We start from the raw sequence: 57,248 nt of genomic DNA, 5'->3' as shown, positions 1-57,248 counted from the left end.
GCAATCTCCAGGGACAGGGATTGCGCCAAGGGCTCGTTCAACGACAGCAGCAACTCGCCAAAGTCCGCAATGTGTGCCGGCAATTGGCGCTGCCAGAGCGCCAGGTTGATCTCATCGTCCAGCACCTGGGCCAGCACGGCCGGGGCATCGCCCTGCACATGGCGGCGAACGGTCGTCGGCTCGGTCTGGAGCACCAGCACCCCAGCCGATCGAACCGCCGGCAACGGCAGGATGGGTGTATTCAGGGTCAACATCAGGCCGCCACCCCCTCGTCGTGCCAAGGGCCAAAGGGGTCCGCCAGAAGGCTCCAGGCTTCGGCACCCAGGGCCATTTCCGCGTCAGTCAGCAGGCAGGCATCCAGCTCGGCGCTGAGCTGCGAGAAGTCGATGTTCTGGCCGATAAACACCAGTTCCTGGCGGCAGTCGCCCGTGGCCGGAAGCCAGTTCTGCATGATCGCTGCGGTACTTTCCGAATCCTGGGGCCAGTGCGGCTTGGGCACAAACCGCCACCAGCGCCCGGCAAAACCATGGCGCATCAAGCCGCCAGCCTGGGACCAACTGCCCGCGTCCTGGTGTTTGCTGGCCAGCCAGAAAAAGCCTTTGGAACGCAGGAGTTTGCCGTTGATCCACGGGCGATCGATAAAGTCGAAAAAGCGCTGCGGATGAAACGGCCGCCGCGCCCGATAGGCAGTGGAGGCGATGCCATATTCTTCGGTTTCCGGCACATGCTCGCCGCGCAGTTCCTGGAGCCAGCCCGGCGCCTGGGCCGCCCGCTCAAAATCGAAACGCCCGGTGTTGAGGATCCGCTCCAGTGGCACCTGGCCCATGACCATGGGAATGATCTGCGCCTGGGCGTTGAGGCGCTCGAGGATCGCCATCAACTCCCGGCGTTCGTCGCTGCTGATCAGGTCGATCTTGCTGATCAGAATCACATCGGCGAACTCGACCTGCTCAATCAGCAGATCGGTGATCGAGCGCTCATCCTCCTCGCCCAGGGTTTCGCCCCGGGAGGCCAGGCTTTCAGCGGCCTGGTAGTCGAGCAGGAAGTTCATGCCGTCGACCACGGTGACCATGGTGTCGAGGCGCGCCACATCGGCCAGGCTCTGGCCTTGCTCGTCACGAAAGGTGAAGGTTTCCGCCACCGGCAGCGGCTCGGAAATCCCCGTGGATTCGATCAGCAAATAGTCGAAACGCCCGTCCCGGGCCAGCTTGCCGACTTCTTCCAGCAGGTCTTCACGCAGGGTGCAGCAAATGCAGCCGTTGCTCATTTCCACCAGCTTCTCTTGCGCGCGATTCAAGCTGACATCACGCTGGACTTCGCTGCCATCGATGTTGATTTCGCTCATATCGTTGACGATCACTGCCACCCGCAGGTTGTCGCGGTTACGCAGAACGTAGTTGAGCAAGGTGCTTTTACCGGCGCCGAGAAAGCCGGACAGCACGGTAACGGGAAGACGGTCGGTCATCGGGGGTTCCTCATCAGGGAAGGTGGCTGGGTCAAAACGCTCGTTGATGGCGTTCGCGCAGCTCTTGGCGTTCTTTGGCTTCGATACACAGGGTGGCGGTGGGGCGCAGCAACAGGCGCTTGAGACCGATGGCTTCACCGGTGTCGCGGCACCAGCCGTACTCGCCCCGGACCAGGCGTTCGAGGGCCTCGTCGATCTTGTCCAGGAGCTTCTTTTCCCGCTCCAGCAAGCGCAGTTGCCACTGCCGCTGCTCTTCGGCGCTGCCGATGTCAGCCGGGTCGCTCTGGGGTTCATGCTCACGCAAATCCTCGAACTCGCCAGCGATACGCGCTTGCAGTTCAGTGCGCTGGGCCAGCAGCAAATCGCGGAAATAGCCTTGCTGAGCGTCGTTCATGTAGTCCGCTTCGGGTTGGGCGAGCAGCTCTTGTTCAGTCATGGCGGGTCACGGATCAGGTTTTATTTTATGTTATATTATAACAATACAAATAAGCCAATCCTCTCTTGCCGACCGCGACGAAGGGCGCGATGCTGGCGCCCTCTTGCTTCCCGAGAACACCGATGCGCCCTGCCCTGAACTACCTGCTGCCCGGGCTCTTGCTGCTGGTGGCCGGACCCGCCGCCGCGCAAATGCCCAGCCTGACGGCCACCTGCACCCGCAGCGCCAACCTGCTGGCCTGCGTCGACCCGCTGGGCAACGCCTACAGCGTGGCCACCGCCGGCAGCACCACGTACCTGCGGGGTTTCGAGGTGATCGGCAAGCGTTACTGGGCACAAACCAACAGCCGCTACGGGCAACTGACGTTTTTCACTGGCCTGGCCTCCGACGGTGAAGCCTGGGTGGGCTACAGCCAGCGCATCGGCTGGACCACCCGCAACCGCTTCTCCAGCTCCGGCGGCAGCAGCAGCCAATTCACCTGCAGCCGCATCACCGGCTGCTAAGCCCCGTCACCCCACCAGCCCCCCCATGTAGGAGCTGGCTCGCCAGCGAGAGCGCCCTCAAGCCCAGCCCAAAACCCAAAGCCGGCTCCTACGCGAGGCGGTTGTTTTTTGTGTCCTGGAGCCAGGCCAGGTAACTGTCCGCCGGCGGATTTTTCTGGAAGTAGCGCTGCAGACCGGTAAACAGGCCATCCGCGATTGCCTGTTGATGCCGCGCCGTCACCAGCCGCTGGCTGTCGCGAACGTTGGAGATAAACCCGGTTTCCACGAGGATCGACGGCACATCCGGGGACTTGAGCACGGCAAAGCCAGCCTGTTCCACACGCTTCTGATGCAGGCTGGTAATGCCCGACAGGCTGTCCAGCACGCTGCCGCCCAATTGCAGGCTGGAGGCAATGGTGGCGTTCATCGACATGTCGAGAATCACCCCCGCCAGCATCGGGTCCTTGTCCTTGAGGTTGAGCAGGCGGGTGGCGCCCAGCAGGTCGGCGTCGTTTTCCCGCTGGGCCATAAAACGCGCAGTGGCTGAAGTGGCGCCGCCTTCGGACAGGGCAAAGACCGAGGCGCCAGAGGCAGTCAGCCGCGGCGCCGCATCGGCGTGCACGGAAATAAACATATCGGCCCTGTGCTTGCGGGCGATCTCCACCCGTTTACGCAAGGGCACAAAGAAGTCGTCGTTGCGCACCAGCTTCACGTCGAAGCCTTTCTCGCGCTTCAGGCGCTTGGCCAGCAACTGGGCGATGGACAGCACCACGTCTTTCTCCCGCTCGCCACGGGCGCCCACCGCACCCGGGTCCTTGCCACCGTGGCCGGGATCGACCACCACCATGATGTCGCGCTTGGCATGGGCCTGGCCCTTAGGGGCAACCGATGCGATCACCGGCGCAGCCGCCATTGGCGCCGGTGGCGCGGCGCGATGGGACAGGTCCAGCACCAGTCGATGGCCCTGGCCATCCTGGGGCGGCAACAAAAAGCTGTTGAGCTGCAGCGGCTCGCTCAGGTCGAGCACGATGCGCGTGGCGCCCTGGCCAACGTGCCCGGAGCGAATCGCCCGGATCGGCGTATTGGCCAGTTCCAGTTGACTGAAGTCGCCGCGCAGTTGGGCGCCGCTGAAGTCGATGATCAACCGCTCGGGCGCCGTCAGGGTGAAGGTCTTGTAGAGCACCGGGCCGCTCAGGTCGAGGACCAGTCGCAGCTTGTCAGCCGAACGCCAAAGCCGGGCGTCGCGAATCTGCGTGGCACTGACTCCCAGGGGCAACAACAGGGCCGAGCCGGCCAACAGCAGGTTGAGCAATTGACGTCTGTGCATGGCATGTACCGCGAATGGAGGGAGCGTCCGTACTCACAAGGGCTGGGCGAAAAACCTTCAGGAAAAGATTCCATCATGTGGATTGTTATAATATAACATGTCGAATTATTTCCAACGATGGACCTGCTCATGAATGCGCTGACTCTGCCGGATATCGCCGCGCAGGCCTCACGCCAAGCCTTGCCCCTGGATTGGGTGGGCATGTGCGGCATTGCCCTACCTGTGTTGATCGACGGCCAGCGCATCGCCGCCACCGCGGACGCGGGCGTCAGCCTGGACGATGGCGAAGCCCGGGGCATTCATATGTCGCGGCTGTACCTGGCCCTGGAGAGGCTCGAACAGCACGCCTTGACCCCCGCCCTGCTGCGCCAGGTATTGCAGCGTTTCCTCGACAGCCATGAAGGTTTGTCCAACCGTGCTTACTTGCGAATTCACGCGGATCTGCTGCTTAAACGCCCGGCCTTGGTCAGCCCATTGAGCGGTTGGAAAAGCTACCCGGTGAGCATCGAAGCGCGCTTGGAAAACGCAATGTTCCACGTGGAACTAAAAATCGACGTCAGTTATTCCTCCACCTGCCCCTGCTCCGCCGCCCTGTCCCGGCAGTTGATCCAGCAGCAATTCGCCGAAGATTTCGCCAATCAGACGCTGCATCACGACGCGGTTCTGGACTGGCTGGGTTCGACACGCGGCATCGTGGCCACGCCCCACAGCCAACGCAGCAGCGCTCAGTTGCAACTGCGCTTGCATGAACATGTAACCCAACTGCCGCTGATCGCGCTGATCGACGACGCCGAACAAGCCCTCGGTACCGCCGTGCAAACCGCCGTGAAACGCGCCGATGAGCAAGCCTTTGCCCTGGCCAACGGACAGAACCTGATGTTCTGCGAGGACGCCGCCCGCCGTTTGCACCTGGCCCTGAAACGCGCCCCCGGGATCAAGGCCCTGCGCCTGCGAGTGGTCCATGCGGAAAGCCTGCACGCCCACGACGCCGTGGCGCAAAGTGCCTGGAACTGGGACGCGCCATGATTCGTTGCGAAGGAGTGCAGTGGGGGCCGCCGGGCCAGCCACTGACGCCCCCCCTGGACCTGAGCCTGGAACCCGGCAGCCTCAGCGCCATCATTGGGGCCAACGGCTCGGGCAAAAGCAGCCTGCTGAAGGTGTTCGCCGGTTTGCAGAAGCCCCTGCGGGGCAAGGTCCAGCTGGCGGTTCCACGCCGCGAAGGCCTGGCGTACTTGCCACAACAACAGCACCTGGACCGGCAGTTTCCCATCAGCCTGCAAGAGCTGGTGGCCGCCGGGCTCTGGGGCAATAAACAGTCCAGCCAAGTGCGCGCCCAACGCCTGCGCCTCGTGCTGGAAGACTGGTGCCTGAGCGGCCTGGAGCAACGCCCGTTAATGGCGCTCTCAGGCGGTGAGTTGCAACGGGCATTGTTGGCCCGCTTGAGTCTGGCCGATGCCCAAGTGTTGCTGCTGGACGAACCCCACGCAGCCCTCGACGAACTGGGCCAGGGGTTGCTGTGGAAACACATCCACCAGTGGCAAGCCGAAGGCCGTACCCAGTTGGTGGTCTGCCATGACTTGGTCAGCGTGCGCCAACAAATCCCTCACACCCTGCTGTTGAAAAGCACCGGTTGCCTATACGGCGCCAGCCAACAACTGATCGCCCCACAACTGCACATGTGGGTGGCGTGATGCTGCTCGCCACCCAACTCTGGCAACCGTTCCACGAATTTGTCTTTATGCGCCGGGCCTTGCTCGGCGGCTTGGTGCTGGCCTGCAGCATCGCCCCGTTGGGGGTGTTTCTGATTCTGCGACGCATGAGCCTGATCGGCGACGCCGTGGCCCATGGGATCTTGCCGGGTGCGGCACTGGGCTTCTGGTTCGCCGGGCTAAGCCTGCCGGCGCTCACCTTGGGCGGCCTCGGTGCCGGCCTGGGGCTGGCCGGTCTGGCGGCCTGGATTACCCGGCGCACCGGCCTGCGGGAAGACGCCAGCATCGCCGCGCTCTACCCCATTTCCCTGGCCGGCGGCGTGCTGCTTTTAGGCCTGGCCGGCAAACGACTGGACCTGTTGCACTTGCTGTTCGGCTCGGCCCTGGCCGTGGACGGCCCGACTCTCAACGGCATGCTCTGGGTCTCGGGCTTCAGCCTGCTGGCCATGGCGCTGATCTACAAACCGCTGCTGCTGGACACCCTCGACCCGCTGTTCCTGCACAGCGTCAGCCGCCTCGGCCCACTGGCCCACGGCCTGTTTCTGACCCTGGTGGTGCTTAACCTGGTGATCGGCTTCCAGGCCATCGGTGCGCTGATGGTGGTCGGACTGATGATGCTACCGGCTGCTGCCTCACGTTTCTGGAGCCGGCGCCTGCCAGTGTTGATCGCCATCGCTGCGGTGCTCGGCTGCACCTCGGTCTGGCTCGGCCTGCTGCTGTCGTTCCATTACTCGCTGCCCAGCGGCCCGGCCATCGTGCTGGTGGCGGGTGGCCTGTACCTGCTGTCTGTGGTGTTTGGTCCGGTGCACGGTTTGTTGCGCCGCCCACCTTTGTTCACATCCCCATGAGGTGTTTACCGATGCGCGCTTTACTTGTGCTGTTCAGCTTGCTGCTGCCGCTGTCATTGTCGACTGCCCAGGCTGCGGAAAAACTCCAGGTGGTCACCAGCTTCAGCATCCTGGCCGACATCACCCAGCAGATCGGTGGCGAGCATATCCAGATCACCAACCTGGTCGGGGCGGATGAGGACGCTCACACCTACGAGCCTTCGCCCGACGATGCCAAAGCCCTGCTCAAGGCCAAGTTGATCATCAAGAACGGCCTGGGCTTCGAGCCCTGGCTGGACCGCCTGGTGGCCAGCACCGGCACTCAAACGCCGGTGATCACCGCCAGCCGCGGGGTGATTCCGCGCAGCCTGGAAGAGGACGGCGAAACCATCCCCGATCCCCATGCGTGGCACAACCTGGCCAACGTCGAACTCTATGTGAACACCATCACCAAAGCGCTGATTGCCGCCGACCCGGCCGACCAGGCCGACTACCAGCGCAACAGCCAGGCCTACCTGAAACAGCTCTATCGCTTGCTGGCCGAAGCCAAGGCCAAGCTCGGCAGCCTGCCTCCAGGCAACCGCAAGATCGTCACCTCCCACGACGCCTTCGGCTATCTGGGCCAGGCCTACGGCATCGACTTCATGGCGCCCCAAGGGCTGTCCACCGAGCGTGAACCTTCGGCCGCCGAAGTGGCGGCGCTGATCACCCAAATCCGCCAGGCCAAGGTCAAGGCGGTGTTTATGGAAAACATCAAGGATGCGCGCCTGCTCAAGCAAATCGCCGAGGAAAGCGGCGCCCATATCGGCGGCACTCTGTACTCCGATGCCTTGGCGGCCAAGGGCCCGGCCAGCACCTTCACCGGTCTGTTCGAATACAACCTCAACACCCTCTACGACGCCCTGAGCCAACCATGACCCGGCCTTCGCCGCTGTCGATGCTCGACCTTGAAGGTGCCACCCAAGGCAGTCGCTGGCCCCTGCCCGCCGTACTCGATGCCCTGCCGTGGAACAGCGATGGCCTGATTGCCGCCATCGCCCAGCAACACGACAGCGGCGAGGTGCTGATGCTGGCCTGGGTCAATCGCCAGGCCCTGGAAGAGACCCTCGCCAGCGGCCAGGCCTGCTACTGGTCCCGTTCGCGCCAGCGACTGTGGCGCAAGGGCGAAAGCTCCGGCCACCGCCAGCGCCTGATCGAAGCCCGCCTGGACTGCGACGGCGATGCCGTGTTGCTGCGCGTGGACCAGCAAGGCCCGGCGTGCCACACCGGCCGCCCCAACTGTTTCTACAACGCCATCCGGGGTGGCGCGGTGGAAGTCATCAGTGCCCCCATTGAGGAATCCCCAGCATGATCCGCAAGAACCCTTCCGGCGATCTGCCGGTCATCGCCGAATCCGCCTACGTCGACAAGACAGCCATCATCTGCGGCAAGGTGGTGATCGGCGACAACGTCTTCGTCGGCCCCTATGCGGTGATCCGCGCCGACGAGGTGGACGCGTCCGGCAGCATGGAGCCCATCACCATTGGCGCCAATTCCAACATCCAGGACGGCGTGGTGATCCACTCCAAATCCGGCGCGGCCGTGACCATTGGTGAGTTCACCTCCATCGCCCACCGTTCCATCGTCCACGGTCCATGCCAGGTCGGTGACCGGGTGTTTATCGGGTTCAACAGCGTGCTGTTCAATTGCGTGGTGGGCGACGGCAGCGTGGTCCGCCACAACTCGGTGGTGGACGGTCGCGACCTGCCGCCCGGCTTCTATGTGCCCTCCACGACCCGCATCGGGCCCAAGACCGATCTCGCGCAATTCCCGCCGGTGAGTGTCAGTGCTTCGGAATTTTCCGAGGACGTGGCGCGCACCAACGTCGACCTGGTCCGTGGCTACAAGGCCCTGCAGAACGAGTTTTAAGCATGGGCCACCTCCTTATTCGCAATGCCCGCCTGGTCAACGAAGGCCAGGAGTTCGATGCCGACTTGCTGGTCGTCCAAGGGCGCATCGAGAAGATCGCCAGCAGCATCGACGGGCACAACGCTGACGTGGAAATCGACGCCCAAGGCCAGTGGCTGCTGCCGGGCATGATCGACGACCAGGTGCATTTTCGCGAGCCCGGGGCCCCGGAAAAAGGCAGCTTTTATACCGAATCCCGGGCCGCGGTGGCCGGCGGTATCACCAGCTTTATGGACATGCCCAACACCTCGCCGGCCACCCTGACCCTGGCCGCCCTGGAGGACAAGATGCGCCGCGCCGCCATCGCCTCGGTGGCCAATTACGGCTTTCACTTCGGGGTCAGCCAGCACAACCTGGACACCGTCGCCGCCCTGGACCCGCAACGGGTGGCCGGGGTCAAAGTGTTCATGGGCGCCTCCACCGGCAACATGCTGGTGGACGACCCGCAGATCCTCGAGCGCCTGTTCGCCACGGTGCCGACCGTGCTCCTGGCCCATTGCGAACACACCCCCAGCATCCAGGCCAACGAAACCCAATGGCGCGAACTGTTCGGCGACGCCATCCCCGCCGCTGCTCACCCGCGGATCCGTGACGCCGACGCCTGCTACCGCTCCTCGTCCCTGGCCGTGGCCCTGGCGAAAAAACACGGCACCCGCCTGCACGTGTTGCACCTGACCAGTGCCCGGGAACTGGCCTTGTTCGAGGACAAACCCTTGGCCGACAAACGCATCAGCGCCGAGGTCTGCCTGCACCACCTGCTGTTCGACGACCGGGATTACCCGCGCCTGGGCCACCAGATCAAATGCAACCCGGCGATCAAGAGCCAAGACGATCGCGACGCCTTGCGCCAGGCCCTGTTGAGCAACCGCCTGGACGTGATCGGCAGCGATCACGCGCCCCATACCTGGGAGCAGAAACAGCGGCCCTACGCCCAGGCCCCCGCCGGCCTGCCCCTGGTGCAACACGCCCTGCCCGCCTTGCTGGAATTGGTCGCCGACCGCCTGCTGCCCCTGAGCACCCTGGTGGCCAAGACTAGCCACCGAGTCGCCGACCTGTTTGCCATTCCCGACCGTGGCTACCTGCGCGAAGGCTATTGGGCCGACCTGGTGCTGATCCGTCCGGAACCCACCGGCAAGGCCGTGGCCCGCCAGCCGGTGCTCAGCCAATGCGGCTGGACGCCCTTCGCCGAGCGACGCTTTCGCCACAGCGTCAGCACCACCGTGGTCTCCGGGCAGCTCGCCTGGCACAACGAGCGCCTCTACGACGACTGCCAGGGTTTGCCTCTGCGGTTCCTGCGTTGACTCCCCCTGAAGCGAACCCCCAAGGACCACCGAAGATGATCCGCATCACCCTGCCTGATGGCTCGTGCCGTGAGTACGACCAAGCGTTATCTGTGTTCGAAGTGGCCGCCAGCATCGGCCTGGGCCTGGCCAAGGCGGCGATTGCCGGCAGGGTCAACGGCGTGCTGGTGGACTGCAACCATCTGCTGGAACGGGATGCCGAACTGAGCATCGTCACCGGCCGCGACCCCGAAGGCTTGGAGATCCTCCGGCATTCCTGCGCCCACCTGCTGGCGATGGCGGTCAAGCAGCTCTACCCCTCGGCCCAGGTGACCATCGGCCCGGTGATCGAGGACGGCTTCTTCTATGACTTCGCCTACGAGCGCCCTTTCACCCCCGACGACCTGGCGCTGATCGAAACCCGCATGCGCAGCCTGGCTGCCACCAACCACAGCGTGCAGCGCCGCGAGCTGTCGCGAGAGCAAGCCCTGGAACACTTCAGCGCCCGGGGCGAGCACTACAAGGTCGAGCTAATCCGCGACATCCCCGAGGGCCAGGTGCTGTCGCTGTATCGCCAAGGGGATTTCGAAGACCTGTGCCGGGGCCCGCACCTGCGCAGCACCGGTCAGCTCCAGGCCTTCAAATTGACCAAGGTGGCCGGAGCCTATTGGCGCGGCGATGCCAGCCTGGCACCGCTGCAACGGATCTACGGCACCTGCTGGGCCAGCCAGAAAGACCTGGACGCCTACCTCACGCGCCTGGAAGAGGCCGGCAAGCGGGACCACCGCAAACTCGGCCAGCAGTTGGACCTGTTCCACTTCGACGACTGCGCACCGGGTTCGGTGTTCTGGCACGCCAAGGGCTGGAGCCTGTTCCAGCAACTATTGGGCTACATGCGCCAGCGCCAGGAACAGGCCGGTTACCAGGAAGTGAACACCCCGGACGTCATGGACCGCGGGCTCTGGGAAACCTCCGGGCACTGGCAGAACTACCGCGACCACATGTTCACCACCAGCACCGAAGACCAGCGGGTGTTCGCCCTCAAGCCAATGAACTGCCCCGGTGCGGTGGCGATCTTCGCCCGCGGCCTGAAAAGCTACCGCGACCTGCCGCTGCGCATCGCCGAGTTCGGCAAGGTCCACCGCTACGAACCTTCCGGAGCCCTGCACGGTTTGTTGCGGGTACGCCACTTCACCCAGGACGACGCGCACATCTTCTGCACCCCGGCGCAGATGCAGGACGAGTGCGCCCGCACCATCGCCCTGGTGTTCGACATCTATCGTGACTTCGGCTTTACCGAGGTGGCGGTGAAACTCTCCACCCGCCCGGCCAATCGCATCGGCAGCGACGCGGTGTGGGATCAGTTGGAAGGCGCCCTGTCCGGGGCGCTGCAGGGCATGCAGATCGACTACCAACTCAACCCAGGCGAAGGGGCCTTCTACGGGCCCAAGCTGGAGTTCGTGCTGCGCGATGCCATCGGCCGTGACTGGCAGTGCGGCACCTTGCAGGTGGACCTGAACCTACCGCAACGCTTTGACATCAGCTACATCGACGAACAAGGCGAACGCTGCCAGCCGGTGATGCTGCACCGGGCGCTGTTCGGTTCCCTGGAGCGTTTTATCGGCATCCTCATCGAGCATTACAGCGGCGCCCTGCCCTACTGGCTGGCCCCCCATCAGGCGGTGGTGCTGAACATCAGCGAAAACCAGAGCACGTACGCGCAGCAAGTCACCCACGCCCTGCGTCAACGAGGGTTGAGGGTTCAGGCCGACCTGCGCAACGAGAAGATCAGCTACAAGATTCGCGAGCACAGCCTGCAAAAAGTGCCGTACTTGCTGGTGCTGGGGGATAAGGAAAAAGACGGGGGATTTGTCAGCCTGCGCAGCCGCCACGGTGAAGACCTGGGGCAGCTGCCATTGGAGCAGGCGGTGCAGCGAATGGCGGCGGCCAGTCGCTGACGGTGGGAATGGCGATCAGGTGCGCGGCTTGACCGTGCCGCAATCCTGGCCGAGCCATACAGCGCGGGTGTCCATGCTGCCCTTCTGCTGGATGCCCGTGGCATTGAAGGTGCCGCTGACTTTACTGGTGAACTCGCGATCACTGATAAAGGTGGCCACGCCGGTGCCCTGGGCCTTGGGGCAACTGAAGCGGAATTTCCACTGGTTGCCGCTGCGTTCGGTGATCTCTTGCTTGCAGCCCGATTGCGGGTCCTGCAGGGGAATACTGTCGGACTGCACCTGAGCCTGGGTCAGGCAGGAGCGGATGCCCTTGCCGCCGACTGTCACGCCTTGCTTCTCCAGCATCGCCCGCTGCTCCGGGGTCATCTGTTGCTGCAACTGGCCAAGGATCAACGACAAATCGGGCAGGTTCTGGTCGTCGACCTTCATGTTGCTGCTGGTCAATTCCCACAAGCCCGGCTGCAGCATCTGCGCCTGCGCGGCCAGCGGCAGCGACACACCCAGGACCATGGCGCAACCCAGTAGACGAAGCTTCATTGCATAACTCCTAGACAGTAGTGGCCGTTAGACGCCGGAAACCTGCAAGTGTTGCACGGCGAATAAAATAGCGACATTCGCTGTGGAACATGGTCTGTTAGGCATTGAGTCTTCAGGAGCTGCCTTGCCCCATGGATTACTTTGGCCCCCACCTTTTTGGCTATTTGATCGCACTGCTGCATTTCCTCGGGCTGATCGCCGCCCTCCACGCAGTGCTCACCGTCCGGACCGCCCAAGGCGCCATCGCCTGGGCCCTGTCGCTGATGTTCATCCCCTACATCACATTGATTCCCTACCTGGTATTCGGCCGCAGCACGTTCGACGCCTACATCCAGGCGCGGCGTCAGGCCAACCTGGAAATGCACAAAGCCATCAACGAACTCAACTGGCGACCCTGGGTCGAGGAAGCCCTGACCGCTCGCGCCTCCAGCGCCTACGCGTCGTTGCGGGCCATGCCCAAGCTCGGGCGCATGCCGTGCCTGGCCAACAACCAGGTGCGCCTGCTGATCAATGGCGAAGCCACTTTCGAGGCCATCTTCGACGCCATCCGCCGGGCCCGCAGCGCGGTGCTGATCCAGTTTTTCATCATTCACGACGACGACCTCGGTCGGCGCCTGCAAAGCCTGCTGCTGCACAAGGCCGCCGAGGGGGTGACGGTGCATTTGCTGTATGACCGCATCGGCAGCCACTCCCTGCCCCACGAATACCTGCAGCCACTGCGGGATGGCGGAGTCCAGGTGCACGCCTTCGCCACCCGCAGTGGCTGGCTCAATCGCTTCCAGGTGAACTTCCGCAACCACCGCAAGATTGTGGTGGTCGATGGCCTGCTGGGGTTTGTCGGCGGGCATAACGTGGGCGATGAATACCTGGGCAAGAAGCCGCCGCTGGCGCCCTGGCGCGACACCCATGTGCAAGTCAGCGGCCCGGTGGTGGCGTGCTTGCAGGAATCCTTTGCCGAAGACTGGTTCTGGGCGTCGCGGCAACTGCCGCCGCTGATCCTCCCGGACACCTACCCCGACGACGGGGTGCTCTGCCAATTGTTGGCCAGCGGCCCGGCGGACCCGTACGAAACCTGTTCCCTGTTCTTCGTCGAAGCCATCCACGCCGCCAATGAGCGAGTGTGGATCACCAGCCCTTATTTCATCCCCGACGAAGCCGTCTTCGCCGCCCTGCGCCTGGCGGTGCTACGGGGTGTGGACGTGCGCATTCTGCTGCCCTCGCGGCCCGACCACCGCATCGTCTACGCCGCCTCCAGCCTGTATGCCTTTGAGGCGGTGCGCGCCGGGGTCCGAGTGTTCCGTTATCAACCGGGGTTCCTGCACCAGAAGGTGGTGCTGATCGACAACGAAATCAGCGCGATCGGCAGCGCCAACCTGGACAACCGCTCGTTCCGCCTCAACTTCGAAGTGATGCTGCTGACGGTGGATGAAGGCTTCGCCGCCGAGGTCGAGCACATGCTCACGGCAGACTTTGCCCAAGCCCGAGAAGTGGCCCGGGAAGAAAGCCACCAGACCCACCGCCTGCAACAGCTGGGCATGCGGATCGCGCGGCTGATTTCTCCGATTCTTTAAGGCGTGTAGATGTCGTCGCGGGTCCACGGCAACTCATGGCTGCCATCGGCGTGGGCCTTCACCGCAAGGATCTGGTGCAGGTTGATCCAGCCCTTGGCGAAAGCGTAGGCGCAACCGGCCAGGTACAGGCGCCAAATGCGCAAGGCCTGCTCCGGCACTTCCCGGGCGGCGGCTTCGAGGTTGTCTTCCAGGCGCTCGCTCCAATGGTCCAGGGTCCGCGCGTAATGCAGGCGCAGGCTCTCGACGTCGACGATTTCCAGCCCCGCTTCGCTGATCTCGGCAGAGATCATCGCCAGGTGCGGCAGCTCGCCGTTGGGGAACACATAACGCTCGATAAACTCGCCGGCCCCGCGCCCCACCGGGCGACCGTCGGTGTGCTTGGCGGTAATCCCGTGGTTCATCACCAGGCCGCCTTCGCGCACGGCGCCGAACAGGGTCTTGCAGTACTCCGCCAGGTTGGCGTGGCCCACGTGTTCGAACATGCCGACACTCACCACTTTGTCGAAGCGACCGTCCTGGGGCAGGTCACGGTAATCCAGCAGTTGCAGCTCGACCTGGCCCTCCAGGCCTTCGGCTGCCACCCGCTCCCGCGCCAGGGCCAGTTGCTCCTTGCTCAGGGTGATGCCAAACACCTTGGCGCCGAACTCACGGGCGGCGTAGCGCGCCAGCCCGCCCCAGCCACAGCCCACGTCCAGCAGATAGTCCCCGGGTTGCAGCCGCAGCTTGCGGCACAGATGGCGAAACTTGGCCTGCTGGGCCTGTTCCAGGCTTTCGCTGCCGGTCTCGAAATAGGCGCAGGAATAGGCCATGTCGCTGTCGAGCCAGAGCTGATAGAAGGCGTTGGAGAGGTCGTAATGGTAGGAAATGGCCGCGGCATCAGTGGCCTTGTCATGCACCGAGCGCGACGGCAGGTTGTCGTCATCGGCGCCCAGCAAGGCCTGGCTCCATTCATCGCAGACGCGGATCACATCGCTGATGGAACCCTCGAGTTCCAGCTTGCCCTCGACAAACGCGCCTCCCAGGGCATTCAGGCTCGGATGGCTCAGTTGCGCGACCAGCTGTGGGTCCTTGACCACGATGGTGACGCTAGGCTCAGGCCCAAGGTTGAACTCATGGCCATCCCAGAGCCGCAAGCGCAGCGGTAGATGCAGATTCTGTAAGGCCGGTGGAAGTTGCGCGAGCATGGAAAATCCCCCTTGTTTCAGACGTCTGAAAAAGAGGGTAGACCATCGCTGAAAATTAGCAGGCTATCGATTTGATAGCCCGCTTCTATAAGCCGCTACGCCGTAACCGGCTACCGTCAGCTCACCGTTTCAGCGCTGTGCCGCAGGTAACGGCGCGCCCTCTTGATAGAGGACTGCGGGTGCCGCTCACTAGTTCAGCAGCGCTGCCCAGCGCCATCGGAACGCCCGGGCAGCTGTGCTGGCTTGCCCGGTTCAGAGCTTGGCCAGGGGTTCTTGAAAGCGCAGCAACCGCCCGGCGTTGCCCAGCACCAGCAGGGTGCTGAGGTTGTGCAGCAACGCAGCAATCATCGCCCCTGCCGCCCCCAGCCAGCCAAACGCGGCAAAGGCTACGATGGCCAGGGTCCAGCCCAAGCCAATCACCACATTGACCTGCAAGGTGTGCCGGCACTCGCGGCTCAAGCGCACGCACGTACCCAGGCGCCGCAAATCACTGCCGATCAGCACCACGTCCGCCGAGGCCAGGGCGATGTCTGCCCCGCCCGCCCCCATGGCCACGCCCACCACCCCGGCCTTGAGTGCCAGGGAATCGTTGATGCCATCCCCCACCACCATCGGCCGGAAGCCTTTGCCGATTTCCCCCAGCACGCGGTTGAGTTTGTCTTCCGGCAAGGCCTGGGCCTCAACGTCACTGATGCCCACGTCCTGCGCCAGTTGCTGGGCCACGCTGTGGCGGTCCCCGGTCAACAACAACTGTCGGCCCAGGCCCAACTCACGCAACTCGCTCAAGGCCAGGCGCGCCTCAGGCTTGACGCTGTCGGCCAGGAGCAGCCAACCGAGAAACTCGCCCTTCAGGGCCAGCCCGGCAATCGGCCCGTCATGGGCCGGTACTGCCGTGGTGACGATGCCCAGTTGGCTGAACAACTCCGGGCGACCCAGCGCCGCTTCGCCCTGCTCAGTCTGGGCCACCACACCGAGGCCCTGGCGTTCACGAATCTCCTCCAGTGGCAGGTAGGCGTCGGGCGCCACCAGGCCAGCCAGGGCCCGACTCACCGGGTGGCTGCTGGCTGAACCCAGGCTCGCCGCCAGGCCCAGCAAACGACTGTGATCCTCCAGGTGGGTGTTGAGCGCCTGCAAGCGCAAGGTGCCAAAGGTCAGGGTGCCGGTCTTGTCCACCACCAGGGAGGTCAGGTCCGCCAGCTCCTCGAGGAAGGCCGAGCTGCGGATCAGGATGCCGTGCCGGGCCGCCACGGCGATTCCGGCGATGGCCGTGGCCGGCGCCGACAGCACCAAGGCACACGGGCACGCTGCCACCAACACCGCGAGCATGGCCTGGGCGTCATGGGTGATGAACCAGGTCACCGCCGCCAGCAGCAACACCAGCACCAGGTAGCTGCCGGCGTAACGCTCCAGCAGCCGGGTGATCGGTGGCTTGGAGCGCTCGGCGTTCTGCATCAGGGCGATGACTTTGCCCAGGGTCGATTCATGGCCGGTGCGGGTCACCTGCAAACGCAGCAAACCGTCGAGGTTGATCGCCCCGCCAAACACCAGGGTCCCGACCACGGCCTCCAACGGGACCGACTCACCGGTGATGGGTGCCGTGTCCAGGCTGGCCTGCCCGGACAGCACCCGACCATCGGCGGGCACCCGATCCCCGGCGCGCACCTCCACCTGATCCCCGGCCTTGAGGCTGGCGTTGTCCACTTCCAGGATGCTGCCATCGGCCTGCACCAAGCGCGCGTGGCTGCGGGTCAAACGGCCCAGGGCGTCGATTGCCTCTTGGGAGCCGATCACGCTGCGCTCTTCCAGCACATGGCCAAAGATCATGATGATCGGCAGCAAGGCGGCGGTCAGCAGGTCACCGGTAGCCCAGGCACCGAGCATGGCCAGGGCGATCAACTGATCGGTAATGCCATGCAAGCTGGGGTAACGCAGGCTGTACCAAGCCGAACGCATGACTGGCACGGCCACCAATAGGGAGGCGACCCCCAGCAACAATTGGCTGACACCCATTTGGTCGGCAGCCCACCAGCGCCAGGCCAACCCCAAACCGAGCAGGCCCAAGGCAAGCATGGCCAGGGTCAATTGCCGCGCGGCACTGCGTTGTTCGGCCGACGTCAGCATGCTCGCCGGAGCGGCGTGAGAGTGGGCGGTCATGGTTGGGCTCCCTGGATAATCAGGCGGGAATCGTCTTGGGGATTGACCGTGGTCACCGACCCGGCTTGGCCAAGAATTTTCGGCAGGCGTTCGCGGTACAGGCGCAGGAGCATGTCCGGGTCGCTGCCGCTCTGCTGCGCCTCGGCCAGACCTTGCACCGTGGCAGTCTGCGCCTGGGCGCCGGCCAGCCGCTCACTGGCCTGGGCATGGGCCACCTGCAGGCTGCGATCCGCCTGTTCAGTGGCGCTTTGGCTGAGCTTTTCGGCATCGGTGCGGGCGTTGGCCACGGCCTTGTCAGCCTGCTGGCTGGCAGTGAGCACCGCGTTAAAGGCACTCACTGCTGGGTCCGGCAAACTGGACTGCACGTCCACCCGAGTGGCTTCGATGCCCAGGCTTTGGCCGCTGGCCGTCAACTGCGCCAGGCGCTGATTGATGCCCTGCAACAAGTCACCGCGCAGGCGCTCGCGGCGTTCGGCAGCCAAGTGATCGGCGCCCACCAGCTCCGGCCTGGCCACCAGAATGGTGTCCAGGTCCCGCGCGGCGGCCAGTGCCACCGCACTGCGGGTGACCAGGCGATCCAGGGCCGGCAGCACGTGCTCGCCTTGCAACACAAAGGCATACGGCTCGCTGACTTTGTAAAAGACCCGCACATCCAGTTGCACCACCCCGGCATCACCGGTGAGCAAATAACCGGAGCCGGCCAGGGCATCGCTCAACGGTGTGGCAAAACTCGCTACCCGATCCCCCTGCAAGGCGGCATCGGAACGCAACAAGCCTTCGACCCGGCGCTCGATCACCCGGTCGGCGGCCGGCAGCAACACCACCTGCTCAAAGGGCCGCGGCCAGGCCAGCAACAGCCCGGCATTCTGCACCCGATCCAGGGCGCCGAAATGCAGAACCACCGCGCGATTTTGCGGGTCGATCTGCCTCACGTTGGAGAAAGCCCAGGCCAGTGCCGCGAGCACCGTCACCCCATACAGGGCGATAAATGCCAAACGCCCAGCCTGAATCCACGGGCTGCCCAGTTCGGATGTTCCACGTGGAACCTTATTCATGGCTGCGGCCCGGCGGCTTTATTGCCCAGGCTTGGCGGGCCGTCCACCAACACCCGGAACGGCGCCGCATCGGTGCGCAGAATCAGCTTGGTTCCAGGGGTGACCACCGTGCCCAAGGTGTCCAGGGAGCGCAGCAAGTTGTACAGCTGGGGCGAGCTGGCGTAGGCGCGACCATAAATCTGCGCCGCTTCAACCCGGGACTGGGCTTCAATCTGCGCCGCCTGCACCGTGGCATCGGCTTGCAGAATTCGCGCGTCACGCTCGGCTGCCGAGCGGATTTGCGCCGCTTCGCGTTTGCCTACGGCCGTGCGCTCGGTGGCAATGGTTTCACGTTCGGCGCGCATCCGGTCCACGGTGGCGCTGAGGGTGACCGAGGGCAAGGTCAGCCGCTCAATGCCCACTTGCAGCACCCGAACGCCATAGGTGCTCAATAACTGTTGGTCGATCTGTTTGCGCAGCTGAGCTTCGAAATCGGCGATCTGCACCTTGCCGGCATCCGTGTTCACCAGGCTCGCCAGGTCGAAACTGCTGGCGGTGGTTTCCAGGGCCGAGCCGACAAAGGTACGAATCTGCCGTGCTGCTTCGTCGGGTTGGTTCTGCACCGCACGCATAAAGCGCTGCACATTGTCCGGGTCGCCCTGCACCTGCCAGGCCACATAGGCCTGGACGATAATCCGTAAACCGTCGCGGGTGCCGACATCCTGCAAGCCGCTGGAGGTGGTGCGCAGGCGCAGGTCCACCGGGATCGCCGCTTCGAACGGTGCTGGCCAGCGCCAGTTCAAACCCGGTTCCAGCAGCACCCGCGCCGGGTTGCCGAAGCGGGTAATCACCGTGGCTTCACCGGAACGCACCTGCACCAGGCTCGCCGCCGCCACGGCAAACATCACCAGCAACAAGGCCCAGCCCATGCGCCGCCAGGGAAACGGCCCCGCCTCGCCTGGGTGACCGTGGTGGTGATGCCCATGATGGTGGCCGTGATGATGAGCGTGGCCATGGTCATGCCCTTCGTGGTTCGACGCGTGATCGTGTGGCTGATCGTCATGCTGATCGTGAGTAGAGGAAGATGGGCTCAATGGACGGCTCCTGGCGCGGCCTTGCCGGGTACCGAAGGGTCGGCCGGCACAGTGAAAGTACGCAGATCGAGGGTCGGCGCGCTGGCCCCGCCCAATCGATGATCAAGAATCAGCAGCTTGGCGTGGCTCAGACCCAGGCTCAGTTGGCTCAGGTACTGCTCCAGAACAAAGGCCTGCCCCGCCGCCGCGTAGGCTTTTTGCTCGGCGGCAAAACGCAGGTCGGCCGCCTTCGCCGTGGCCCGGGCTTCATGGGCATCGGCGTCGGCCTGGTCGCGGGCAACGCTGGCCTGCAACTGCGCCTGGTTGGTCTGCTCACTGGCAGCGCCACGCTCGCGGGAAATCAGGGCCTGGGCACCTATCTGCGCGGCCTGCACCCCGTGGTAGGCATTGGCCGCGCCGGCTGGCGGGTGAATGGCCTCGACCACGGTGGCGAGGATTTCCACCCCGCTGTCGAGCCGCTGCAAATCGGCCTGCACCGCCCGACCAATGTCCTCGGCCAGGGAAGTACGGTCTTCGCCGAGCAAGCCATCCAGGGTCCGGGAGGCAAAGTCATGCACCAGGATCCGGCTGGCGGTGCTGCGGATCAGCGCTGGAACATCGGCGCTGTTGTAGGTGGCGGCCAGGGCCGCCTGATCGCTGAGGCCGATGCGGTAGACAAAACGCACGTCCATATTGACGATCTGCAGGCTCTGCTTATCGCTACTGCCGCTGGCAATCACTTGGGATTTGTCATTCACGTGGCTCGCGTCCCACAGTCGGTTGGCCGTGGTCGGCGCCGGGCCTTCCGCCGCCGATGTCGGCACCGGCGCGGGGGTATCGCCAACGCTGCTGGCGAGTTCATGCACCACGCCGTTTTCAACCGCCAACACCCGGCCCAACGGCCACGGCAACCCGACATGCAAACCGGGGCCAAACACCGCCACGGGTTTGCCAAAGCGCTCATAAATACCGCGACTTTGCAGGGATATTTCATGAACCCCGGTTAACAGCCAACCCACCGACACCACCACCAGCAGCACCGGCAACAACGCCCGGCGCATGTAGGTGAACGCCCAGATCTGTCGCAGGTCGATGCCGAAACGGTTGTGCAGTTCGTGCTGCAAGACTTGCAGCGGCCGAGGCGGCCAACGCAGCAGATCGGCCAGCATGCTGTGGGCCAAGAGGCGCGGTTCCTGCAACTCGCGACGCGGGCTGAACAGTGACAACAACGCCCGCAGCAACAACTCCAGGGCCACCAGGGCCGGCAACAGGCCCAGTAACACGGCCAGTCGTACCGGCCACAAAGCCGCATCGCTGCTGAACAACAGGCTCACGGCACCGAGAACCAGGCTGATGATCGCCACCCGTGCCAAGGCGGCCAGGGCGGCCGCTTCCGGCCACTGCTCCGGCGCTTGCTGGGCCAAGTGGCGCTCGAACACCAACAAGGCAAACGCCAGCAACAAGCCCAGGACTGCTGCGACGCTGGCATTGAGGCCGAGGGCCGCAGCCGGCAACGCCAGGTTCCAGATGGCCCGGATGCTGAACAGGATCAACAGTGCCCAGCCGCTCAGCCACAAGGTGGGCGCGCCGATCTGTGCCAACCCGTGCGCCCCGCGCTCGCCGATCCAGGCCAACAGCCGCTCATACGCCCCGTGAATAACCTCAGGCTCGGACGGCGGCGTCAGGGTGAGGTCCGCCGGCGCCAGCGCGTGCTGACGCCAGGTGCTGACGGTCGCCGCCGATTGCAACCCGGCCACCAGCACCAGCAAGGCCGCCGCCTGATTCACCAACAACGCCGGCCAGATCGACTGGGGCGCGAACAGATCGACAAAAAACGCCGCCACCAGCCCCAGGCCGGCCATTGCCGCCAGGACCACGCCCCAACGCTGAGAACGCCGCCGGTGAAGCCCCGCCTGCTGAAACCGTGGCAGGGCTTCAAGCCCCTCCCCTTCAGCCTCTAAATCGACTCGCATAGCACCCCAGCGTCTGTCGTCCTGCAGAAAACACAGCCTGTGGATAACCCCTCAGGCGGCTGCCAATCGAAACAATTCGTTACGATATAACGATAGTGGTGAAATTTTTGTCAGCGCGCCATGTCTTTTGCTGCGCGAGGTGCGTCGAACCATCACGAGACAGCACTGGATTGTTGCCGAAAGTTCTGATGTCCGGCCTTCGGCATTTATGCCAATAATCCGCACCTGCTACCCCATGCGTGACAAGGAAAGGTCCCACCATGCTCTCGATCTACCAGCTCAAACCGCGCTTTCAGAATTTGCTGCGGCCCCTGGTGCAGCGTTTGTACGACAACGGCACCACGGCCAACCAGGTCACGGTGCTGGCGGCCGTGGTGTCCGTGCTGCTGGGGGTGCTGATTGCCGCCCTCGCCCAGCACACCTGGCTCTTCGTCCTGATTCCCCTGTGGATGATCCTGCGCATGGCGCTGAACGCCATCGACGGCATGCTGGCCCGTGAATTCGGCCAGCAATCCCGCCTCGGCGCCTACCTCAACGAACTCTGCGACATCGTCGCCGACAGCGCCCTGATCCTGCCCTTTGCCCTGTTGCCCGGCGTCAGCCTGGTGCTGGTGCTGCTGGTCACCCTGCTGGCCCTGTTCAGTGAATACGCCGGTGTGCTCGGGCCCATGGTCGGGGCCTCGCGACGCTACGACGGGCCCATGGGCAAAAGTGATCGAGCCTTTATCTTCGGCGTGCTGGCCACCGGCATTGCCCTGGGCTGGCTCGCGGCCGTGTGGATCAACGGCGTGCTGGCACTGGTTGCCGCGCTGCTGATCTACACCCTGGTCAACCGGGTCCGCCAGGGCCTGAAAGAAGTGCAGAACAACGCCCCTACAGCATAAGGAAATGGTAATGCGCGAAGCCCAACATCAGTCCTTCACTACCCATGACGGCGTCGAACTGTTCTATCGCCACTGGCCTGCGGCCGCAGCCGTGCCCGGCGAACCTCGCCAGGCCGTGCTGCTGTTCCACCGCGGCCATGAGCATTCGGGGCGTATCGCCCACCTGGTGGACGAGTTGGACCTGCCCCACTGCGACTTCTTTGCCTGGGACTCCCGGGGCCACGGCCAATCCCCCGGCGCCCGTGGCGATAGCCCGAGCTTCGCCACCAGCGTGCGTGACGTGCAGACCTTCTGCGATCACATCGGCACGGCCCATCAGATCGCCGAAGACAACCTGGCCGTGGTGGCCCAGAGCGTGGGCGCGGTGATCGTCTCCACTTGGGTCCACGACTACGCGCCACGCATCCGCTCCCTGGTGCTGGCCTCGCCGGCCTTCAAGGTGAAGCTCTACGTGCCTTTCGCCCGTCCGGGCCTGGCGCTGATGCGCAAGCTGCGCGGCAACTTCTTCGTCAACAGCTACGTCAAGGCGCGCTTTCTCAGCCATGACCCGGAGCGCGTGGCGTCCTACGACAGCGACCCGCTGATCACCAAGGCCATTTCGGTCAACGTGCTGCTGGGCCTGTATGAAGCCGCCGACCGCGTGGTGGCCGATGCCCAGGCGATCCAGGTGCCGACCCAGTTGCTGATTTCCGGCTCGGACTTCGTGGTGGAGCGCAAACCCCAGGAACAGTTCTTCGAACGCCTGGGCACCCTGCACAAGGAAAAACACATCCTCCCGGGCTTCTTCCACGACACCCTGGGCGAGAAGAATCGCGCCCCGGCCGTGGCCAGTGCCCGACGCTTTATCCTGCAGAACTTCGAGCGCCCGCAAAAGCGCCCTTCCCTGCTGCACGCCGACGTCCTGGGGGCCACCTGCGCCGAGTCCGAATCCCTGGCCGCGCCACTGCCCCACAACTCCCCGCGTGACCTGTACTGGCGCATGACCCGCGCCAGCATGCGCCTGGGCAGCCAGTTGTCGGACGGGGTCAAGCTGGGCTTCGACACCGGTTTCGACTCCGGCAGCACCCTGGACTACGTCTACCGCAACCGCCCCAGCGGGCGCAGCGCCGTGGGCCGGATGATCGACCAGAACTACCTGAACTCCATCGGCTGGAAAGGCATCCGCCAGCGCAAGCTGCACGTCGAGGAGCTTCTGCGCCTGGCCATGCAACAGCTGCGCGAGCAGCAGAGCGAAGTGCGCATCGTCGACATCGCCGCCGGCCACGGCCGCTACATCCTCGAAGCCTTGCAAGGGGTCAGCCCGCTGCCGGAATCGATCCTGTTGCGCGACTACAGCGACATCAACGTGCGTGACGGCAGCGCACTGATCCAGGAAAAAGGCCTGGGCGACATCGCCCGCTTCGTCAAAGGCAACGCGTTCGACCGCGAAGACCTGGCCGCCCTGGACCCGAAACCCACCCTGGCGGTGGTCTCCGGCCTGTATGAGCTGTTCGCTGACAACAGCATGGTCGGTGGCTCACTGGCGGGCCTGGCCGAGGCGGTGGAACCCGGCGGTTACCTGGTCTACACCGGCCAGCCATGGCACCCGCAGCTGGAACTGATCGCCCGCGCCCTGACCAGCCACCGCGAAGGCCAGGCCTGGGTCATGCGCCGCCGCAGCCAGGTGGAGATGGACCAGTTGGTGGAGGCCGCAGGCTTCCGCAAAGTGACCATGCGCGTGGATGAGTGGGGGATCTTCAGCGTGTCCCTGGCGCAACGGGTGCAATGATGACCGGCAGGGTGTTGCCCACGCGCGAACCCGGCCTGTTGAAACCGGCGGTGCTCTGGCTGTTGCTGCTGGCACCGCTGTTTTTCAGCACCTACGGTTTTGCCACCTGGTTCACCAGCCAGCGCGACGACGTTGGCACCCTGGTGTTCGACTGGGAGCGGCACATGCCGTTCTGGGCCTGGACCATCGTGCCGTACTGGTCCATCGACCTGCTCTACGGGCTGTCGCTGCTGCTGCCCAACACCCGGGACGAGCTCAAGCGCCACGCCTTGCGCCTGCTCACGGCGCAGCTGATTACCGTCAGTTGTTTCCTGCTCTGGCCCCTGACCTTCACCTTCGAACGGCCGCCCCTGGAGGGCGTGTTCGGCTGGATGTTCGCGGTGCTGGCCGGCTTCGACAAACCCTTCAACCAGGCACCGTCCCTGCACATTGCCCTGCTGGTGGTGCTCTGGACCTGCTACGCGCGGCACACCCAGGGCCTGTGGCGGGTGCTGGTGCATGGCTGGTTCGCGTTGATCGGGGTGTCGGTGCTGACCACTTATCAACACCACTTCGTCGATGTGCCCACCGGCGCACTGGCCGGCTGGCTGTGCGTCTGGCTCTGGCCTCTGGACCGGCCAAGCCCGCTGTTCAGCGCACGGCTGGCCCAGGACCCGCAACGCCGACGCCTGGCCCTGCGCTACGCCCTGGGCGCGGCGCTGCTGGCCGCCCCGAGCTTCCTGGGCGGCACCTGGCTGTGGCTGATCTGGCCTGCCGTGGCCCTGCTGCTGGTGAGCCTGAACTACGCCCTGCTGGGCGCCACGGGCTTTCAAAAACGCCAGGACGGACGCCTGACCCCGGCCGCGCGCTGGCTGCTGGCGCCCTACCTGGCGGCGGCGTGGATCAACTCACGCTTGTGGACAAAAAAACATCCACAGCCGGATCAAGTTGTGGATAACGTCTGGCTCGGTCGCCTGCCCACGGCCAACGAGCTGAAACATAGCCCGTTCCGTGCCGTGGTCGACCTCTGCGCCGAGCTGTCCCTGGACAGCCAGGGCGTGGCGTATCGCTCAGTGCCGGTGTTGGACCTGACCGCCCCCAGCCGCGAACAGTGCCAGGCCGCCGCCGATGCCATCGAGGCGCTGCGCGGCAACGGCCCGCTGCTGGTGTGTTGCGCCCTGGGCTACTCGCGCAGCGCCACGGCCCTGGCCGCCTGGTTGTTATCCACAGGCCGCGCGGCCACGGTGGATGACGCCGTGGCGCAGATTCGGCGAGTACGCCCGCAAATCGTCCTGCACCCGGCCCACCGGCAGGCCCTGGCAGGCTTATCCACAACCCGTGAGGCAGCCCATGCCCACTGACCTGCAACTGTTCAGCGTGGCCGCCCTGCTGCGGCGGGGTCAGGCCCTGGACCAGTTATCCACTGGCCTGACCCTGCTCGGCGCGCTGCTGGGCCTGGGCCAGTACCTACTGGGCAGCGTCAGCCTCTGGGGGCTGCTGCTCAGCGTGACGCTGCTGGTGCTTGGCCTGCTGGAAAAATACTTCGCCCTGCGGGTGGCCTTCGACGCCGAACTGTTCCAGGCGACAGCCGACTCAACGGCGCCTGTGGCAGAACGCGCCACGGCACTGGACCAGGCCCTGGCCGCCCTCGGCCTGCAGCCGGCGGCACGCGGCGGCCGCCCCTGGGAACCCCGGATTCAAGGTGCCCTGGCGTTGTTACGCCGCCAGGCACTGCTGCTCGCTGCACAACTCCTACTGACACTGGGCTTGATCCTGGCCAGCCCCTGGCTGACCTTCGCTGGATAAGGAATTCTCATGTTCGAACCCCTGGTCGCCAACCTGATCACCTCCGCCGCCCGCTCCATCACCGGGGCTCGCAGCCTGTGGCTTGGCTGTGAACCACAACGGCGGCAACGCATCTACTTCGCCAACCACAGCAGCCACGGCGACTTCGTGCTGCTCTGGGCCTCGCTACCGCCGGCACTGCGCAAGCTGACCCGGCCCGTGGCCGGCGCCGATTACTGGCAGAAGAGCCCGCTGCGGCGCTACATCATCAACCGCGTGTTCAACGGCGTGCTGATCGACCGCGAGCGCAAGGAGCCTGTGGATAACCCCCTGCAGCCCATGCTCGACGCCCTGGAGAACGGCGACTCGCTGATTATCTTCCCCGAGGGCACGCGCAACCTGGAAGACGGCCTGTTGCCGTTCAAGAGCGGCATTTACCACTTGGCGAAAAGTTACCCACAGGCGGAACTGGTGCCGGTGTGGATCGCCAACCTCAACCGCGTCATGCCCAAGGGCCGTTTCCTGCCCCTGCCCCTGCTCTGCACCACCAGCTTCGGCGCCCCGCTGAACCTGGAAGAGGGTGAAAGCAAAGAGCAGTTCCTCGAACGCAGCCGCGACGCGCTGCTGGCCCTGGCCCCGGAGCATTCCTGACATGGATAAGCAAACCCTGATGTTGTTCGGCGGAATCGGCGCGATCCTGGTGCTGGCCTCGCTGATCGGATTCATCCTCAAGCTGAAAACCCGTGGCACGCCCAATAGCGTGATTGAGAACCTCAACGCGCGGATCAACGCCTGGTGGGTGATGGTGCTGGTGATCGGCATCGCTTTCTGGCTCGGCACCGGTGCGGTGATCCTGCTGTTCTACGCGGTGTCGTTCTATGCCCTGCGGGAATTCCTCACCCTGACGCCGACCCGGCGCAGCGACTACCCGGCGCTGGTGGCCGCGTTCTACCTGGCCCTGCCCCTGCAATACCTGCTGATCTACTCGGACTGGTACGGGCTGTTCTCGATCTTCATTCCGGTCTATGTGTTCCTGCTGCTGCCGATCCTCGCGTCCCTGGGCGGCGACAGCACGCACTTCCTGGAGCGGGCGTCCAAAGTCCAGTGGGGCTTGATGATCGCGGTGTTCTGCGTGTCATTCGTACCGGCCCTGCTGACCCTGGACATCGCCGGCTACGAAGGCCGCAACCTGCTGCTGATCGCCTACCTGGTGATCGTCGTGCAGCTCTCCGACGTGCTGCAGTACGTCTGTGGAAAACTCTTCGGCAAGCGCAAGATCGCGCCCAACCTGTCGCCGTCGAAAACCGTCGAAGGCTTCGTCGGCGGGATCTTCCTGGCGTCGCTGATCGGTGGCGCGCTGTGGTGGATCACGCCGTTCGCCATCTGGCAGTCGTTCCTGATCGCCCTGCTGATCAACCTGCTGGGCTTCGCCGGCGGCATCGTCATGTCGGCCATCAAGCGCGACCGCGGGGTCAAGGATTGGGGGCACATGATCGAAGGCCACGGCGGCATGCTCGACCGCCTGGATTCGGTGTGTTTCGCCGCGCCGATCTTCTTCCACCTGGTGCGCTACTGGTGGACCTGACGCCCAGCCGCTAGCCCTTGCCGGCCAGCCGAGGCCTGCTCCCCGCAGGCGCCGGCTGGGCGGCGATCCCTCCGCAACCACCGCTCCTTCCCCACACACCAGGCTTGACCGGTGTGGCTTGCGCAGAACATATTACGCCCGTAATATTTTCCACCACCTACCTTTACAGCCCGATTCCTGCGCAGGAGATCCGCCATGAGCAACTACGACGTCGTGATTCTGGGGGGCGGCCCCGGGGGTTATAACGCCGCCATCCGTGCCGGTCAGCTAGGCCTCAAGGCCGCCTGCGTCGAAGGCCGTGCGACCCTCGGCGGCACCTGCCTGAACGTTGGCTGCATGCCGTCCAAGGCCCTGCTGCATGCCTCAGAGCTTTACGCGGCCGCCATGGGTGCGGAGTTCGCCAACCTGGGGATCGAGGTCAAGCCGCAGCTCAACCTGGCGCAGATGATGAAGCAGAAGGACGACAGCGTGGCCGGCCTGACCAAGGGCATCGAGTTTCTGTTCCGCAAGAACAAGGTCGACTGGATCAAGGGCTGGGGCCATATCGACGGGCCCGGCCGGGTCACCGTGACCGACAGCCAGGGCAGCAAGACCGAGCTGCACGCCAAGGACATCATCATCGCCACCGGCTCGGAACCGACGCCGCTGCCCGGGGTGGAGATCGACAACCAACGAATTCTCGACTCCACCGGCGCCTTGTCCCTGACGGAAGTGCCCAAGCACCTGGTGGTGATTGGCGCCGGGGTCATCGGCCTGGAACTGGGCTCGGTCTGGCGCCGCCTGGGGGCGCAAGTGACGGTGATTGAATACCTGGAGCGCATTTGCCCGGGCACCGATGCCGAAGCCGGCAAAACCTTGCAGCGTTCCCTGGCCAAACAGGGCATCCAGTTCAAGCTCGGCACCAAGGTCACCCGCGCCTTGTCTTCAGGCCAGGGCGTGCAACTGCAGGTGGAGCCGGCGGCCGGTGGCGAAGCCGAGCAGATAGAGGCGGATTACGTGTTGGTGGCCATTGGTCGGCGCCCCTACACCCAGGGCCTGGGGCTGGAAAATGTCGGTTTGAACACCGATCAGCGCGGCATGCTCGGCAACCGCCGGCATCGCACCGAGGCGCAAGGGGTCTGGGTGATCGGCGACGTCACGTCAGGCCCGATGCTCGCCCACAAAGCCGAAGACGAAGCCATGGCTTGCATCGAGCAGATCGTCGGCAAGGCTGGCGAGGTCAACTACAACCTGATCCCCAACGTCATCTACACCCAACCGGAGCTGGCCAGCGTCGGACAGACCGAAGAGCAGCTCAAGGCCGCCGGTCGCGCCTACAAAGTCGGCAAGTTTCCCTTCACCGCCAACAGCCGGGCCAAGATCAACCACGAGACCGAGGGCTTCGCCAAGGTCCTGGCCGATGCCCACAGCGACGAGATCCTCGGCGTGCACCTGGTGGGCCCGAGCGTCAGCGAGATGATTGGCGAATACTGCGTGGCCATGGAGTTTTCCGCCTCGGCCCAGGACATTGCCCTGACCTGCCATCCCCACCCGACGCGTTCCGAAGCTCTGCGCCAGGCGGCGATGAATGTGGAGGGCCTGGCCACCCAGATGTAAGGCCTAGGGCGCGACCCCGCGACCGCTGCGGCGACGCCACCACAAGGCGCCGCCGCCAGCCAGCAGCACCAGGGCGCCCCCGGCCAGCAGCGGGCCCTTGATCGGCGCCAGGGTCTGGCGCAGGTCACCAACGAACTGGGTCAGGTAACGCTTGTTGGCACCGGAGAAGTCTGGGTCTTCACACTCGTTGCCGAAGTTCTCAGCCCACTGCACAAAGGGCCCGTTCTCGACATAGCGCTGATAGGCCGCCGACTCGACGTCACTGCCCCGGGTCCAACGCGCCGCCTTGCACAGCACTGCAGCGAAGGCCTGGCTGGTGTGTGGCAGCAGGTCCGCCGCCTGGTTGGCCAGGGCGCCGGCCAGATAACGGTAGTGGTAACGCACGTCGGGCTCGGCCCGGGTCGCTTGCTGGCGCTGCACTTCATCGGCACCGATCCAGGGCCCGGCCACCGGCTCGCTGATCTCCAGGCTGTAACTGCCCGAAAGGCTGTGGTAATCCGGGCCCATCTCGTAGCCGAGGATTTCCATGCCTGAACGCCGCGCCAACAGGCCCGCCTGGTAATAACCTTCGGCCCGACGGCTCGGTAGCCAGGCAGACTCGGCCTGCTCCCGGTATTCGCCGTAAGCCTTGGCCGCAGCCTGCAACTCGGGGCTGGCGAAATACCCCGGGGCTTCGGCGTAACGCCCTTCGCGCAGCAAGCGACGCCCCAACAACTCACGCAATTGCGCCGCCACCGGCAAGGTCGAGTAATAGTCGTCGGCCTTGGGCGGCGTGTACGGCGGGGCCGGCACCTGCTCATCAACGAACTGCTTGAGCTCGTCCAGGCTCAGCACCCGCTCGGCCACCATGGCTGCGTCCTGCCAGTAAATGCCTTCGCTGCGGTACAGCAGTTGGAAGGCTTGCAGGTAGTCGCCACGGTCCAGGGCCAGCAGGGCGTTTTCGCCATCGACCCGGCAACCGGGCTTGAGGGTTTCGTAATAGCCTTCGCCATCCGTGCGCTCGCCCCACTGTTCATCCCGGGGGAAGGCCTTGGACGCCTTGGCATAGGCCTCGGCAGCCGCCGGCTTGTCGCCTGCACGGACCGCCAGCTTGGCCCGCAGCCACCAGGCCAGGCCGCTGTCGCCGGCCTTTTCCAGCAGGCGCTGGGTGTTGGCGTAGTCGCCCATCTGATAATTCAGCGCCGCCAGGCGATCGGCATTGTCCAGGCTGGCCTGGGGGCTGTTGCTGAGCAGGCTGATGATTTTCTTGTTCGAGTCGGTGGTTTCACCGGAGCTGTTGTCCAGGTAACCGATCATCACCGCCGCCAACAACCGAGGCACCGCGCTGTGGCTCAGCAGGCCTTGCAACTGCTCATCGGGCAGGCTCGCCAACTCGGCCGCCAACTCCCGCAGAGAGCTGGTGCCGGTGTCGGAACCCAGGCGGCTCTGGCTGGCGTACAGCTCGATCGCCCGCTGCCAGTCGCCGTCCATTTTCACCAGCCGCGCTTCCTCGCCAAGGCTGGCAATGCCCAGGGCCAGCGGGTCGCTGAAGCCCTCGATGCTCAATTGCCGGGCTTGCTGGAAAGCTTGCCGGGCCTGGAGCAGGCTGGCCTGGCGGGCCGTGTCGTCGAGCTCGCTGGCGTCCAAGCCCAGGGCGTACAACGAGCGTCCCAGGGAGTAGGCCGCCCAGGTGCTGCGCTGGGCGCGCTGGGCCGCCGGCAATGCCAGCACCTGGCGGAAATACTCCGCCGCCAGGGTGTAATCGCCAGCGTTGAAAGCCACGGCGCCAGCCGTATAGAGATTGATTTCCCGAGGCAACGTGGCGCCCCGGCGCTCGGCCTCATGGGCGTCTCTGAGTTCGCGCAGTTGGACCAACAAACCGACCTGCTCCGGGCTCAGGCCTGCGTTCTCGGCCTTGGTCTTCTGGTAGCTCTGGCTGACCAAGGCGTCGGTCAAGGGCTGCAGGCCGTCGATCGCCGGACCAAGGCGACTGGCTTCAAGGATGAAGCTGCCTTCCGGCAATTGCGCCAGGCTGTAGGCCCGGTCGCTGAGCAAGCGCATGGGGAAATACGGCCCGCACGCCAGGGCCGAGGTCAACGGCAGGCACAGGCTCAGGCACAGCAGATGCCGGGGTTTAGGGGCGAACATGGGAAGCTCCTTGATCAATTTTTGTACAGCGCGCCCAACCCACAGCCCGCTCACCGCCCGCGGCCAGGCGAGCGGGTTGCTGGCGGCTGAACAACAGCTGTGGGCCCTGCTGGCGCACCGTGTAACCGGCCACGGCATCGAAGCCGTCGCATTGGGCAACGGCCAGGGTCAGGTGTTCCGGCAAAGGGCTGTCGAGGTTGCCCTGGTTGCGCAGGCGGATATCGAAGAGCCCGTCCTGCTCGACCAGCGACAGGCCGAGCTGGCTGTCCAGGGCCTCGCCCCGGGCCACGGCCTTGAGGGTGGTCAGGCTCCAGGCCCGGCGATCGCCCTTGAGCGGCAGGCGAAACCAGATCAGCCCCGCCAAGTGTGGTGGCGGATCCTTGCGTAATTCCAGGGCCAGGGTTGCCAGTTGCCGGGGATCAGCCATGAGCTCCTGACGTTCACCGGCCTGCTCGATGGCCACTTCGCTTTCCACCAGGGGCGCGCCTTCGGTGTTCGACAGCAAGGCCACGCCGTAGGCCGGCAAGGCCAGGTAGAAGGGTTTATCGGTGACCTTGCTCCAGGCCTGGGCCCACTGCCGGGCCTGGCCGGGTTCGAACAGCCCCAGGCGTGGGTCGCTCACCGCATGCACCTGCAGCACGCTGCTGTCCACCGTGGCCAGCAGCGCCGGCAGCTCACGGCTACCAAGCCAGGACGGCAAGGCGGTGATGCTCAGGGCCAGGGTGCTCGGCAGGCGGTTGCGCAACTGGGCCAGAAAGGCCTGGTAACCCGGCAGCCGGGCAACCCCCGCGTCATGGTCGATTTCCAGCCCGGCCAGGGTCAGGCCTTGGGCTTGCCAGTCGGCCAGCAGTAGCTGGATCTGCGTGTTGATCTGGTCCTGGTCCAGGGCCGGCAGTTGGCCGTCGAGGCGCACCACGGCGATCAGCGGGCGGCCGTCGGCCTTGAGCAACTGGGCATCGATCCGTGCCCGGCTCCACCCCGCCTTGGGAAAGGCCTGCAAGGCCAGGACGCGCAACGTGGAAAAGTCCTCGCGGCTGTGCGCCAGCGCCTCGCGATGGGCGTCTTTCCACTGGCGCTGCCAGACATACACCTGCTGATCCAGGGGCGGCGCGGCCCGCTGCTCACAGCCATTGAGCAGCAGCACGCCCAGCAGCAGCGCGGCGAAACGAATACCGGCTGAGGCTAATCGCGAGTGCGGCCCTTGGAGGCAAAAAACCCCTCGGCTCACGGCGTGCACCACGTGGTCACATCCCGCGGATTGAACCCCGGGCAACGGGCGTCTTTGCCGATCAGCCGGTAGGGGGTTTCAGGGGTGTAGGAGAAATAGAAATAGTGCTGCCGGTCTTCACCGTACAGCCAGTAATTACTGGAGCCCTGGTTGATCACTGTGGGCTCGAAGGTCCAGATCGACGACTCCGGCGGAATGAAATTGGAGCGCTCGACCAACAGTTGCCAGGCGTTGGACAGCACCGGGGTCAGGCCCCCCAACAGCACGACGCCCAAGGTCGGGACAAGCATCCATGCACGCAACCATCGAGTGTTCATCAGGCCCCATTCACCGGACTTGCGGTTTTATTCTGAAAAAAAACCGCGCTCGTGCGTCTATAGCCCAAGCCGCGGTTTTCTGGAGGACAAATGGTACCGGATAAAGCGATCGCCCAAGCAACATTGGATCTGTACCTCGACGTCTTGCAGCGAGTCGACCAGCACCTGGCAGACACCCTGCCGCACCTCGACGACGGGCAGGCCAGGGCCTACACGCTGGCGACAGGCAAGGTGATGGGCGAGATCATCGAGGCTTTTCTCAACCCGCTCATCCGGCAGCACCCCGAACTCAAGCCCGAGCAACTGGATTGACATGGAGAACGCCGTTCAGCGCACGCCGGAACGACTCAATTGATAATGCTTATCAATCAAAGTAAAGTCGCGAACCGCTGCCCATTGGCTCCATTTTCAGAGCGTTCATTCATTTCATGGCCGAGCCAGGTACCAAGCTGGAAATCTACCTCGCCAACCGCAAGGCGTTGGTGGACTACGCCGCGCCGATCGTAGGCGGGCGCGCACAAGCCGAGGACGTGGTCCAGGATGCCTGGTTGCGTTTCGACGGCCGCGACGCCAGCCCGATCCAGCAGCCGGTGGCGTACCTGTATCGGATCGTGCGCAACCTGGCCGTGGACCTGACCCGGCGCCTGCACACCGACAAATACCAGGCGGATGGCGCCGAGTTGCTGGCCACCCTGCCCGCCGACACCCCATCCCCCGAACACCAGCTGTACCATCAGGATGAACTGCGACAATTGGAATCGGCCATGGCCCAGTTGCCTGAACGCACACGGATCGCCTTCGAGATGCACCGCCTGGGTGGCTGCACCCTGCAGCAGGTGGCCAATCACCTGGGCATTTCCATCGGCCTGGTCCATCAACTGGTGCGCACCGCCCTCACCCATTGCGCCGAACAACTGGGCGAAGACGATGACTGATGCGACACTGGCGCCCCCCGACACCACGGACCGCACTGTGCCAATGAAGGCTCCCCTCGCCCAGGACCCCGTCTGGAATACCGCCCTGGACTGGCTTGAACGGGTGCAACAACGCCCGCAGGACAACGCCCTGCTGGCCGCCTGCCAAGCCTGGCAGGCCGAATCCCCGGCCCACGCCAAAGCCTGGCGCAAGGCCGAACGCATCTGGCGCCTCAGTGGCGAACTGCCGCCGCAGTTCAGCGAACAGTGGTCGGCCGACAGGCTGCCGACCCCACAACCCATGGTGCTCAGCCCGCCGGCCAAGCCCCGGGCCAACCGCCGCCGACGCACTTGGGTCGGTGCCGCCCTGGCCGCGAGCCTGGTGCTGGCGGTGTTGCCCACCACCACCCAATGGCGCGCGGACTACAGCAGCCAAGTCGGTGAAATTCGCCAGGTCCAGCTCAGCGACGGCAGCCTGGTGACCCTCGGCAGCGACAGCGCCCTGGCCGATCACTTCGATGGCGGCGCCCGCAATGTCGAGCTGCTGCGTGGCGAAGCGTATTTCGAGGTGCGCCCGGACCCGGCCCGGCCCTTTACCGTCAAGGCCGGCAGCGCAGCAGTGCGGGTCACCGGCACCGCCTTCGATGTGCGCCTCGACGACCACCGCACCCAGGTGGCGGTGACCCATGGTTCGGTCAAGCTCAGCGACCAGCGCTTGCATGCCCCGGAACTGGACACTGCGCTGCGCGCCGGCGACCAGGTGCGCCTGGACTACACGGCCGCCACCTTGCAACGCAGCCGCCTGCAAGCCAGCCAGGTGGCCAGTTGGCGCCAGCAGCAACTGATCGCCAACGACCTGAGCATCGGCGAGTTGGTGGAACAGCTGCGGCGCTATCACCGTGGCCTGATCCTGCTACCGGACAGCTTCCTGGCCGGGGAAACCGTCACCGGCGTCTACGACCTGCGCGACCCCCAGGCCGCGTTGCGCGCCATCGTCCAGGCCCACGGCGGCCAGCTCAAGGTGACCAGCGCCTACCTGTGGATTGTTTCGCGCCCCTAAGCCTCTAGGGCCTCACGCCAAACCACCCTGAACGGCGAGGGCCAAGCCTCGCCGTGACACCTCTCGAACCGCTCTACCGGGCCATCTGAGCGGCGTCTTCCCCGCCCAAACGCCCCTTCCCTCTGCGAACTCCGAGCCGGGCAAAAAATTATTTTGCCTATTTTCTGAAAATTTCCTGAAGCACTGCGTCATTTGCCTACGACGCATTTGAGATGCGTTCTCATTATGTTTTGCGTGCGCATTTTTGCAGTGCTCTGGGGAGTAGTTTCGGATGACCATTGCCAAGCCGGCGTCTTTGAATTCGCCGTCTGATTCCACCTTGTTCAGCCGTATCAGCCTGCAACTGGGGGCCGTCGGCCTGGCCAGCGTGCTGTTGAGTACCTCGCTGCAAGCGGCCGAGACCAGCGCTGTGGTCCCGGTCAGCCAGCGCCTGGAGCAACGCTTCACGTTCGATATCCCGGCCCAGTCCCTGGCTGGCGCGCTGATCGCTTTCGGTCAACAGGCCGGGATCCAGATCAGCACCGACAGCGCCCTGCTGCGCAACCGTGAGTCCCTTGGCGCCCACGGCCAGCTGTCAGCCCAGAGCGCGCTGATCGACCTGCTGCACGGCAGCGGCGTGCGCTGGCGCCTGAACCCGGCGGCCGACACCCTGACCCTGGAAGAAATCCCCGAGACCGAGGCCAGCCGCCAAAGCACCAGCGAGGTCATGGTCACGGAAAACATCGTGGTCCTCGGCACTCCACCCGAGGCCAGCTACATGGGCCAGACGGTGATCGACCGCAAGGCCATCGAAGCCTTCCCCGGGGCCAACGGTGACATCACCACGCTGCTGCAGATGCACCCCAGCGTGAAGTTCAGCGCCGATCAGAAAAGCTCCAACACCGCCGGGGAAATCGACCCGGCGGACATCAGCATCAACGGCGCCAAGTACTACCAGAACAACTTCATGATCGACGGGATCAGCATCAACAACGACCTGGACCCCGGCAGCCATACCTGGAACGACTACAACAGCCAGGAAGGCCTGCCCAGTCGTTCCCACGGCATTGCCCTGGACGCGGACCAGCTGGAGTCGGTGAAGGTCTACGACAGCAACGTGCCGGCCGAATTCGGGGGGTTCAACGGTGGCGTGGTAGACGCCATCACCCGCCGCCCCACCGAAGACCTGCACGGCAAGGTGTCCATGAGCATGACCCGCTCGGCCTGGACCAACTTCCATATCGCCGATGATCAACGCACCGCCTTCGAGCAATCGACCAACTCGCAGAACCAGCCAAACTTCGAGAAGTTCACCTACAAGGCCACGGTCGAAGGCCATCTCACCGAAAATTTCGGCTTGATGGCCAACTTCTCGCGCAAGACCTCGCTGATCCCGTTGAACGCCTATGACAATGGGTTCAACAGTGCGGCCGACTCAGAAAAGCGCGATCAAAAAAGGCAGATCGACAACTTCGTGCTCAAGGCGTTCTGGAACCCCAACGAGCGCCTGGAAACCCGCATAAGCCTGATGCACGCGCCCCAGGAAGGTCAGTATTACCGCGACAACGCACGCGACTCCGGCATGCAGATCCATCAAGGCGGCTACCAGGGTTCGTTCCAGGCCATCTGGCTCGGCGACCAGGCCACCTATACCCACAAGCTGGCGTATACCAACCTGGAAAGCTCGCGTGCGTCCGACGCCAACGTTTACAAGACGTGGCGCTGGTCTCAGGACAAGAACTGGGGCAACCCGACCCGTAACGGCGCACTCAGTGCGGCCGCCACCAGTAACGAAGGGGGCATGGGCGACCTGAACCAGACTCAGGTCGGAGGCACCTACAGCCTCAAGGCCGACTGGCTGCCAGTCACCACCTTTGGCATCACCCACAAGCTGCAGACCGGGCTGGAGCTGTCCCAGCAGACCGCTACCTACGAACGTCCCGAAGATGCCTGGACCGCCACCACCGTAGTGAGCACCAACTACACCGGCACCCAGACCTGTAACACCGTCGGTGGCGGCCTGGACTCGGAGTACTGCTCGATCAGTACTAACGCCGTGGGGACGCCGGTTCGCCAGTACCTGCGCATGCTCAACTACTACCGCGAGGGAAGCATTGAGCTGACGGAGCGCAAGTACGCCCTGTTCGCCCAGGACGAGATCCAGCTGGGCAAGCTGACCCTGCGCCCGGGCCTGCGTTTTGACGGCGACGACTACATGGACAAAAAGACCCTGGCGCCGCGCTTCTCTGCCGAGTACGACGTGTTTGCCGACCGCTCCACGGTGCTGACCGGCGGCCTCAACCGTTACTACGGGCGCAACCTGTTCATCTATCGCCTGGCCGATGGCCGAGAGTCCCTGCGCTGGCGCCGTAGCCGCGCGGTTTCGGGCGCCACCAACATTCCCGTGTTCGGTGATTGGGTGAACTACGGCGTCGACGAAAACTCGTTCCGCCAATTGGACATCCCCTACGACGACGAAGTGATGCTGGGCATCAGCCAGCGCTTTCTCGACACCACCTTCGACCTCAAGTACATCCACCGCGAAGGCCGCGACCAGGTGGTGCGCTCCCGGGCACGCAACCTCGACCTGGCCGATGGCGACGGCAGCGGCACCGTCGCCAACTACTACACCTACTCCAACCTGGGCCGCAGCGAGAGCGACAACATCACCCTGACCATCAGCCCCGACTGGCGCCTGACCGGTCTGGGGACCACGACCTCGATGCAGGCAGCCTTCGACTGGAACCGCACCCGCAGCACCCATTCCGACTACCAGGACACCCTGTCGGCCACGGAAGTGGATGACACCGATGTGCTTTACGACGGCAAGGTCACCGCCTACAGCGACCTGCCATCCGGCGACTTCAACCGCCCCTGGACCGCCCGCCTGACCACCATCACCGAGGTCCCAGCGCTGCACCTGACCTGGAGCAACTTCTTCCGCTACCGCGGCGCCTACAAGCAGATCGTCAACACCGGCGACACCACCATCCTGCCCACCAACGGTTACCTCACCGAATACGACGTCTACGAAGCCGCCACGGTGAAAGCCGCGCCGACCTGGGACACCCGGCTCTACTGGGAACTGCCCACCGCCGACGAACAGGCCATGTTCGTCGCCGTGGACGTGACCAACGTCATGGACAAGGTCTCGCCCATCGTCAGCTACAGCGGCAGCACCAGTTATGAAATCGGCCGCCAGTACTGGCTGGAGGTCGGCTACCGCTTCTGACCCGACGCCTTTGCAGAGCTGACAACCATAAGTCAGCCCCAACCCTTTGTGTGATTAGCCCGAGACCCTTATGTCCAAGAACCTCTTCACCGGCCTGCTCGGCCTGCTGTTGCTGACGGCGTGCGCCTCGCACACGCCGCGCACTTCCTTCCAGTGGGACGACCGCCTGCAACGCGGCACCCTGGCCAACGGCTTCGAATACTGGTTGCTGGCCGATCCGGCGGCCAAGGGCCGGGTAGACATGCGCCTGCTGGTGCAGGCCGGTTCAGTGGATGAGAGCCCGGAGCAGATTGGCAACGCCCACTTGCTGGAACACATGGCCTTCTATCAACGCGGCCAGTTGCCCGGCACGGTGCGCCAGACCTTGCTCGGTGCCGGTTGGAAACAGGGGATGAATTTCAACGCGGTGACCAGCAACGACCGCACCCAGTACTTGCTCAGCCCCGCCGCCGGCAAGCAGCAACTGGAGCTGAGCCTGCAAGTGCTGGCGACCATCGCCGGCCCGGCGGATTTCAACGCCGCCGACCTGGCCCGGGAACGGCCCATCGTGCTCGAAGAGTGGCGCGGCGGCCTGGGTGTGGCGCAACGCATGAACGAGCAGCGCCGTGACGCCCAGCGCGCCGGCTCGCGTTACGTCGGCCACCCGCCCATCGGCAGCCAGCAAGGCATCGAGAACGCCCAACTGGAGAGTCTCAAGCGCTTCCATCAGGACTGGTACCAGGCCAGCAACATGCGCCTGATCATCGTCGGCGACATCGACCCCAAAGCCCTGGCCCAGCGCATCGAACACTGGTTCGGCTCGCTTCCGGCCACCCGCTCGCCAGCCCGGGACTACCTTGACCTGCCCCTCGATCGGCAATTGAAGATCATCCAGTTGCAAGACAGCCAGAGCGGCGGCAGCAACGTGGCGCTGATGTTCCGCTTCCAGGAGCCGGACGCCCGCGGCCAGGACGCGGCCGCCGCCCGGGAGCGCCTGATCGCACGCCTGACCCTGGGCCTGGTCCAGCAACAGCTGGGCCGCCAGGCTCGCCAGGAGCACTCTGCGGTGCGCAGCCTGACGGTGCAGAAACACCAGATCGGCCAGCAGTCCACGGTCCTCGCCATTGGCGCCGGGGTCGGCGCCAGCGGCCACGAGCAAGGCCTGCAACGGCTGCTGGAAGAGATCGCCCGCCTGCGCCAGCACGGTTTCAACCCCCAGCACTTGCAGGAACAGAAGGACAGCCTGCGCGGCATCGCCCAGCGCATGCTGGACAAGGGCGATGACCGCGACTTTGCCGACTGGGTACGGCGCCTGAACGACGCCTCCCTGCAGCAGCACCAAGTGCTGCGCCCGAGCACCATCGCCCGCAACACCCTGGAGTTGCTGGACAGCATCCAGGTGGAAGACCTCAACCAACACTTTATCCGCTGGACCGACCAGCAGGACCGCGTCCTGCAATACCAGGCACCGGGCCTGACGCCGGTGCAATTGCCGAGCCGGGAACACGTCGAGGCGTCCATCCAGCACTGGCAGCAACAGGACCTGGCGGTGGCCCTGCCGATCATCAAGCAAAACGCCGACCTGCCCACCTTGAGCCCTGCACCCAACAGCGGCCAGGTCGTCGCCACCCAGCGCTTCGACGCCGAGCAGGTGGAGCACTGGCAACTGAGCAACGGCGACCGCCTGGTCTGGCTCAAGCGCCCGGGCGCCGACGGCAAGGCCCAGTTGCGCATCGACTCGGGGGCCGGCTACCTGGCCCAGGGCCTGATCCCCTGGCAGGCCCAGGCCGCCGCCCAACTGGTGGGCCAAAGCACCCCGCCGGGCTGGAGCGAAGCCCAACTGACCCGCTGGCGCAGCACCCACGGCGTGCAATTGAGCCTGGACAGCCAGGCCCAGCGCCTGACCTTCAGCGGCCAGAGCGCCGTGGAGCAACTGCCGCAACTGCTGGGCCTGTACCGCAGTTGGCAGAGCCAGGCCAGCATCAGCCAGGAAGCCGTGGAAGAGAGCCTCAACAGCCTGGCCGATAGCCTGGCGCGGCAGACCGACAGCATCAGCAGCCGCCAGGGCCAGGCCTTGAGCGAGCTGCGTTTTGCCCCGCAGCCGAGCATCACCCCAACGCCGGAGCAACTGACCCAGGTCAGCAGCGAAGACCTGCTCGAACAGTGGCAACGCATAAGCCGCAGCCCAGTGACCTACTACGTGATGGCGGACCTGGATGCCGAGCGCCTGCGGGCTTGGGTCAGCCAGGAACTGGCAGGCATCCCGCGCGGGCCGGCACTCTCGGCGCCTCTGACCCAGGCCCTGCCCGGCCCCCGCCAGCAAACCCTGGCCATCGCCCTGGAACCCCGGGCCAGCCTGACCAGCTTCAGCTTCAGCCAGCACCCCTGGAGCCCGGCCGATGCCGCCGGGGTCTCACTGCTCGGCAAGCTGCTGGCGGAAGACCTCAAGGCCCAACTGCGCAGTGAAGCCAGTGGCGTCTACAAGCTGAGCTTCGAGACGGAACTGAGCCAGGACCAGCAGCGCATCGAAAGCCGCCTGGCATTCACCACCGACCCACGGCGCCAGGATGAACTCTGGCAGTTGGCGCGCAAGGTCTTCGCCGAACTGCCCCAGCGCCTGGATGAGCAACGTATCGCGCCCCTGCGCAAAGCCTTCGAGAGCCAGGAAAAACTGCGCCGCGACGACCCGCAGACCCAGCTGCATCGCCTGATCCTCAGTGAGCGTGCCTACGCCGACCCGCGTTACCTGAGCCAGCAACAGCACCTGCCCCAGGCCCTGCAACTGCCGGCCCTCAAAGCCCTGGCCAAGGTCGTGTGGAACCCCGCCAACCTGCGCCAGCAACGCCTGCTGCCGGCCCCTGAGGCGCAACCATGAACACCCTGCGCACCTTTATCCAGCTGGCCTCGCCGTTCTGGCGCAGTCGTCGGCAGTGGGTGGCCTGGCTGCTGCTGGCCAGCGTGCTGGGCATGGGCTTGCTGATTGTGCAGATCAACGTCTGGATCAACAGCTGGAGCAAGACCTTCTACGACACCCTCGGTGAGTTCAACACCGACGCCCTGTATCGCCTGATGGGACAGTACGTGATGTACCTCGCGCTGTTCGTGCTGATCGCGGTGTACAAGGACTGGCTGCACAAGGCCCTGGTGCTGCGCTGGCGCCAGAGCATGACCGAGCAGATGATCGGCCGCTGGCTCGACGACCACGCCTTCTACCGCATGGGCCACAGTGGCGAGCCGGACAACCCCGACCAGCGCATCGCCGAGGACATCAGGCTGCTGGTGGTCAGCAGCCTCAACCTGCTGGTGTCCTTTATCAGCAACTTCGCCCAGGCCGGGGCCTTTCTCGGCATCCTCTGGCAGCTCTCGGGCACCCAGACCTTCAGCCTCTGGGGCTACAGCCTGACCCTGGACGGTTACCTGGTGTGGATCGCCGTGCTCTACACCCTGATCGGCACCGGCGTGACCCACTGGATCGGCAACCCCCTGCACCGCCTGAGCTACGAAGAACAGCACCGCGAGGCCAACCTGCGGGCCGACCTGCTGCGCAAGCGCGACAACGCCGAGCAGATCGCCCTGTACCGCGGCGAAGCCCTGGAAGAGCGCCAGCTCAAGGCGCGCTTCGAGCGTATCGCCGAGAACTGGCGGGCCCTGATGAACCGCGAGCGCGACCTGAACTTCTTCGTGGTCAGCTATGACCGGCTGAGCCTGATCATCCCGGTGTTCGCCGCCTTGCCGGCGTTCCTCGCCAAGACCATCACCCTGGGCGGCCTGATGCAGATCCGCAGCGCCTTTGGTGCGGTGCAAAAATCCCTCAGTTGGTTCATCAGCGCCTACCGCCTGATCATGGACTGGAGCGCCACGGTGGAACGCCTGGGCCAGTTCAAGAAAGCCCTGGACCAGGCCCACCAGCAGCGCCCGCACCCGGTCAGCGGCGACACCCTGGAACTGCGCGGGGCGTCGGTGTTGTTGCCGGACCAGCAGGTGCTGCTCAAGGACATCGACCTGCGCCTGGACGCCGGGCAATGGCTGCGCCTGGCCGGGCCCAGCGGCCTGGGCAAGTCCACCCTGCTGCGCACCCTGGGCGGGGTCTGGCCGTTCCATCGCGGGCACTGGCAACTGCCACCGGGCACCAGCCTGCTGCTGCCGCAAAAGGCCTACATCGCCAGCGGCCGCCTGGACCGACTGCTGGCCTACCCGGCCTTGGATGTGCCTGAACAGCCCGCGCTGGAACAGGCCCTGGACGATGTCGGCCTGGGCTGGCTCAAAGACAAGCTGCAACGGGACGCCGAATGGGCCCGTGAACTGTCCGGCGGCGAACAACAGCGCCTGGCCTTTGCCCGGGCCCTGCTGTATTGCCCGGACACCCTGTACCTGGACGAGGCCACCAGCCAACTGGACGAACATTCGGCCCAGCACATGCTCAACCTGATCCGCCACCGCCTACCGGCGTGCCGGGTGATCGGCATCAGCCACCAGCCCGGGGTGCAGCACCTGTTCGAACACACCCTGGCGCTGCACGCGCACCAGGCGAATGCCACAACACCGCCGCCACAGTTGCAGCCAGCCTGAGTTGAAGAGCGAAACAAAAAGGGCCTGTCGATCACTCGACAGGCCCTTTTGCTTTAACGGTGCAGAGGTTTAAGGCTGCGGCGCCGGTTCCACGTCGGTGAACGTCAAGCCCTGGCTACCGCTGATTTGCCAGGGGTTGTCGCTGCCATGCTGGGTGAAGGTGATGTGGTTGAAGCTGGAGTCTTTCAGGCCGTCGATCTTGGCCTTGGCCGGGCCGATAAAGCGTACGCGCTGGAAGTCCAGGCCCTGGTGGTAGGCACCGTGGGCGCTGTCACCCTTGACCTCGATGGCCGACACTTTGGCGCTTTCCACTGTCACGTCGCTGACCCGGATGTCCCGGAACTGGCCGGGTACGGTGGAGCGCTGGTAGTCGAGTTTGGCGTTGGGGTCGTTGTAGTCGAGGGTGAAGATGAACGCTTGCTTGACGGTGTTGCGGATCGCCGAGTCGCGGAAGGTGACGTTACGCGCGCCGCCATCCATGAAGTTGGTGCTCTTCATGCGCAGGCCGGCGTCGGTGCCGTCGGAAACGTTGTCTTCCGCCAGGATGTTCTGGATCCAGGCGCCAGTGTGGCTGCCGGCGACGACCATACCGTGGCCCTTACGGAAGAAGTTGTTGAAGATCCACGCGTCTTCCTGGGGCTTCTGTTTCACCGCTTCGGCGCCGGTGCCGGCGGCGAAGTTGACGCAGTCATCCCCGGTATCGAAGAAGTTGTTGAAGACCATCGCGCCCTTACTGTTGGCGAATTCGATGCCATCGCCGTTGTTGGCGTCGTAGGTCTTGTGGGTGGTGTTGGCCATGACCACGTTTTCGGTTTCCAGGTTCATGATCCCGTGGTACGCCGGGTTGAGCACAGTGAAGCCTCCGTAGAACACATTCTTCACGTCACGCAGGGTGATCAGCGAGGAGCGCATCTGGCCGTAGGCGTCCTTGACGTTCACCCCGCGGGCCACGGCTTGCTCGACCTGGGCCTTGGCCAGGATGCCGTCCTGCATGTAGCGGGTGTTGTCGCTGGGCAGGTAGAACGGCAGCGAGCGGCCCAGTTCATCCTTGACGTCGGCCTGGCGTTTCCAGCCGTTGCCGTCGATGGTGCCCTTGCCGACGATGCGGATGTTCTCGAATTTCTGGTGTTGTTTCGGGTCGCGCGGCAAGGCGTTGATCAGCGAGGCCGGGCGCACGGTGGTCGAGTACGGGTACTGGATGTAGCCCGCCAGCGGGTAGTCCTCGGCACGCTCGGAGCCGAGCAGGGTCGCGCCCTCGGCGATTTCCAGGGTCATGTTGCTCTTGAGGTAGAGCGAGCCGCTTTTGTACGTGCCCTTGGGCAGCAGCACTTTGCAGCCGGCGGTGCAGGCGTCGATGGCGTTCTGGATCGCCACGGTATCGAGGCTGCTGCCATCGCCCTTGGCGCCGTACTTCTTCACATCGAACAACGCCGGGACCTTGGTGGTGCGTTGCACCACCACCGGGCTGTCGGCGGACTCCTTGCCGTTGCCGTCCACCGAACGCACGGTGAAGCGGTACTCGGTGTCCGGCTTGAGGCCTTGGGCGGTGTAGCTGTGGATGCCGATGCGGTAGTGGAAGTTGGCCTTGTCCTGCTCGTAGAAATGATTGATGTAGGGCTTGGCCGGCGACACGGCGTCGTTGTTGCCATTGGCGCTGCCCAGCAGGGTGCCGTTGACGTAGACCCGATAATCCTTGATCGCGGCGTGGTCGGCGGGTTTTTCCCAGACCAGGATGATCTGCTGATCATCGAAGGCCAGGGTCGGCACCTGCACCTTGGTCGGGGCTTCCAGGGCCCACAACGGCAGGCTGCAGCCCAAGGCCAGGGCAGCCACCACTGAACGGGCCAAGGGGTGTTTAGGCAGAGCGACATCAGGGTTTTGATACGGCATCTTGTTTTCCTTGTTTTTGCCAGTCATCACGCCGGGACGGCTGAACCCGAAGGTTCAGGCCGAGAGCCCGGCCTCTTCGAGGTATTGGCTGCGATTGACGAAGGTCTCGCGCGGCATTTCCCTCACATCCATGGACAGGGCCTCGACGTCCGGCAGCAAGGCTACCAGGGCGGCCAGGGTGGCCGAAGCGAGGCTGCGTTGTTGCTCGGCGCTGCGGCCACTGAACAGGTAGAGCGCGACGTGGACAAAATCATCCTGGGTCGCGCCGCAGCGGTAATGGGTGAAGCCGTTCAGGCGCACCTTGATGTCGCCCGGCTTGAACACGCCGAAGGCGTCCAGGGCATCGTGAACGGCGGCCAGCAGGGTCTGCTCGCCGACCCGTGCGGCCAGGGTATTGGGGCAATCGATGATGCAATGGGGCATGGCTGGGTTCCTTCAATGGGTCGGTGTCAAAGGCGAAAGCGCGCCACGGATGCCCGCAGCTCATCCGCCAGGCGCTCCAGGGAATGCACATTGCCGTGGGCCGCGCGCACCGAACTGGCGGACTCCTCAACGCGGTTGGCAATGCTCTCGATGTTCTGCGCGACGCTGGCGCTGGCCTGGCTTTGCTCGGCCGTGGAGCTGGCCACTTCCCGCACCTGGACCAGGGTCAGTGAGGCGCCGCTGTTGATCTCTCGCAGCGCACCGGCGGCCTGTTCGGCCAGGGCCACGCCAATCGCCACCTGTGGGGTGACGGCGGTCATGCCCTCGACCACCGAGCCGGTGTCGATCTGGATCGAGCTGATCATGCGGGTGATGTCCTGCGTCGCCAGGGCGGTGCGCTGGGCCAGTTGCCGAACCTCGTCGGCCACCACTGCAAACCCTCGCCCCTGCTCCCCGGCCCGCGCCGCCTCGATGGCCGCGTTGAGCGCCAGCAAGTTGGTCTGGCTGGCGATGTCGCTGATGGCGCTGGCGATGCCGTCGATTTCATGGGTGCGCTTGACCAGCCCGGCGATGCGCACCGAGGCGTCTTCGACCTGAGTCGATACCTGCTGGATGGCCCCCGCCGCCTGGTGCACCAATTGCTCGCCGTCGGCGGCCAATTGCGCCGAGCGTGCGGAGTTGGTTTCGGTCTCGCGGGCGCTGAAGGAGATGTGGTCGATGGTCACCGACATCTGTTCGATGGCGGCTGCGGTGGCGGTGGTGGCTTCGGAGGTTTGCTGGGAAGCGCTGTCGATCCTCAGCATTTGCCCGGTGAGGCCGGTGGCCGCTTCACCCAGCAGGCCGGAGCCGTTCTGGATACCGACAATCATCTCGCGCAGGCTGGTCTGCATGGTGGCCACGGCCGCCAGCAGGCTTTGCGGGCCAAAGCGCCCGAGCACCGGCCGGCTCAGGTCACCAGCGGCAATCGCCCGGGCCACTTCGGTGGCGTAGGCCGGCTCGCCCCCCAGGCTGCGGTAAATGCTCCGGGACATGCTCAGCGCCAGCGCCGTGGTGACCAGCACCACCAACAGCCCGACCCCAAGGAACTGCCAGGCCAGGCGCCAGAATGCGGCATCGATGTCATCGACAAAAATGCCGAAACCCACCAGCCAGTTCCAACCGTCAATCTTGGTGATGCCATTGATCTTGGGCACCGGTTGCTCGGCGCCCGGGTATTTGGCCAAGTCGTCGAAATAGGCGAAATGGGTGTTTTTCAGGCCATCCAGGTAGCCCTGCCACTTGGTCCGGCCGTCGGGCAGGGTCACGCCGACATCCACCTTGCCGATCACCTCGGGGTTGGGGTGGACCAGGCCCAGGGCATCCACGGTGCGGGCCCAAAGGTAGGCTTTCTTGCCGTCACGCAGGCTGGACAAGGCTTCGATGGCCTTGGCCTGGGCGGCCTCGCGAGTGAGGGTCCCACGCTGTTCCTGCGCCTGGTAATAAGCCACTTGCTGCGCGGCCAGATTGAGCACGGTGTAGATCTCGCCGCGCTTGTTTTCCAACATGTTCGAGCGCAGCGCGCTCAAGCCGAACCCGGCCACCAACAGCAGGCCAAGCACGGTGCAAAAGACCATAAGCGTGAGTCGATGATGAAGCTTCATTAACGCCTTCCTGTTGCGTTGTACCTGGCTCATCCCCTGATCCCGGAAACGCCTGCGGCGCTCCAGGGAGCGCCGCAGGCATCGGGCTTACTGAGCGCCCAGGGCTTTGATCAGTACGTCCAGTTGTTCCATTTCATCGGGCAACAGGTCGGTCAGCGGCGCCCGTACCGGGCCGGCGTCGTGGCCCACCAGGCGCGCACCGGCCTTGACGATGCTCACGCCATAGCCTTCGCAACGGTTGCGAATGGCCAGGTACGGCAGGAAGAAATCGTCGATCAGACGGCCCACGGTGGCGTGGTCGTCGGCGGCCACGGCACGGTAGAAGTCCATGGCGGTCTTGGGGATGAAGTTGAACACCGCCGAGGAGTAGACCGGCACGCCCAGGGCCTTGTAGGCCGCGGCATAGACTTCGGCCGTCGGCAGACCGCCGAGGTAGGTCAGGCGATCACCCAGGCGACGACGGATCGAGACCATGGATTCAACCTCACCGATGCCGTCCTTGAAGCCGATCAGGTTCGGGCAGCGTTCAGCCAGCACTTCCAGGCTGTCGGCGTCGAGGCGGCAGAGGTTGCGGTTGTACACCACCACGCCGAAGTCCACCGACTTGCACACCTGCTCAACGTGGGCCACCAGGCCTTTCTGGCTGGCTTCGGTGAGGTAGTGCGGCATCAGCAAGATGCCCGCAGCGCCCAGGCGCTCGGCTTCCTGGGCATAGGCGATGGCCTGGCGAGTCGGGCCGCCGGCACCGGCGAGGATTGGCACCTGGCCTTTGCAGGTGTCGACCGCCGTCTTGATGATCTGGGTGTATTCGTCGCGCTCCAGGGAGAAGAACTCCCCGGTGCCGCCGGCGGCGAACAGTGCGCTGGCGCCGTAAGGGGCCAGCCACTCGAGACGACGGGCGTAGGTGTCGGCGCGGAAATCCCCCGCCGCGTCAAAGTCGGTGATGGGGAACGACAGCAAGCCGGAAGACAGGACGGATTTTAATTCTTGTGGAGTCATGGTTCGCAAACCTCGAGCCGAAAAGTGAGAGGAGATACCTTAAGAGGTACGTCATCGTACAACTAAAATTTGAAGAGGGCCATGCTCAATGTGCTTTTTTGGTGCACAAAGCTTAAATACTTGGGTAATACTGGGGTTAGGCTGCGCTATGGGCCCCTTCTGGGCGGCCCATAACAGCCCTAGTTGTACGACAACCTAGCTGGCGAGTTTACGCTCGGACTCTTGGCTGAAGTCACGGCTGGCCTGCACCAGCATCTTGGTATAGGCGTGGTTCGCCAGGTTCTGGCTCAGCGCCTGGCTGTCCAGCAACTCGACGATCTTGCCCTGCTGCATCACCGCCACCCGGTCACACAGGTGAGTCACCACGCCCAGGTCGTGGGTCACCATCAGGTAGGTGAGCTTCTCGCGCTGGCGCAGGTCCGCCAGCAGGTTGAGGATCTCCGCCTGCACCGACACGTCCAGGGCCGAGGTCGGCTCATCCAGCAGCAAGACCCGCGGTTCGAGGATCAGCGCCCGGGCAATCGCCACGCGCTGGCGCTGACCACCGGACAACTGGTGCGGGTAGCGGTAGCGGAAACTGTCGTTGAGGCCGACCTTGAGCAGGATTTCGTTGATCCGATCGTCCTTGTCCTGGATGCCGTGGATGATCAGCGGCTCGCGCAAGGCGGTGTCGATGGTGTGGCGCGGGTGCAGGGAACCGTAGGGGTCCTGGAAGACCATCTGCACCTTGCGAAAGTGTTCCTTGGGAATCTTGTGCTGCAGGGGCGCGCCGGCAATGCTCAGCTCGCCGCTCCAGTGCCGGTACTGCCCGGCCAGGCAGCGCAGCACGGTGGTCTTGCCCGAACCGGACTCCCCCACCAGGCCGAAGGATTCGCCGTCGGCGACGCTCAGGCTGACATCGTGCAGCACCTGGTTGAGGGCCGGGCCGGCGCCGAAGCTGAGGTTCAGCGCGTGTGCTTGGATCATGGGCATGGTCGGTTCCTCAGGAAGTCAGCCAGAGTGGATCGCGCTGCAGCACCGGCAGGCGCTCGCGGCGGTTGTCCATGCTCGGCAGCGCGGCCAGCAGGCCACGGGTATAGGGATGTTGGGCGTGTTGCAGGTCGCAGGCAGCGAGGGATTCCACCACCCGCCCGGCGTACATCACCAGCACCCGGTCGCAGTAGTTGCGCACCAGGTTGAGGTCGTGGCTGACGAAGATCAGCCCCAGTTCCTGCTGCTCCACCAGCTCTTCAAGCACGCTGAGCACCTGCTGGCGCACAGACACGTCGAGGGCCGAGGTCGGCTCGTCGGCGATGATCACTTCCGGGCGGGTGATGACCATCATGCGATCATGATGCGCTGGCCCATGCCGCCGGAGACTTCGTGGGGGTACAGGTTGTAGACCCGTTTCGGATCGCGGATATGCACTTTTTCGAGCATTTCCATGACCCGCTCGCGGGCATCGCTGCGGCTGGCCTTGTGGTGGGCCAGGTAGGCTTCGGCGATCTGGTCGCCGACCTTGACCACCGGGTTCAGCGAGTATTTCGGGTCTTGCATGATCATCGAGATGCGCTGGCCGCGAATCTTCTGCATGGCCTTTTCACCGGCCGAAAGCAGGTCGATGTCACCGAACTGCATGGCCTTGGCGGTGATCTTGGCGCTGGCCGGGTGCAGCTTCAGCAAGCTGCGACCGACCGTGGACTTGCCCGAGCCGGACTCGCCGACGATGGCGAGTTTTTCCCGAGCCAGGGTGAAGGACACATCACGCACTGCGTGGGTTTCTTTCTGACCGTTGACGAAGCGCACGTTGAGGCCTTCGACATTCAATTTGATGGCAGACATAAAGCCTCCGGTTACTCGCTACGCGGATCGAGGATGTCCCGCAGGCCATCGCCCAACAGGTTGAAAGCCAGGCTGACCAACATGATCGCAGCGCCTGGAACGGCTACCAGCCACCAGCACTCGAGCATGTAGCGACGGCCTGTGGAAATCATCGCGCCCCACTCCGGCAGCGGTGCCTGGGCACCCAGGCCGAGGAAGCCCAGGGCGGCGGCGGTGAGGATGATGCCGGCCATGTTCATGGTCAGGCGGATGATCACCGACGACAGGCACATGGGCACGATGTGACGCAGGATGATTCGCGCCGAGGACGCGCCTTGCAGCTCGACCGCGACCACGAAGTCGGCCTTGCGCAGGGACAGGGTTTCCGCCCGCGCCAGACGGGCGATGGGCGGCCAGGAGGTCAGCGCAATGGCCACCACCGCATGCTCCAGGCCAGGGCCGAGGGCGGCGATGAACGCCAGCGCCAGCACCAGGCTGGGGAAAGAAATGAAGATGTCGGTCAGGCGCATGAACACCGTGTCGACAATGCCGCCGTAGTAGCCCGAGACGGTGCCGATAAACAGCCCGATGGGGCCGACGATCACGGTGACCAGGGCAATGATGTAGAGGGTGATGCGCGAGCCATAGACCAGCCGGCTGAAGATGTCGCGGCCGTACTCATCGGTGCCGAACCAGTGGGCGGCGCCGGGTGCCTGCAGGGCATTGGCCAGGTTCTGCACCACCGGGTCATGGGTGGCGATCCACGGGGCGAACGCCGCCACCACGATCAACAGCACCGCGACCAGCAGCCCGGCCAGGGTCATGGGGTTACGCAACAAGTGGCGCAGGACCCGCAGGCCGCTCTTGCACAAGGCATCGAAGCTGGAGCCGGGGGTACGATCGGCCTGGCGCTTGGCGGTGGTGTCGGTAGAAGACATGTTGGCAATCATCGGCATGTTCTCGATTTGAAATCAGGATCACCCGGCGCGCCAACAGGCGCGCCAGGCGGCACTCAGCGTTGCTTGTAGACGCCCAGGTAACGGGTGGCTTCGGCGTCATCGCCGTCGAAGCCTTTAACGTCGGCAGCGCTGACCACGGTGTCGGTCATCTGGGAAATCATCATGATCGGGCCGACCTGCTGGTCGTAGAGCTTCTGCGCCTGGTGGTACATGCTCAGGCGCTTGTCACCGTCACGCTCCACACCAACCTTGTCGATCAGGGTGTTGAGTTCCGGGCTGAAGAACGAGGCGCGCCAGCCCTGGAAGTTCGGCAAGCCGGCGTCGTCGCTGTTGTTGGGGTTGTAGGCAAAGGTCCGCAGGCTGAAGTACGGGTGCGGGTAACGTTCGGCGCCGCGGGCGACGATGATCTCGAAGTTGCGCGCACGCATGGCGCCGTACACCTGGTTGCCGGTGCCGGTGACGATGCTGGCCTTGATCCCGCCTTCGGCGAGGGTCGATTGCAGGCGCGCGGCGATGTCGATGAACGGCGGCTCGGACAAGGTGCGGATGGTGGTGGTGAAGCCTTCCGGGTAACCGGCTTCGGCCAGCAGCTTCTTGGCCTTGGCCACGTCCATGTGATAACCCGGGTCCGGCAGGCGGGCTTCCAGGCTCAGCTGCATCGGCTGCTGGTTGAGCTTGCCGTAGTACGGCATGACCTGCTCATCCAGGCCCTTGTAGTCGATCAGGTTGCGCACTGCCTCGCGGACCTTGGGCTTGGCGAACTCGGGCTGCTTCATGCTCATGGCCACGTAGTACATGGTGCCGCGCTGCAGGGACTGCACCTGGATTTTTTCCGAGCCGTCGATGGCACGGATGTCCGGTGCGGCCATGCCATAGGCCAGGTCAAGGTCACCGCGCTCCAGCATCAGGCGCAGGGACTGGGATTCGGTCATGTGCCGCACCACCACACGCTTGAGCTTGGCCGCGCCGCCCCAGTAGCCGTCGAAGCGGGTCAGCAGCAGGGAATCGTTGGCGCTCCATTTGGTCAGCACGAACGGCCCGCTGCCGGCTTCGTTGGTCACCAGCCAGCCGGCGCCCAGGTCGCCATTCTTCTCGTGGGCCAGGGCCGTCTTGCGGTCCACCACCACGGCGCTAGGGGAAATGGCCAGGGAGTCCACCAGCAGCAGCGGGTCCATGACTTGCGGCAGGTCGATGGTCAGGGTGTGGGTGTCGGTGGCGCGGATCAGCGACTGGATGTTGTCAACGCTGTAGCCGTAGGCCTTCCAGGTGGTGGCCAAGCCGAAGTTGAGCTTCATCACCCGGTACAGCGACCAGGCCACGTCTTCAGCGGTCAGCGGGTTGCCGGAGTGGAACTTCACGTCCTGGCGCAGATGGAAAGTCACTTGCTTGCCGTCTTCGCTGATCTCCCAGCGTTCGGCCAATTGAGGCAGGTGTTTTTCCGGGCTGCCGTTGTCGCGCTTGATCAGGGTGTCGTAGAGGTTGGCGTTGACCCCGGACGCATCCAGGCCCGGGGCGTTGGCCGGGTCGATGGAGAACAGGTTGACCATGCTCATGCCGACGATCAGTTGGTCGGCGGGCGTCTTGGCCTGCACCGCCGCCATCGGACCCAGGGTCAGGACAGCGGCCAACAGGCTGAGGTGCAGTTTGGTAAAAGCAGTCTTCATTCGAGCGTCCTTTTTTATAGTTTTATCGGTTCGGCAGCTGGGGTTGCGAATTAGCGGGTCCGTGGGTCGAACACCTTGTACAGGGCGTCGCTGATCAGGTTCAGGGCGACGAAAATCAAGCCGATCACCAGCACGCAACCCATCACGGCGTTCATGTCGCCGAGCATCAGGCTGCTGGTCAGGTACTGGCCGAAACCGGGCCAGGCGAAGACCGTCTCGATCAATACCGCGCCTTCGAGCAGGGAGCCGTAGGCCAGGGCCACCACGGTCAGCAGTTGCACGAGGATGTTGCGGAAGGCGTGGCCCCAGACCACCTGGCGGCGGGACAGGCCCTTGACCCGAGCGGTGATGATGTATTCCTGGGACAGCTGTTCCAGCATGAAGCTGCGGGTCATGCGGCTGATGTAGGCCACCGAGTTGAGGCCCAGGATCAGCGCCGGCAGGACGATATGGCGCAGGGCACTGGTGAAGGCTTCCCAGTCCCCGGCCAGGGCCGAGTCGATCAGCAGCAGGCCGGTCACGTCGGGGACCATGCCGTCGTAGGCCAGGTCGATGCGGCCTGCGCCACCGGCCCAGCCGAGCCAGGCGTAGAACACCAGCAGGCCCATCATGCCCAGCCAGAAAATCGGTGTGGAGTAGCCAAACAGGGTGATGACCCGGGCCACATGGTCGCCCAGGCGGCCCTGGTTGCTGGCCGCGCAGACGCCCAGTGGCAGGCCGATCAGCACGCCGAAGAGAATGGCCAGGGTGGCCAGCTCGATGGTCGCCGGGAACACGCGACGGATGTCGTCGAGTACCGGGTGGCCGGTCAACAGGGCGTTGCCAAAGTTACCGTGCAGCAAGTCATTAAGGTACAGGCCGAACTGGGTCCAGATCGGCTTGTCCAGGCCCATGGCCCGATACACCTGGTCGTAGGTGGAGCTGTCGGCGTCTGGCCCGACCACCGCCAGCACGGGATCCAGCGGCATGACCCGACCAATGACGAAGGTCAGTGCCAGCAGGCCAAGCAAGGTCACCAAGACCGTGCTGGCACGCCGGGCGGTATTGGAAGCGCGGGCCCCCAATACGGAGGCAGTCGAAACAAACATAGTGAACTCCTGATCAATCGGTCACCGCTGCATCCAGGGGCGCGGGGCCGAAGCCCCACGCCGTCCTGTCAGCGCTTTTTGTAGACGTCTTTGTAGCGAGTGGTGGCGGCGGTGTGGCCCTGATAGTCGACGACATCGCCGTAAATCAGCACCGTATCGGTCATCTGCGAGATCGGCAGGATGGCGCCCACTTGTTGATCGAGCTGTTCCTGAACCTTGCGGTAGTCGGCCAGTTGCTTGGCGGCGTCCGGCTCGACTTCGGCACTCTCGATCAACTGGTTCAACTCGGGGCTGTAGAACGAGGTGCGCCAGCCCTGGAAGTTGCTCAGCTTGGCTTCGTCGCGGTTGTCCGGGTTGTACACCAGGGTGCGCAGGCTGGAGTGCGGATGGCGCTCTGCCCCGCCACCGCCACGGCCGACGATGATGTCGAAGCTGCGTTCACGCATGGCGCCGTAAATCTGGTTGCCGGTGCCGGTGATGATGCTGGCCTGGATCCCGGCCTGGGCCAGGGTCGACTGCAGGTTGGAAGCGATGTTGATGAACGGCGGTTCGGCCAGTACCCGAATGGTGGTCTTGAAGCCGTTGGGGTAACCGGCTTCGGCCAACAGCTTCTTGGCTTCCTCGACGTTCAGGCGGTAGCCCGGGTCGGGCAGGCGCGCCGGCAGGCCCAGGGGCAGCGGGCGCTGGTTGATCAGCCCGTAGTGCGGCATCACGGTCTGGTTGATGCCCTGGTAGTCGATCAGCGAACGCACGGCCTTGCGCACACGGGCGTCGGCGAACATCGGCTGTTTGACGCTCAGGGCGACGTAGTAGAGGGTGCCGCGCTGCAGGGTCTGGGTGCGGACTTTGTCGCTGCCTTGCAGGGCTTCGATATCAGGCGCGGACATGCCTTTGGCGATGTCCAGGTCGCCGCGTTCGATCATCAGGCGCAAGGATTGGGACTCGGTCATGTTGCGCATGACGATGCGCTTGAGCTTGGCCGGGCCGCCCCAGTAGCCGTCGAAACGGGTCATGAGGATCACGTCGTTGGCGCGCCAGTCATTGAGCACGAAGGCCCCGCTGCCGGCGGCGTGGGTCACCAGCCAGGCGGCCCCCAGGTCATTGTTCTTCTGGTTTTCCAGGACTTTCTTGCGATCGAGGACGAAGGCGCTGGGCGACGTCGCCAGGGTATTGAGCACCAGCATCGGGTCGGTGGGCCGTGGCAGCTCGATGACAAAGGTGTTGGCATCGGTGGCGCGCATGGTGCTTTCGACGTTGTCAGCACTGAAACCGTAGGCCTTCCAGGTCGAGGCCAGGGCCAGGTTGAGCTTGAGCACCCGTTGCAGCGACCAGGCCACGTCTTCGGCACTCAGGGGGTTGCCGGACTGGAACTTCACGCCGGAGCGCAGGTGAAAGGTCAGGGTCTTGCGGTCTTCGCTGACTTCCCAGCGTTCGGCCAGGGCCGGCACCAGGCGATCGGGCTGGGCCACGTCCTGCACCAGCAGCATGTCGTAGAGGTTGGCGTTGATCTCCGAGACATCCAGCCCGGTAGCGGCAGCAGGATCCAGGGACAACAGGTTGATCATGCTCATGCCGACGATCAGTTGGTCGGCCGGGGTTTTGGCATAGACGGCAGGCACGGCGGTGATCGCCAGCGTAGCCGCAAATACCCGCGCCCAAAGCGAGGGGAGAATGCTCATAGTGAGAGTGCCTTTCTTATATTTATAGGGCTCTCGGGCGACCCGGCATGGGCCGGGACGCCCGGACACAAATCAGAAGCTGTTGAGCGTATTGGTCTCGATGAACTCGAAATCAATTTCTTCGCCCAGGCCCGGCAAGTCGGACAGGTGGACGAAACCGTCGTTGTCCATCGGGTCGACCAGACGCTTGAGGTAGGCCGGGACTTCGTCGTAATCCAGGTACGGGTGCAACAGGCCGCGCTCGTACCAGGTGCAGTTCTTGATGGCGCCGACCACTGCCAGGTTGGCCGCGCCGTTGCCGTGGATCTCGCAATCCATGCCGAAGGATTCGGCCATGTGCGCGACTTTCAGGCACGGGGCGATACCGCCGACACCGGCCACACCGGCACGCAGGATGTCGCAGACATCGTTCTTCACCCAGCTGGCACGGCTCAGGTGCTTGCCAGCCAGGGTTTCCGGGCCCAGGACCGGGATGTCCAACTGGCCCGCGAGCCAGGCGTAGGATTCGGCAGAGTCTTCCATCATCGGTTCTTCGAACCAGGCGAAGTCGAGCTTCTCCAGCTCACGGCCGATGTAGAGGGCGTCGGTGCGGTTGTACCAGTGGTAGCCGTCGAGCATCAGGGCGATGTCCGGGCCGACCGCTTCACGCACGGCGGCGCAGGCTTTGACGTCGATGCGCGGGCTTGGCGCGAAGGATACCGGCGGCATCCAAGTGTGCAGCTTGATCGCCTTGTAGCCACGCTTGACCAGGGTTTCGGCAAAACGACCGTAGTCTTCCGGTGTCGCCAGGCCGCCCGGCAGCTCGTCGCCGCACATGGTCGAACCGTAGGCCGGGACCTTGTCACGGAAACCGCCGATCAGTTTGTGCACCGGCACATTCAGCTTGCGCCCGGCCCAGTCCCACAGGGCCTGTTCGACCAGGGCCAGGGCACGGTCGGTGAGCTGACTGGCGCTACCACGCTGCCAGTGCACCAGGTCGTGCCAGATTTTTTCGCGATCGAAAGCGTTCTGCCCTACCAGCACCTTGCGTACAAAACCATCAAGCACATAAGGACGGATCAGTTCAGGAGCGCCGAAGGCATAACCTTCGTTGCCGTCTTCGGTCTGGATGCGCAGCAGGGCCATCTTGGCCTGGGTCACATCACCGGGGTGGGCATGGCCAGCGCTGTCCACTGCGCGGCGGGTGGGATAGGAAAACACCTGGACGTTGACTGCTGTAATTCTCATGGACGTCTTGAGCCTTCTTATTGGATTTGTGGCAGGAGGGTCGCCTGTGTTGGATCGATCATACGTCATCGTACAACGCTTGAAAAGATCCCAAATAACACCTTTGTTTCCCCGCCTAAAACCCGCATTTCAGCCCATAAAAGCGGCCTATTTCAAGTAATCACGCCAGCGAATTTGCAGCAAAGCCTCGTTCTTGAGCGGTTGCGAAAAGAGATCACACAACCATGCGAATAATTCGTAGACACCTAGAATGTCGTACGATAACGTATATCTAAACCCGCCCTATGGAGCCTCCTGCAACACCTTCTACTGCCAGTAGCACTCTTCAAACGAACCCAACAAAAACAATAAAAGAAGATCGCATGAACACCACACTACGCACCCTCGTTACCGTTGCGACCCTTGGCTTGTCTGTCTATGCCAACGCCGACTCCGCCAACATCAACTACCGCCACCAGTTCACTGAAGAGGACAGCGCCCACGCTGACCGAATCAAGTTGGGCTACCGCATGGACAGCGGCCTGGGCTTTGAAGCGGAAATCAAATACCGCACTGCCGGTGACCGTGAAGACGTTGCCTACGACAACATGGTCAACAACGGCCATGAGTTCACCGTCAGCTACAACTACAAGCTGAGCCCGCAGTCGACGCTGACTCCGGCGTTCCAGATGGACAGCTCGAAAGACTCCACCACCTACAAGTTCGGCCTCAAGTACAACTACAAGATCAACGACGCCTTCTATGTCGCGACCCGTTATCGTCTGGACGCGAAGAAACTTGATCGTGACCAGATCAATGAAGATGTACCTGATCGTGGCAAGGACAACCAAAACACCAACCGTTTTGAAGGTTGGCTGGGTTATACCCCCGCCAACAAGTGGGCTCTTGAATACCAGTACATCTACTTCAAGACCGACTACATCCGCTACGACAACAAAAAGAGCGACTACGAACAGAACATGATCGTGAAATACAAACTGACCAAGGAATGGGTCCCGTTCATGGAAATCGGTGATGTAAAAGTCAGCTCCACCACCGACGACCGTCAGGCGCGCTGGCGTCTGGGGATCCAGTACAACTTCATGTAAGTGCCGATCTTGCCCGGCGGTCGCGCATCGGCCGCCCGGCAGATTCCACGGATATCGTTCAACACGCAACCACTGCTTATTGGAAGGCCCCGCCATGACCCCATCGACTCCCTCTCGCAAACCCTTCAACCGCATCCTGCTGACGGGCGCCGCCGGCGGCCTTGGGCAGATCCTGCGGGAAAGCCTGCTGGCCCATGCGCACATCATCCGCGTCTCGGACATCAGCGACATGGCCGCCAGCCGTGGCGAACACGAGGAAGTGGTGCCTTGCGACCTGGCCGACAAGGCCGGCGTACTGGCCCTGGCCCAGGACGTGGATGCCATCGTCCACCTGGGTGGTATTTCGGTGGAGCGTCCGTTCGAGGAAATCCTCGCGGCCAACATCAGCGGCACCTTCCACATTTATGAAGCGGCCCGTAAACACGGGATCAAGCGCGTGATCTTCGCCAGCTCCAACCACGTCACCGGTTTTTATCCACAGGACGAAAAGATCGACGCTCAATCGCCGCGTCGCCCAGACGGCTACTACGGCCTGTCCAAGTCCTATGGCGAAGACCTGGCGACTTTCTATTTCCATCGCTACGGCATTGAAACCGTCAGCCTGCGCATCGGCTCCTCGTTCCCGGAACCGCGCAACCTACGCATGTTGTCCACCTGGCTCAGCTACCCGGACCTGGACCGCCTGGTGGAACGCGCCCTGCTCACTCAAGACGTTGGCCACACCGTGGTCTACGGCGTTTCCGCCAACCGCGACCTATGGTGGGACAACCGTTACGCCGCGCACCTGGGTTTTGCCCCTCAGGACAGCTCGGAACGCTTCCGCAGCCAGGTC

At 64.3% G+C, this 57,248-nt stretch carries 48 protein-coding genes and 1 pseudogene (2 of these 49 cut by a window edge); 25 read left to right on the top strand and 24 right to left on the bottom strand.

Annotated features, from left to right (window positions below):
* The 3 genes in view from M1B34_RS05310 to dksA are tightly spaced (at most 31 nt apart) and all read right to left on the bottom strand, a layout consistent with a single transcriptional unit that may run on beyond the window.
* Positions 1–254 carry the start of a DUF1826 domain-containing protein gene (locus tag M1B34_RS05310; protein WP_268264596.1) on the bottom strand. It extends 451 nt beyond the left edge of the window, so only the first 254 of its 705 coding nucleotides appear in the window; it begins with the start codon at positions 252–254; its stop codon lies beyond the left edge, outside the window.
* Positions 254–1,465: a zinc metallochaperone GTPase ZigA gene (zigA, locus tag M1B34_RS05305; protein WP_268264595.1), complete on the bottom strand. Its 1,212-nt coding sequence runs from the start codon at positions 1,463–1,465 to the stop codon at positions 254–256. Before zigA ends, M1B34_RS05310 begins: the two co-directional genes overlap by 1 nt.
* Before the next feature lie 31 nt (positions 1,466–1,496).
* A complete protein-coding gene (dksA, locus tag M1B34_RS05300; protein ID WP_123327934.1) occupies positions 1,497–1,901 on the bottom strand; it encodes an RNA polymerase-binding protein DksA in 405 nt (134 codons plus the stop codon).
* 122 nt (positions 1,902–2,023) lie between these two features.
* Between dksA and M1B34_RS05295 the strand changes: the two genes are divergently transcribed.
* Complete coding sequence (locus tag M1B34_RS05295) at positions 2,024–2,404, top strand: glutamine synthetase (protein WP_425273492.1); 381 nt, start codon at positions 2,024–2,026, stop codon at positions 2,402–2,404.
* A gap of 88 nt (positions 2,405–2,492) precedes the next feature.
* On the opposite strand, the gene M1B34_RS05290 is transcribed toward M1B34_RS05295, so the two are convergent.
* The gene (locus tag M1B34_RS05290; protein WP_268264594.1) at positions 2,493–3,710 is read right to left on the bottom strand and encodes an N-acetylmuramoyl-L-alanine amidase; all 1,218 of its coding nucleotides are present in this window, start codon (positions 3,708–3,710) and stop codon (positions 2,493–2,495) included.
* Positions 3,711–3,839: 129 nt separating this feature from the next.
* On the opposite strand from M1B34_RS05290, the gene folE2 reads away from it, so the two are divergent.
* From folE2 to thrS, 8 genes are read left to right on the top strand one after another with little or no spacing between them, the layout of a single operon-like run.
* On the top strand, positions 3,840–4,736 hold the full coding sequence (gene folE2, locus M1B34_RS05285) for a GTP cyclohydrolase FolE2 (protein ID WP_123327937.1): 897 nt from the start codon (positions 3,840–3,842) through the stop codon (positions 4,734–4,736).
* The gene (locus tag M1B34_RS05280; protein ID WP_268264593.1) at positions 4,733–5,401 is read left to right on the top strand and encodes a metal ABC transporter ATP-binding protein; all 669 of its coding nucleotides are present in this window, start codon (positions 4,733–4,735) and stop codon (positions 5,399–5,401) included. The genes folE2 and M1B34_RS05280 overlap by 4 nt, the downstream gene beginning before the upstream one ends.
* Positions 5,401–6,267: a metal ABC transporter permease gene (locus M1B34_RS05275; protein ID WP_268264592.1), complete on the top strand. Its 867-nt coding sequence runs from the start codon at positions 5,401–5,403 to the stop codon at positions 6,265–6,267. The genes M1B34_RS05280 and M1B34_RS05275 overlap by 1 nt, the downstream gene beginning before the upstream one ends.
* A gap of 11 nt (positions 6,268–6,278) precedes the next feature.
* Positions 6,279–7,163 (top strand): metal ABC transporter substrate-binding protein, encoded by an 885-nt coding sequence (locus M1B34_RS05270; RefSeq protein WP_268264591.1) that lies wholly within the window; start codon positions 6,279–6,281, stop codon positions 7,161–7,163.
* Positions 7,160–7,597: a phosphoribosyl-AMP cyclohydrolase gene (gene hisI / locus M1B34_RS05265; protein ID WP_268264590.1), complete on the top strand. Its 438-nt coding sequence runs from the start codon at positions 7,160–7,162 to the stop codon at positions 7,595–7,597. Before M1B34_RS05270 ends, hisI begins: the two co-directional genes overlap by 4 nt.
* Positions 7,594–8,154 (top strand): gamma carbonic anhydrase family protein, encoded by a 561-nt coding sequence (locus tag M1B34_RS05260; protein ID WP_123327942.1) that lies wholly within the window; start codon positions 7,594–7,596, stop codon positions 8,152–8,154. The genes hisI and M1B34_RS05260 overlap by 4 nt, the downstream gene beginning before the upstream one ends.
* 2 nt (positions 8,155–8,156) lie before the next feature.
* The gene (locus M1B34_RS05255; RefSeq protein WP_268264589.1) at positions 8,157–9,494 is read left to right on the top strand and encodes a dihydroorotase; all 1,338 of its coding nucleotides are present in this window, start codon (positions 8,157–8,159) and stop codon (positions 9,492–9,494) included.
* Between the two features lie 35 nt (positions 9,495–9,529).
* Positions 9,530–11,431 carry a threonine--tRNA ligase gene (gene thrS, locus M1B34_RS05250; RefSeq protein WP_268264588.1) on the top strand — a complete coding sequence of 634 codons (1,902 nt, stop codon included), beginning with the start codon at positions 9,530–9,532 and terminating at the stop codon, positions 11,429–11,431.
* 15 nt (positions 11,432–11,446) lie between these two features.
* Here the strand turns inward: thrS and M1B34_RS05245 are convergent, their stop codons facing one another.
* On the bottom strand, positions 11,447–11,968 hold the full coding sequence (locus tag M1B34_RS05245; protein WP_123327945.1) for a DUF3617 domain-containing protein: 522 nt from the start codon (positions 11,966–11,968) through the stop codon (positions 11,447–11,449).
* 131 nt (positions 11,969–12,099) lie between these two features.
* Between M1B34_RS05245 and cls the strand changes: the two genes are divergently transcribed.
* Entirely contained in the window at positions 12,100–13,539 is a 1,440-nt protein-coding gene (gene cls, locus M1B34_RS05240) for a cardiolipin synthase (protein WP_123327946.1), read from the top strand.
* On the opposite strand, the gene cfaB is transcribed toward cls, so the two are convergent.
* The 5 genes from cfaB to hflK (M1B34_RS05215) form a co-directional block, all read right to left on the bottom strand.
* Positions 13,536–14,723 (bottom strand): C17 cyclopropane fatty acid synthase CfaB, encoded by a 1,188-nt coding sequence (gene cfaB, locus M1B34_RS05235; protein ID WP_123327947.1) that lies wholly within the window; start codon positions 14,721–14,723, stop codon positions 13,536–13,538. The two genes, cls and cfaB, sit on opposite strands and share 4 nt — an antisense overlap.
* Before the next feature lie 252 nt (positions 14,724–14,975).
* Complete coding sequence (locus M1B34_RS05230) at positions 14,976–16,877, bottom strand: heavy metal translocating P-type ATPase (protein WP_268264587.1); 1,902 nt, start codon at positions 16,875–16,877, stop codon at positions 14,976–14,978.
* On the bottom strand, positions 16,874–17,932 hold the full coding sequence (gene hflK / locus M1B34_RS05225) for a protease modulator HflK (protein WP_268264586.1): 1,059 nt from the start codon (positions 17,930–17,932) through the stop codon (positions 16,874–16,876). The genes M1B34_RS05230 and hflK (M1B34_RS05225) overlap by 4 nt, the downstream gene beginning before the upstream one ends.
* A complete protein-coding gene (gene hflC / locus M1B34_RS05220) occupies positions 17,929–19,005 on the bottom strand; it encodes a protease modulator HflC (RefSeq protein ID WP_268264585.1) in 1,077 nt (358 codons plus the stop codon). The genes hflK (M1B34_RS05225) and hflC overlap by 4 nt, the downstream gene beginning before the upstream one ends.
* Positions 19,002–20,957, bottom strand: a complete 1,956-nt coding sequence (gene hflK, locus M1B34_RS05215; protein WP_268264584.1) for a protease modulator HflK — start codon at positions 20,955–20,957, stop codon at positions 19,002–19,004. The genes hflC and hflK (M1B34_RS05215) overlap by 4 nt, the downstream gene beginning before the upstream one ends.
* 260 nt (positions 20,958–21,217) lie before the next feature.
* Between hflK (M1B34_RS05215) and M1B34_RS05210 the strand changes: the two genes are divergently transcribed.
* From M1B34_RS05210 to lpdA, 7 genes are all read left to right on the top strand, one after another.
* Positions 21,218–21,841 (top strand): CDP-alcohol phosphatidyltransferase family protein, encoded by a 624-nt coding sequence (locus M1B34_RS05210; protein WP_268264583.1) that lies wholly within the window; start codon positions 21,218–21,220, stop codon positions 21,839–21,841.
* Between the two features lie 10 nt (positions 21,842–21,851).
* Entirely contained in the window at positions 21,852–23,609 is a 1,758-nt protein-coding gene (locus tag M1B34_RS05205) for a bifunctional alpha/beta hydrolase/class I SAM-dependent methyltransferase (RefSeq protein WP_123327953.1), read from the top strand.
* On the top strand, positions 23,609–24,949 hold the full coding sequence (locus M1B34_RS05200; RefSeq protein ID WP_268264582.1) for a phosphatase PAP2/dual specificity phosphatase family protein: 1,341 nt from the start codon (positions 23,609–23,611) through the stop codon (positions 24,947–24,949). Before M1B34_RS05205 ends, M1B34_RS05200 begins: the two co-directional genes overlap by 1 nt.
* Positions 24,939–25,394 carry a hypothetical protein gene (locus M1B34_RS05195; protein WP_123327954.1) on the top strand — a complete coding sequence of 152 codons (456 nt, stop codon included), beginning with the start codon at positions 24,939–24,941 and terminating at the stop codon, positions 25,392–25,394. Before M1B34_RS05200 ends, M1B34_RS05195 begins: the two co-directional genes overlap by 11 nt.
* Before the next feature lie 9 nt (positions 25,395–25,403).
* Positions 25,404–26,024: a lysophospholipid acyltransferase family protein gene (locus M1B34_RS05190; protein WP_123327955.1), complete on the top strand. Its 621-nt coding sequence runs from the start codon at positions 25,404–25,406 to the stop codon at positions 26,022–26,024.
* A 1-nt stretch (position 26,025) separates the two neighbouring features.
* Positions 26,026–26,958 (top strand): phosphatidate cytidylyltransferase, encoded by a 933-nt coding sequence (locus M1B34_RS05185; protein ID WP_123327956.1) that lies wholly within the window; start codon positions 26,026–26,028, stop codon positions 26,956–26,958.
* Between the two features lie 195 nt (positions 26,959–27,153).
* Positions 27,154–28,554, top strand: coding sequence for a dihydrolipoyl dehydrogenase (gene lpdA / locus M1B34_RS05180; RefSeq protein ID WP_268264581.1), 1,401 nt, complete (start codon positions 27,154–27,156; stop codon positions 28,552–28,554).
* Between the two features lie 3 nt (positions 28,555–28,557).
* On the opposite strand, the gene M1B34_RS05175 is transcribed toward lpdA, so the two are convergent.
* Genes M1B34_RS05175 through M1B34_RS05165 form a run of 3 tightly spaced genes read right to left on the bottom strand, consistent with a single transcriptional unit; the run spans position 28,558 to position 32,226 of the window.
* Positions 28,558–30,681 (bottom strand): hypothetical protein, encoded by a 2,124-nt coding sequence (locus M1B34_RS05175; protein WP_268264580.1) that lies wholly within the window; start codon positions 30,679–30,681, stop codon positions 28,558–28,560.
* Positions 30,668–31,852, bottom strand: a complete 1,185-nt coding sequence (locus tag M1B34_RS05170; protein ID WP_123328125.1) for a DUF3142 domain-containing protein — start codon at positions 31,850–31,852, stop codon at positions 30,668–30,670. The genes M1B34_RS05175 and M1B34_RS05170 overlap by 14 nt, the downstream gene beginning before the upstream one ends.
* Positions 31,853–31,905: 53 nt before the next feature.
* The gene (locus M1B34_RS05165; protein WP_268264579.1) at positions 31,906–32,226 is read right to left on the bottom strand and encodes a hypothetical protein; all 321 of its coding nucleotides are present in this window, start codon (positions 32,224–32,226) and stop codon (positions 31,906–31,908) included.
* 90 nt (positions 32,227–32,316) lie between these two features.
* On the opposite strand from M1B34_RS05165, the gene M1B34_RS05160 reads away from it, so the two are divergent.
* From M1B34_RS05160 to M1B34_RS05135, 6 genes are all read left to right on the top strand, one after another.
* Entirely contained in the window at positions 32,317–32,538 is a 222-nt protein-coding gene (locus M1B34_RS05160; protein ID WP_268264578.1) for a hypothetical protein, read from the top strand.
* 116 nt (positions 32,539–32,654) lie between these two features.
* Positions 32,655–33,161 carry a sigma-70 family RNA polymerase sigma factor gene (locus tag M1B34_RS05155; RefSeq protein WP_268261155.1) on the top strand — a complete coding sequence of 169 codons (507 nt, stop codon included), beginning with the start codon at positions 32,655–32,657 and terminating at the stop codon, positions 33,159–33,161.
* Positions 33,154–34,200 carry a FecR family protein gene (locus M1B34_RS05150; RefSeq protein WP_268264577.1) on the top strand — a complete coding sequence of 349 codons (1,047 nt, stop codon included), beginning with the start codon at positions 33,154–33,156 and terminating at the stop codon, positions 34,198–34,200. The genes M1B34_RS05155 and M1B34_RS05150 overlap by 8 nt, the downstream gene beginning before the upstream one ends.
* A 271-nt stretch (positions 34,201–34,471) precedes the next feature.
* Entirely contained in the window at positions 34,472–37,411 is a 2,940-nt protein-coding gene (locus tag M1B34_RS05145; protein WP_268264576.1) for a TonB-dependent receptor plug domain-containing protein, read from the top strand.
* Positions 37,412–37,481: 70 nt separating this feature from the next.
* Positions 37,482–40,265, top strand: a complete 2,784-nt coding sequence (locus M1B34_RS05140) for a M16 family metallopeptidase (RefSeq protein ID WP_268264575.1) — start codon at positions 37,482–37,484, stop codon at positions 40,263–40,265.
* Positions 40,262–41,959: an ABC transporter ATP-binding protein/permease gene (locus M1B34_RS05135; RefSeq protein ID WP_268261151.1), complete on the top strand. Its 1,698-nt coding sequence runs from the start codon at positions 40,262–40,264 to the stop codon at positions 41,957–41,959. Before M1B34_RS05140 ends, M1B34_RS05135 begins: the two co-directional genes overlap by 4 nt.
* 69 nt (positions 41,960–42,028) lie before the next feature.
* Here the strand turns inward: M1B34_RS05135 and M1B34_RS05130 are convergent, their stop codons facing one another.
* From M1B34_RS05130 to M1B34_RS05080, 11 genes and pseudogenes are all read right to left on the bottom strand, one after another.
* Positions 42,029–43,849, bottom strand: a complete 1,821-nt coding sequence (locus tag M1B34_RS05130; protein WP_268261150.1) for a glycoside hydrolase family 28 protein — start codon at positions 43,847–43,849, stop codon at positions 42,029–42,031.
* A gap of 54 nt (positions 43,850–43,903) precedes the next feature.
* Positions 43,904–44,272 carry a 5-carboxymethyl-2-hydroxymuconate Delta-isomerase gene (locus M1B34_RS05125; protein WP_123327966.1) on the bottom strand — a complete coding sequence of 123 codons (369 nt, stop codon included), beginning with the start codon at positions 44,270–44,272 and terminating at the stop codon, positions 43,904–43,906.
* 26 nt (positions 44,273–44,298) lie between these two features.
* Positions 44,299–45,912 carry a methyl-accepting chemotaxis protein gene (locus M1B34_RS05120; protein ID WP_268264574.1) on the bottom strand — a complete coding sequence of 538 codons (1,614 nt, stop codon included), beginning with the start codon at positions 45,910–45,912 and terminating at the stop codon, positions 44,299–44,301.
* Between the two features lie 87 nt (positions 45,913–45,999).
* Positions 46,000–46,911, bottom strand: a complete 912-nt coding sequence (gene kdgD, locus M1B34_RS05115; RefSeq protein ID WP_123327968.1) for a 5-dehydro-4-deoxyglucarate dehydratase — start codon at positions 46,909–46,911, stop codon at positions 46,000–46,002.
* Between the two features lie 195 nt (positions 46,912–47,106).
* Complete coding sequence (locus M1B34_RS05110) at positions 47,107–47,883, bottom strand: ABC transporter ATP-binding protein (protein ID WP_268264573.1); 777 nt, start codon at positions 47,881–47,883, stop codon at positions 47,107–47,109.
* A gap of 10 nt (positions 47,884–47,893) precedes the next feature.
* Positions 47,894–48,732: pseudogene (locus M1B34_RS05105) on the bottom strand (ABC transporter ATP-binding protein).
* A gap of 11 nt (positions 48,733–48,743) precedes the next feature.
* The gene (locus M1B34_RS05100) at positions 48,744–49,661 is read right to left on the bottom strand and encodes an ABC transporter permease (protein ID WP_123327971.1); all 918 of its coding nucleotides are present in this window, start codon (positions 49,659–49,661) and stop codon (positions 48,744–48,746) included.
* A gap of 62 nt (positions 49,662–49,723) precedes the next feature.
* A complete protein-coding gene (locus tag M1B34_RS05095; RefSeq protein WP_268261148.1) occupies positions 49,724–51,334 on the bottom strand; it encodes an ABC transporter substrate-binding protein in 1,611 nt (536 codons plus the stop codon).
* A 50-nt stretch (positions 51,335–51,384) separates the two neighbouring features.
* On the bottom strand, positions 51,385–52,422 hold the full coding sequence (locus M1B34_RS05090; protein WP_123327973.1) for an ABC transporter permease: 1,038 nt from the start codon (positions 52,420–52,422) through the stop codon (positions 51,385–51,387).
* Between the two features lie 68 nt (positions 52,423–52,490).
* The gene (locus M1B34_RS05085) at positions 52,491–54,101 is read right to left on the bottom strand and encodes an ABC transporter substrate-binding protein (protein ID WP_268264572.1); all 1,611 of its coding nucleotides are present in this window, start codon (positions 54,099–54,101) and stop codon (positions 52,491–52,493) included.
* 72 nt (positions 54,102–54,173) lie between these two features.
* Positions 54,174–55,328, bottom strand: a complete 1,155-nt coding sequence (locus tag M1B34_RS05080; RefSeq protein ID WP_123327975.1) for a mandelate racemase family protein — start codon at positions 55,326–55,328, stop codon at positions 54,174–54,176.
* Positions 55,329–55,690: 362 nt separating this feature from the next.
* On the opposite strand from M1B34_RS05080, the gene M1B34_RS05075 reads away from it, so the two are divergent.
* Both M1B34_RS05075 and M1B34_RS05070 read left to right on the top strand, forming a co-directional pair.
* On the top strand, positions 55,691–56,416 hold the full coding sequence (locus M1B34_RS05075; protein WP_123327976.1) for an oligogalacturonate-specific porin KdgM family protein: 726 nt from the start codon (positions 55,691–55,693) through the stop codon (positions 56,414–56,416).
* A gap of 94 nt (positions 56,417–56,510) precedes the next feature.
* On the top strand, positions 56,511–57,248 hold the 5' portion of the coding sequence (locus tag M1B34_RS05070; protein WP_123327977.1) for an NAD-dependent epimerase/dehydratase family protein. It continues 87 nt past the right edge of the window; the window shows 738 of its 825 coding nt (coding positions 1–738); it begins with the start codon at positions 56,511–56,513; the stop codon falls past the right edge of the window.

This window comes from Pseudomonas morbosilactucae (genome assembly GCF_023241715.1).
Taxonomy (GTDB): domain Bacteria; phylum Pseudomonadota; class Gammaproteobacteria; order Pseudomonadales; family Pseudomonadaceae; genus Aquipseudomonas; species Aquipseudomonas morbosilactucae.
Note: the sequence above shows the minus strand (reverse complement) of the source record. Positions and strands in the feature narration are given on the sequence as shown.

What these genes read in the sequence shown, in the direction of transcription:
- zigA (WP_268264595.1), bottom strand. Translation starts at nt 1,465, where the DNA reads ATGACCGACCGTCTTCCCGTTACCGTGCTGTCCGGCTTTCTCGGCGCC.
- dksA (WP_123327934.1), bottom strand. Translation starts at nt 1,901, where the DNA reads ATGACTGAACAAGAGCTGCTCGCCCAACCCGAAGCGGACTACATGAAC.
- M1B34_RS05295 (WP_425273492.1), top strand. Translation starts at nt 2,024, where the DNA reads ATGCGCCCTGCCCTGAACTACCTGCTGCCCGGGCTCTTGCTGCTGGTG.
- M1B34_RS05290 (WP_268264594.1), bottom strand. Translation starts at nt 3,710, where the DNA reads ATGCACAGACGTCAATTGCTCAACCTGCTGTTGGCCGGCTCGGCCCTG.
- folE2 (WP_123327937.1), top strand. Translation starts at nt 3,840, where the DNA reads ATGAATGCGCTGACTCTGCCGGATATCGCCGCGCAGGCCTCACGCCAA.
- M1B34_RS05280 (WP_268264593.1), top strand. Translation starts at nt 4,733, where the DNA reads ATGATTCGTTGCGAAGGAGTGCAGTGGGGGCCGCCGGGCCAGCCACTG.
- M1B34_RS05275 (WP_268264592.1), top strand. Translation starts at nt 5,401, where the DNA reads ATGCTGCTCGCCACCCAACTCTGGCAACCGTTCCACGAATTTGTCTTT.
- M1B34_RS05270 (WP_268264591.1), top strand. Translation starts at nt 6,279, where the DNA reads ATGCGCGCTTTACTTGTGCTGTTCAGCTTGCTGCTGCCGCTGTCATTG.
- hisI (WP_268264590.1), top strand. Translation starts at nt 7,160, where the DNA reads ATGACCCGGCCTTCGCCGCTGTCGATGCTCGACCTTGAAGGTGCCACC.
- M1B34_RS05260 (WP_123327942.1), top strand. Translation starts at nt 7,594, where the DNA reads ATGATCCGCAAGAACCCTTCCGGCGATCTGCCGGTCATCGCCGAATCC.
- M1B34_RS05255 (WP_268264589.1), top strand. Translation starts at nt 8,157, where the DNA reads ATGGGCCACCTCCTTATTCGCAATGCCCGCCTGGTCAACGAAGGCCAG.
- thrS (WP_268264588.1), top strand. Translation starts at nt 9,530, where the DNA reads ATGATCCGCATCACCCTGCCTGATGGCTCGTGCCGTGAGTACGACCAA.
- M1B34_RS05245 (WP_123327945.1), bottom strand. Translation starts at nt 11,968, where the DNA reads ATGAAGCTTCGTCTACTGGGTTGCGCCATGGTCCTGGGTGTGTCGCTG.
- cls (WP_123327946.1), top strand. Translation starts at nt 12,100, where the DNA reads ATGGATTACTTTGGCCCCCACCTTTTTGGCTATTTGATCGCACTGCTG.
- cfaB (WP_123327947.1), bottom strand. Translation starts at nt 14,723, where the DNA reads ATGCTCGCGCAACTTCCACCGGCCTTACAGAATCTGCATCTACCGCTG.
- M1B34_RS05230 (WP_268264587.1), bottom strand. Translation starts at nt 16,877, where the DNA reads ATGACCGCCCACTCTCACGCCGCTCCGGCGAGCATGCTGACGTCGGCC.
- hflK (WP_268264586.1), bottom strand. Translation starts at nt 17,932, where the DNA reads ATGAATAAGGTTCCACGTGGAACATCCGAACTGGGCAGCCCGTGGATT.
- hflK (WP_268264584.1), bottom strand. Translation starts at nt 20,957, where the DNA reads ATGCGAGTCGATTTAGAGGCTGAAGGGGAGGGGCTTGAAGCCCTGCCA.
- M1B34_RS05210 (WP_268264583.1), top strand. Translation starts at nt 21,218, where the DNA reads ATGCTCTCGATCTACCAGCTCAAACCGCGCTTTCAGAATTTGCTGCGG.
- M1B34_RS05205 (WP_123327953.1), top strand. Translation starts at nt 21,852, where the DNA reads ATGCGCGAAGCCCAACATCAGTCCTTCACTACCCATGACGGCGTCGAA.
- M1B34_RS05200 (WP_268264582.1), top strand. Translation starts at nt 23,609, where the DNA reads ATGACCGGCAGGGTGTTGCCCACGCGCGAACCCGGCCTGTTGAAACCG.
- M1B34_RS05195 (WP_123327954.1), top strand. Translation starts at nt 24,939, where the DNA reads ATGCCCACTGACCTGCAACTGTTCAGCGTGGCCGCCCTGCTGCGGCGG.
- M1B34_RS05190 (WP_123327955.1), top strand. Translation starts at nt 25,404, where the DNA reads ATGTTCGAACCCCTGGTCGCCAACCTGATCACCTCCGCCGCCCGCTCC.
- M1B34_RS05185 (WP_123327956.1), top strand. Translation starts at nt 26,026, where the DNA reads ATGGATAAGCAAACCCTGATGTTGTTCGGCGGAATCGGCGCGATCCTG.
- lpdA (WP_268264581.1), top strand. Translation starts at nt 27,154, where the DNA reads ATGAGCAACTACGACGTCGTGATTCTGGGGGGCGGCCCCGGGGGTTAT.
- M1B34_RS05175 (WP_268264580.1), bottom strand. Translation starts at nt 30,681, where the DNA reads ATGTTCGCCCCTAAACCCCGGCATCTGCTGTGCCTGAGCCTGTGCCTG.
- M1B34_RS05165 (WP_268264579.1), bottom strand. Translation starts at nt 32,226, where the DNA reads ATGAACACTCGATGGTTGCGTGCATGGATGCTTGTCCCGACCTTGGGC.
- M1B34_RS05160 (WP_268264578.1), top strand. Translation starts at nt 32,317, where the DNA reads ATGGTACCGGATAAAGCGATCGCCCAAGCAACATTGGATCTGTACCTC.
- M1B34_RS05155 (WP_268261155.1), top strand. Translation starts at nt 32,655, where the DNA reads ATGGCCGAGCCAGGTACCAAGCTGGAAATCTACCTCGCCAACCGCAAG.
- M1B34_RS05150 (WP_268264577.1), top strand. Translation starts at nt 33,154, where the DNA reads ATGACTGATGCGACACTGGCGCCCCCCGACACCACGGACCGCACTGTG.
- M1B34_RS05145 (WP_268264576.1), top strand. Translation starts at nt 34,472, where the DNA reads ATGACCATTGCCAAGCCGGCGTCTTTGAATTCGCCGTCTGATTCCACC.
- M1B34_RS05140 (WP_268264575.1), top strand. Translation starts at nt 37,482, where the DNA reads ATGTCCAAGAACCTCTTCACCGGCCTGCTCGGCCTGCTGTTGCTGACG.
- M1B34_RS05135 (WP_268261151.1), top strand. Translation starts at nt 40,262, where the DNA reads ATGAACACCCTGCGCACCTTTATCCAGCTGGCCTCGCCGTTCTGGCGC.
- M1B34_RS05130 (WP_268261150.1), bottom strand. Translation starts at nt 43,849, where the DNA reads ATGCCGTATCAAAACCCTGATGTCGCTCTGCCTAAACACCCCTTGGCC.
- M1B34_RS05125 (WP_123327966.1), bottom strand. Translation starts at nt 44,272, where the DNA reads ATGCCCCATTGCATCATCGATTGCCCCAATACCCTGGCCGCACGGGTC.
- M1B34_RS05120 (WP_268264574.1), bottom strand. Translation starts at nt 45,912, where the DNA reads ATGAAGCTTCATCATCGACTCACGCTTATGGTCTTTTGCACCGTGCTT.
- kdgD (WP_123327968.1), bottom strand. Translation starts at nt 46,911, where the DNA reads ATGACTCCACAAGAATTAAAATCCGTCCTGTCTTCCGGCTTGCTGTCG.
- M1B34_RS05110 (WP_268264573.1), bottom strand. Translation starts at nt 47,883, where the DNA reads ATGCCCATGATCCAAGCACACGCGCTGAACCTCAGCTTCGGCGCCGGC.
- M1B34_RS05100 (WP_123327971.1), bottom strand. Translation starts at nt 49,661, where the DNA reads ATGATTGCCAACATGTCTTCTACCGACACCACCGCCAAGCGCCAGGCC.
- M1B34_RS05095 (WP_268261148.1), bottom strand. Translation starts at nt 51,334, where the DNA reads ATGAAGACTGCTTTTACCAAACTGCACCTCAGCCTGTTGGCCGCTGTC.
- M1B34_RS05090 (WP_123327973.1), bottom strand. Translation starts at nt 52,422, where the DNA reads ATGTTTGTTTCGACTGCCTCCGTATTGGGGGCCCGCGCTTCCAATACC.
- M1B34_RS05085 (WP_268264572.1), bottom strand. Translation starts at nt 54,101, where the DNA reads ATGAGCATTCTCCCCTCGCTTTGGGCGCGGGTATTTGCGGCTACGCTG.
- M1B34_RS05080 (WP_123327975.1), bottom strand. Translation starts at nt 55,328, where the DNA reads ATGAGAATTACAGCAGTCAACGTCCAGGTGTTTTCCTATCCCACCCGC.
- M1B34_RS05075 (WP_123327976.1), top strand. Translation starts at nt 55,691, where the DNA reads ATGAACACCACACTACGCACCCTCGTTACCGTTGCGACCCTTGGCTTG.